Raw genomic sequence first — 56,028 nt, 5'->3', positions numbered from 1 at the left:
CTGAGATCATCGGTACGATACGGCGAACGCGGCTCCGAACGGACGGTGAGCCTGTCGTCTTCAACAACCCGTACACGTATGTCCGTACGGACCAGGGGTGGGGTTCAGTCGCTCAGGTCCAGATTCGGGTCCTGCCGCAGACACAGCCGTGGCATCCGCAGAGCCAGCAGAAGGTGTGGCGGGTGCTTCAGATAACAGCTCAAGATGCTGCTGGACAGACGGTGTCACAGGGTCTGAACTGGCGCGTCGGTTACGGCTGGCGACACCTGCCCGGGGATCCGAACCGGGACGAGACGCGGGGTCTGCCGCTGCCGGCGCTCATCTTGCATCGCTGGACACGAGACGGATGGTTTGCTGCAGGGCGCTCAGTCCCGCCGCAGCTCGATACCGCTGCCAGCTGGGCTTATGCCTATGCTGACGGGGTCTACGGCGGGGGAGATTTCGCCATTGGGCTCCGCGACAATGCCCGAAACCTGCGCCTCCAGGTTGCGGCCATCCTGGAGGGGCCCTATCGGAATGGCTCGATGGTAGACGACCTCCGCCAGCGCGGCTGGCTGCCAGAGACGCCGCCGGACATCTACCCCTACAACTTGGACCCCATGCGGCCGTACATCCGCGTCAGCCCTCTGCCGGATTCCGTGGTAGACTGGGTAGTGGTGGAGTTGCGGACGCTGCTGACCGGCGGGGCACGCTACTACCGAACAGCTTTCGTTCGGCGTGATGGTAGAGTCGTTGACCTGGACGGCAAGAGCCCCATCACGCTCCCTGGGATAGAGAGCGGAGCGTACTACGTAGCGATCCACCACCGCAACCATCTCGCCATCATTACGGCGGAGCCAGTGGAGATTGCACCGGAGACGCAGCAGCAAGTACTGGCAATGACTGAGGACCCATCGCGCATCTTGGGCGGGGCTGGGGCGTTGCGGGCGCTGCGGTACAACGGGCGCACAGTCTGGGCAATGATTAGTGGGGACGTCAATGGCGACGGGCGAGTAGATGCAGAGGACCTTCAGCTGCTACAGCTCTGGCAGCATGCGGAAGGTTACGTTAATGCTGATACGGACTTGAGCGGCATCGTGACAACCCGCGACTTCAACGTAGGCTGGAACAATCGGGATCGGAACACGGTCGTGGTGCGCTGATGCAGTGCAGGCATGGCTTCCGGTGGGCTCTTCTGCTGCTCAGCGCTGTGGCAGCATGGGCGCAGTCCGCTGGGACAGTAGTAACGGCTGTGGTGCGCCCTCAAGTGGTACCCGATACGTTGGAGGTAGACGTGTTCCTTCAGCGCCGTACGCTGCAGTGGGAGCGATGGGCGAATGCGACGCTGACATTCGTTCTTCCCGATACGGCTCCGTGGCCACAGCTTCGGGTACGGGTCGTCCCAGGGAGTAGCTCCGTTGACACAACGTTCTACCGGATAGAGCCGTTCGTGCTCCAGCAGCCAGTGCCGGGCGCGACGGCATGGACGCGCCCGCGGTTGGGAGTGACGGTCTACGGACCGGAGAGCTTTGAGGCCTCTCAGCTCATCCCTTGGGATACCCTGATGCGAATAGCCCGGCTCCAGGTGTTCTCCACGAACGGTACGCCCGTCCCGCACACTCTGGAATGGGCTCAGCCGCTGGCCTACTACCAAGCATTTGCATACAAGCAGCGGGATGAGGTCCTACCGTGGGTGCGGGCAAACGACAACGTGGAACTGGGGACCCGGGTCGAGTATCGCCTCCAACCGATGCGCGTTCCCGCCCATGTGGTGAGGGATTTCCGGGCTGAGTACATTGGCGACCGCAAGGTGCGCTTGAGTTGGCAGACACAGAGCGAGGCCTTCAACCGCGGCTTCGTGTTGGTGCGCTGGTGGCGTCCCTTCAACACGACGGAGCTTGTAGACTCCGCCCTCGTTGCTGACTGGCAGCGCGTCCCTCTCTTGCGTGGTCTGGGGACCAGTGACACGGGACGTAGCTACCTCTACGTAGACTCCGACGCTGCGAAGCAGCGGGGTGAGGAGTACTGCTACGACCTATGGAGCACAGACTTCCACGGAGTGCTCCGCTACCACGGGCGGGCATGCGCAACCATCCCGCACGCAGTCATCAGCTTTGCCCAAGCGGACCCAAACCCGTTCTCTAACGCGACCACTATCCGCTACCGCCTGGAGGACCGCGTCCTGCTGAGTATCACGGTGTACGACGTCAGGGGTGGAGTGGTGGCTCGACTCATGGAGCGGCAGGAGATGGAGCGGGGGAGCTATACGCTGGAGTGGCAGACCCCGGCGTATGCTTCACAAGGTCTCTACGACATCGTGCTCATTGCCTACCCAGTAGATGACCCCTCAGTGGAGCTCTCTCGGGCAATCATCAAAGCACAGTTGGTCCACTGATGTGGCGCTGGGGACTCATCGGACTGAGCGTTCTGACCCTCTGGGCGCAAGCCCCAGAGTGGACTGTTGCCGAGCGGTGGCTGCTGCCAAGCGGAGACACCCTCGTGCGAGAGCGACGTCCGGGGGAGTGGTGGATTGGGGTAGGGATTGGCACTGTTGGGATTGGGTACCTCGGGCGATTGAATCTGCCGCGGGTACCCGATGCTCCACATCGCGGGCTCCTGGAGTTCCGCCGGGGGTTAGGAGCTGGAACGGGCTTCTGGATTCAAGGCGAGTGGAATCCGCCAGGGGAGCGGTGGGGGGCATCGCTCCTCCTCTTGCCGTGGGAGGTATGGCGAGGGAGTGCGCAATTTGAGCCAGTAGCTAGTGGCGTGAGACAGCAGTATGAGCTAGAGCTTCAAGTACGCTCTCTCCTGCTTTCTGCTTCTGCCCGCTATGCGCCGGGATGGTGGCGGGGGACCTTCTGGGAGGGTTTGCATTTCATCGTTGGAACTGATGCACGCTTCCTCTGGAGCGCGAGGGAGCGGGTGCGGCAGTCGCTCCAGAACGTGGAGCGGATTGAGGAGTGGCGGCTCTTTGATGAGCAGCCCCTGCCGCTGTGGTTGGGTGTCCACGTCGGCGTGGGATTGGACATCTTTGTGGCGCTCTTCGGGGAGAACTTGCGGAACTACGTTACCCCAGTGGTCCTCTTCCAGACAGGGCTGCCGCTGCAGCGGACATGGGGGTCTACGTGGACCCCTGTGGCCATACGAGCCGGGGTGAGCTTTAAGCTCGGTTGGGAGCGCATACAGGAGCGCGTACTACCGCTTGATACAGCGGTGCCGTTCATTGCTGCTCGAGTGCCAGTAGAGCCGGGAGTGGAACTTCCGGGGTCAACACCTGAGGAAGAACTGGAGGGAGAGTTCCTCCCCGGCCCTGAGAGGCCATCCGTGGAGCCTGCTCCCGAAGCGGCACCACCCCGTCCGGCCCAGCCGGTCACAATCGTCCCGAATCGAGTCCAACGCTTCAGCTACCCAAGCCCAACAGCTACTGGGCTTACGGCAGAGCTGCAGCGCTACTTAGATGCACTGGTAGACTACCTCCGCGCACGACCTCAGGCTGAAGTGCGCATCGTCGGCCATACGGAAGAGTTCGGCGGCTCCTTGGAGGAGACGCAGAGGATCTCAGAACAACGGGCCCAACAGGTGGTGGAGTACCTAGCACGTCGCGGTATTAGCCGCTCCCGGCTGCTGGCATCGGGTGTCGGGGCGCGCCAGCCGATCGCCGATAACCGGACTCCGGAAGGGCGACTCCGGAATCGGCGTGTTGAGATCATCGTTGTAGAATAGTGGGCTACCGGAGGATGGGACAGCCTCCACTAGCCTGCGTCGTTGAGGATAGCCCTCCGACACGGAAGCTCATTGAGGTCCTGCTGACGAAGGCTGGCTTCCTTGTTGTCGCATTCGGTCGAATCGGGGAAGCCTTACAGTGGTTAGCGCAGCACAGACCGGTAGTCGTGCTCAGCGATCTCATTTTGCCCGACGGGCATGGAGTGGAGATCGTCAAGGCTGTGCGCTCCTTGCCGAATGGGTGGGATATTCCTGTTATTGCTGTCACGGGGTTGACCCAAGAGAGCGACCGGCAGCGTTACCTTCAGCAGGGGTTCGACGCCTACATCGTCAAGCCCCTCAGTACAACCACCTTCGCATACGAAGTGCAGCAGATTGTAGAGCAGCGGCTCCAGAGTGTGGCGTAGTCTCTCAGAATCGCGGTCGGCCGTGGGGCGGACTGCCGCCGTGGCGCCGTTCACCGCCGTTACTCCGCCTTGGCTGTTCAGGTCTACCACGTCCGTGGTGTTGCTGAGGAGGAAGTAAGGCTTTACGGCTCAGCCGGAACTTCCCGTCTGGCTGGATCTCGATGAGCTTCACGTCGATTACATCACCGACTTTGAGCACTTCCGAGATGGTGTTGAAGGGGCGGTAGTCGATCTGCGAGATGTGGAGTAGTCCCAGTCGGCGTGGGAGGAACTCTACAATCGCCCCCAGGCCCTCACGGATTTCCCGGACGATGCCGGAGTAGACTTGACCAACTTCCGGCTGTTGCGTCAGCCCCTGGATGTAAGCAGCTGCTTTCTGCAGCGCTTCCTCTGACGGGGCAGCGATGATGACGCGCCCGTCCTGCTCAATGTTGATTTCTGCTCCAGTCTCTTGCACGATCCGCCGGATGGTCTCCCCACCAGGACCGATGACGAGCCCGATTGTCTCTACAGGGATGGTAAGCATCATCAGCCGCGGAGCATATGGGGAGAGCTGCGGGCGAGGTTGGGGAAGCTCCCGGTTCATGATCTCCAGGATCTCCAACCGGGCTTGACGGGCCTGTTCCAGAGCCCGGACCATAAGCTCCAGCGAGAGGCCCTCGATCTTAATGTCCATCTGGCACGAGGTGATGCCGACAGCGGTGCCGGCAACTTTGAAGTCCATGTCGCCCAGATGGTCTTCATCGCCCAAGATGTCGGAGAGGATCGCAACTCGGTCTCCTTCAACGATGAGCCCCATGGCGATGCCAGCGGCAGCTCGCTTCATCGGGACCCCAGCATCGAAGAGCGCTAAGCTACCAGCGCAGACGCTAGCCATGGAGGAGGAGCCGTTGGAGGAGAGGATGTCGGAGACCACCCGTATGGTGTAGGGAAACTGCTCTTCCGAGGGCAGCAAGGGTTCCAACGCCCGCTCAGCTAAGTTGCCATGCCCTACCTCGCGACGCGATGGAGGACCAGGACGCCGGATCTCACCAGTGCTGTAGGGTGGGAAGTTGTAGTGGAACATGAAGCGGCGCGTATACGTCGGTAGCAGCCCATCGATGATGAGTTCGTCCCCTTTGGTGCCTAAGGTCACGCTGGCTAAGCTCTGGGTCTCCCCCCGCATGAAGAAGGCAGAGCCGTGTGTTCTAGGGAGGACCCCAGCCCGGCAGAGGATAGGACGGATCTGGTTCGGGGTACGGCCATCCAGGCGGCGTCCCTCGGTGAGGATCATCTGCCGTACTTCGTGGCGTTCGAGCTCCGTGAGTACCGCATTGACGAGGGGTTCCAACGGAAGCGACTGCCACTCCGGATGGTCAGCCGCAGCGACTTCGGCAACTGCTGTCAGGATGCGCTCCCGCAATTCCTTCCGCCACGCGGAGCGCTGCTCCTTCGTTGTGGTTTGGCGAATGAAGCTTTGGATCTCTGATTCCACAAGTCCGGCAATGAAACTTCGAAGCTCTTCTGGGATGAGCTCAGGAGGGAGCTCACGCTTCGGTTGTCCTCGCAGAGTAGCTAATCGGCGCTGTAATGCATTCAACCGGCGAATAGGCTCTTGGGCAGCTTCCAGGGCTGCTATGAAGTCTGCTTCAGAGATCTCCTTGGCACTACCTTCGACCATCACAATCGAGCTATCGGTGCCAGCAACGACGATGTCCATGTCAGAGGCCTCCAGTTGGCTCAGGGTGGGGTTAACGATGAATTCCCCGTCCACCCGCCCGATGCGGACCTGCGAGATAGGGCCGGCAAAAGGAATAGAGGAGAGCAGTAGAGCTGCTGATGCCCCTGTTGCCCCAAGCGTATCGCCATCGATCTCCCGGTCGTACGAGAAGACCGTAGCCATGATTTGGGTCTCGTAGCGCCACTGCTTTGGGAAGAGAGGGCGGCAGGAGCGGTCAATGAGGCGGGCTGAGAGGATTTCCTTGTCGGTCGGCCGCCCTTCGCGGCGATGGAAGCTTCCTGGGATCTTGCCTGCAGCGGAGGATTTCTCTCGGTAGTCCACCGTCAGCGGTAGGAAATCAACAGCCGACAGAGGCTGGTCAGCGCTGCAGACCGTTACCAGCACCATCGTGTCCCCATGCCGGACCATAACAGCAGCATCAGCCTGTGAGGCGTAGAGCCCAGTCTCTATCTCGTAGGGGCGGCCGTTGATGGTGGTGCTGACTCGGACGGAGCCGTCTTCGGCAGTTGTCACTTGGATGTCATCGGTGTCCTCTGCAATAGCCTCAGCCAGGTTCCTTGGGAGTTCCACTTCCATGGCAGCAATGTGTCCATTCTGGGCGAGTGGGACTTACTTCCGTAGTTCGAGTGCCTGTAAGAGCCGCTGATACCGCTCCCAGTCAGTACGTGCAAGGTAGCGCAGTAGGCGACGCCGCTTGCTGACCATCAGGATAAGCCCACGGCGGCTGTGGTGGTCCTTTTTGTGCTTTTCCAGGTGCTCGGTAAGATTCCGGATGCGTTCCGTCAGCAGTGCTACCTGGACTTCCACAGCACCCGTGTTCGTTGGACTGCCACCGAACTGTTGGATGAGCTCAGCTTTCCGTTCCTTGGTCACCATGGATAGGCTGACTCACGACTGTGGGACTTTGCTCCAAGAGGCGATGTTCGGCAATCCATGTACGGCAGTAGGCCTCGTCCCGCTCCATCTGCTCCTGCAGTGCTTCGGGTGTGGGGAAGGGGAGCTCTGCTCGTACACGGGCCCAAAACGAAACACAAAGCCGCTGATTGTACAGGGAGCCAGAGAAATCCAGCACGTAGAGCTCTAACTGTGGTGGGAGGTCGTTGCCAAAGGTGGGACGGACCCCGTAACTCACAAGGCCTGCATAAGGCCTGCCAGCGATCTGCGTAGTGGCAATGTAGACCCCGTGGGCAGGTAGAAGCTGCTCTGGGGCCTCTACTTGGAGATTGGCCGTAGGAAAGCCCAAACGGCGTCCACGCCCATCCCCTCGGACGACGGTGCCGCAGACGGTGTACGGGTATCCTAGGAGCTTCGCTGCCGTCTCTACGTCCCCCTGCTGTAGGGCGCGTCGGATTGTGCTGCTGCTGACGGTGATGCCGTCGACGATGAAGGGCGGGAAATGCTCTACGATGAACCCAAGTGCCTGTCCCAGCTGCTGAAGGAGTTCTAGGTTACCACGGCGCTCGTGTCCAAACATGTGGTCGTGTCCGACCACAATGCCCCGTATGCCAAGGATTCCCAGGAGGTAGTGATGGACGAACTCCTCCGCCGATGTACGGGCCAGCTCTGTTGTGAAGGGAGCTACAACGACCTCGGCAATTCCAATTTGCCGAAAGTGCTCCAGTTTGGCTGGAAGTGGCGTGAGAATGCCAATCGGGGGCCGCCTGCCTAAGACCATTTGGGGATGGGGCTCAAAAGTCACGACACACGCTGTGAGAGCCAGCTCCTGTGCCCTTCGGCAGAGGTACTCCAGCAAGGCTTGATGCCCACGGTGGACCCCGTCGAAGGTCCCAACGGTTGCAAGCCGTCCTTGGGAATGTTTGGGGACGTCAGACCAGTGGGTGTAGACGCGCATGCTGTTGAGCAATCGCCTGTGAGAGTTCGTCTGGTGACACTGCATCGTCAACGTGGTAGGGGCCGATTGCCAATCGGCGTAGCTCTACGACATACGCGCCACACCCTGCCGCTGCCCCAAGGTCCCGGACGAGTGCTCGGACATAGGTGCCTGTTGAGCAGACGGTGAAGAGCTCCGCAAAGGGCGGTTCCCACCGCGTGAGCTCCAGTTCGGCGATGTGGACAGTGCGTGGGAGAGGAGAGACAGAGATACCGGCGCGAGCTAATTCGTAGAGTCGCTTCCCGCCGTGGTGTACGGCGGAGTACTGCGGGGGTACTTGCTCGATAGTGCCTCGGAAGCGTTCCAGGAGCTGACGGAACTCTGCCTCGGTCACGGTAAGCTCGGAGCAGATGGGTTGCTCCGGAGCCTCGGCATCGTCGGTAGCAGTGATAGCACCTAGCTTCATCCGGGTTACGTAAGTCTTCGGCATACGCTGGAAGGTTGGGAGTAGCCGCGTTGCCCGCCCGATTCCCAGAATGAGGAGGCCAGTTGCTAAAGGATCCAGTGTACCGGCATGCCCAATGCGGCGTAGCCCTAAGAGGCGGCGCAGGAAGCGCACAGTATCGAACGAGGACCAGTAGCGAGGCTTGTCTAAGAGGATGAAAGCTCCGACGGAACAAGCTACGGAGAGCCATTCAGGGAGTTGGTCCAGCGTGGAGCGTCGTAAGAAGGGGAGTCCCTCAATTCTGGACATCACCATCGTTTCTGTTCTCCTCTTCCCGTGCTGACTCCTGCTGCCGGAGTCGGTTGAGGAGCTCGGTGATGCGTTCTGCATGAGCAGCAGAAGTGTCGTGCCGGAAGCGGAGCTCTGGGATGTAGCGCAGATGCGTGTGCTGAGCAATGTACCCTCGGAGCTTCCGTTGCTCTTGCTGGAGGCGATGGAGTACCTGCTCTGGTGGAATAGGAGCGCCGTAGATGCTGACATACACGGTCGCATATCGCAGGTCCCCGCTCATCTGCACTCGGGCCACCGTTAGCAAGAGTTTCGGTGAGATCTCCCCGGCAAGTTTGCGCAGCGGCTCGCTTAAAACCTCCTGTAGGAGGCTGCCAACGCGCTCAGCCCTAATCGACATCCTCCTTCCTTCCCGCGATGTCGGTTAGACGGATAGGCTCCGCTTTTGCTCGACTAGCCTGAAGGTCTCTATGATGTCCCCTTCGCGGAAGTCTTCGAAGCCGGAGACCATGAGCCCACACTCATAACCGGCTGCAACTTCTCGGACGTCCTCTTTGAAGCGCTTCAAGGACTCAATTGTACCGGTATGGATGGGCAAGCCTTCACGGAGGATTCGGGCTCGGGCATTTCGCTGAATGACTCCGTCGGTGACATAGCAGCCGGCAACGGTCCCGATCCGGCTGATGTGGAAGACTTGCCGGACTTCTGCATGTCCGAGAATTTCCTCCTTGACCTCTGGGCTGAGCAACCCTTCCAACGCTCGCTTGACGTCGTCCAGGCACTCGTAGATGATGCGGTACGTGCGGATCTCCACCCCTTCGGCCTCAGCCACTTTGCGGGCTGCGGCTGTAGGCTGGACTTGGAAGCCGATGACAACGGCTTCAGACGCGGCTGCTAGCATGACGTCTGCCTCCGTGATGGCCCCAACCCCAGCATGGAGGAGATTGACCCGGACTTCGTCGGTTGAGAGTCGAAGGAGGGCATTCGTCAGAGCCTCGACCGAACCCATGACATCAGCTTTCAGAACAAGCCGGAGTTCACGGATATGCCCTTCGGAAATCCGCTGCGAGAGATCGCCCAAGGTAATGGAACGGGCGCGCTGCATAGACTGCTGGCGCTTTAGCTGCTGGCGGCGCAAAGCGATCTGCCGCGCTAAGCGCTCGTCGTCAACGACGACAAGTTTATCGCCGACTTCAGGAAGCCCGTCGAAGCCTGCTACCTGGATGGGGGTGGAGGGTGGAGCGCTTTCACAGCGGTTCCCCCGCTCATCGTAGAGCGCACGTACACGCCCATACTGGAGTCCTGCTACGAAGACGTCTCCGATCCGTAGGGTCCCGTTCTGCACGATGACAGTTGCTACAGGGCCTTTGCCCTTATCGAGATGGGCTTCAATGATGGTACCGCGAGCAGGGCGGTCGGGGTTGGCACGGAGGTCCAGCAGCTCAGCTTCCAGGAGGATTTTCTCCAGCAACACGTTCACGTTCTTGCCCGTCAGTGCGGAGATTTCCACGGACTGGTAGCGCCCGCCCCACTCTTCTACCAGGATGTCGTGCTCGGCCAGTTGCTGACGGATTCTGTCGGGATTTGCCTCGGGTTTGTCGATCTTGTTAATCGCCACAATGATCGGGACATTTGCTGCGCGAGCGTGGTTGATAGCCTCCACAGTCTGGGGCATGACAGCATCATCTGCAGCAACGACCAAGACCACGATGTCGGTCACCTGGGCCCCACGAGCACGCATGGCAGTGAAGGCCTCGTGTCCCGGAGTATCGAGGAAGGTGATGAGTCGTCCGTCGGGAAGCGTGACTTGGTATGCCCCGATGTGCTGGGTGATGCCACCGGCCTCGCCGGCGACGACGTTCGTCTGGCGAATGTAATCCAGTAGAGTGGTCTTGCCATGGTCTACATGACCCATGACTGTAACAATTGGTGGTCGAGGACGAAGGCTCTCTGGCGGATCGGGCTCATCCACGAGCTCACCTGCCTCCTCGACGTCTTGGAAGTGTACCTCATAGCCGTAGTCAGCAGCAATCAGCGTAATGGTGTCACGGTCGAGCCTCTGGTTGATGGTGACCATGAGGCCTAGCTGCATGCACTTGCTGATGATCTCCGAGGCCTGGACCCCAAGGAGCTGAGCCAGCTCAGCTGTGGTGAGGAACTCTGTCGTATACAGGATCCGGGACTGCCGGACCTCTTCTTCCCGACGTTTCTCCTCGCGTTCTGCCCGACGTTTCTGGCGTACACGGGCCCGCAACTGCAGGCCCGTCTCTTCCGCACCGATCAGGGTTTGGCGAATGACCTCCTCGAGCTCCTCTTGGCTAATCTCCTCCAAGATGCGCCGACGGCGCCTCTTAGGGACGGTCTCTTCGCCAAGGGTGAGCTTACGGCGCTGGGTACTCTTAGGTTTCGGCGGGGCCTGAGGAGATAGCGGCCCCGGAAGGGAAGGTAGGAGAGGAATGGAGGGAGCCGTTCTTTCGGCCTTCTTTGGACTTCCTGGGGCACCTGGTCGTGGGCGCTGCTCCTCGCGCCGCTCAGGTTGCGTTGGCTGCCTCGTGGGCCGGTGAGGTGATTCTCCTACTTGGGAGCGGGTAGGTGCGGAGGTCGCTCTGCCTTTGGATCGGGCTCGTCTGAGTGTCCGGTCCTCCGTTGGTAAGCTTATCCTGCCGATGATTCGGAGTCCACCAGTGGTGGTCGGGGAGCTGCTAATGGTCCCCTCGGGGGTTACAGAGATGACCTCACGACGGCGCTCTGAAGGTTGGGTGAGAGGAAGGTCTGTCGAAATCTCGGGAATCGGCTGTTCTGCAACGGGCGTTTGGGCAGGTTCTTCAGTGGGAGCTTCGGAGGCGATAGCTTCCGCTATACCAATCTGTTCCTGACTGGGTGCCACTTCAGGAACAACAGAGGGGACTTCCGTGGAAGGCTCGGGCTCAGTTGCGAGCACTTCTGGGAGGGAGAATGGGGAAGGTCCTTCAGGGGTGGGTATGGCTTTGGCTGGACTTAGAGGGGACTGTTCCTCTTCTGTTACGGCCTCTAGGAGGATGGGCTCTTCTGGAATAGCTGCTTCTACGGTCTCCGCGGCCGGTACCTCGGTTCTCGAGCGCTTCACTGGCTGGCGCTCCGTAGGGCGCAGGACTTTTTCCGTCTTCTCTCGGCGCTTCTCCGCGTTCGCTAGGTCTTTTCGGAACTTGTCCAGCACAAGCTGGAGCATCTGCTCATCCAGCTCTGCCGTTGGCTTGTTGGCAATCTGGTATCCTCGGGAGTGGAGGAACTCCACGATGGTATCCTTGCTCACTTCCAGCAGCTTGGCGATCCGAAAGAGCTTGACAGGGGCCTGGATGTCGTGCAATTCCGTCATGGGCAGCGACTGCTATGCAGTGTGCTCGTCTTCACTATCGCTATACGGCAGCTCGTCGGAGAGTCGGTAGCGCTCTTCTTCATCTTCTCCTTCTTCGTCCCGTCCACCGCCATAGTCGCGGCTTTGTTCTTCTGCGAAGACCTCACGGACGTCCTCTACCTCCAGGATAGAGCGGCGCTGAGGAGCCAGTGATGCAGCCTCTGATGCTGTCGGGGTTGTGGATGCTGACTCCAGAGTGGGGCTGCTATCTACAGTTTCCAGGGTGGTGGAGAGCTCTAGTGCTAGGATGCGTTCCCGTATGGCCGGATCCTCTTGCTCATCGAACTCCTCAAGCATCAGCTGGCGGAGTTCCAAGAGGAGGTCCTTGGTCATACCTGGTATACGTAGGAGTTTCTCGGGGTCAGCCTCCAAGAACTCTCGTGCAGTATCAATGCCAGCTTCAATAAGGCGTTCGTAGAGCTCCCGGCCCAATTCTTCCCGGAACTCAAACAATTCGATGTCTTCCGGAGTTTCCTTGACGAGGGTGATAGCGTATCCGGTTAGCTTGCTAGCTAAACGTACGTTGTGGCCGTTGCGCCCAACAGCTAAGGCTACTTGGTCGTTGGGGACCACCACAGTGGCACTCCGCGTTTCGGGGTGGACTTCCACGCTGAGGACACGAGCTGGCTGGAGTGCCCGCGCAATGAAGGTGGCAGGGTCTGGAGAGTACTCGATGACGTCGATGTTTTCATTGTTAAGCTCCCGGACGATGGCATGGATGCGGATGCCCTTCATACCAACACAGGCACCGACAGGATCCACACGGTCGTCGTGGGAGATAACGGCAACCTTTGCTCGTTCTCCGGGTTCACGGGCGACAGCCTTAATCTCTACTACGCCGTCGTATACCTCAGGGATTTCAAGCTCGAAGAGCTGCTTGAAGAAGCGGTCATCAGCGCGGGAGAGGATAATGTCGGGCATCCCGCCAGGGCCACCGGTAGGACGGACCTCCTTAATGAGGGCGCGCAGGGTTGCTCCCTTACGGTAGCGTTCACCCGGAATTTGCTCCTCCCGTGGCAATCGCATCTCCACTTTATCGTGGAGCACCAGGACGTCGCCGCGCCGGACTTGGTAGATTTCGCCGATGATGATTTCGCCAACTCGGGAGCTGTACTCGGTATAGATGTTCTCACGCTCAACCTCTCGGATACGCTGTGCAAGGCGCTGCATACCCCAGGCGACAATTCGCCGTCCAAAGACTACTGGTAGGTCCTCTAGCCGGATCTCCTCTACGTACTCGTCGCCGACCTCGTATCCCTCTTCACCACGGGCTTCAAGTTCTTCTAAGGCGATCTCTGTGCTGGGATCCTCCACAGTCTCAACGACGGTGCGAACAACGTAGATTTCGATGTCACCCTTGTCCATGTTGACAATGATCTCCGCTTGTGCGTTGGGGCCGTACTTCTTCTGCACCATATAGCGTAGAACCTCCTCGAGGATGCCTTGGAGGATGTCCCGATCGACGCGCTTCTGGCGCGCCATTTCTGTAAACGCGGCGATGATCTGCTGCTTATCAGGCGTGTGTTGCTTTCTACGACGTGGCATGAGTTATAGCAGGCCGTTGTAGCACTACCACTGTGGGAGGACGTAGGCGTTGAGCAGCTCTGAAAAGGGGACCCAACGCTGCGACTGTCCCTGTCGTAGATGAAAGCCCTGTGGAGTGACGCTCTGGAGAGTTCCCTCTACCCGAGAATGATCTACTAATTCGCATCGGAGCCGGCGTCCGATATGTTTGGTGAACTGCCACGGAAAGGTCAGCGGTCGGTCTATCCCCGGCGAAGATACTTCAAGAAACTGGAATGCATCCTCGAAGGGATCACCAACGAACTCTGCCAGAACGGCATCCGAGATGGCAGCACACTCTCGGTGCGTCACACCTGTCTCGTTGTCAATGTAGAGCACCAGTCGCTGGCGTCCGGGGAGGCCGATGAGGCGAGCCTCCAAGAGGTAGCAGCCATGTGCATTACAGATGGCCTGGAGACGTTCCAGAATAGCAGGCGGGATAGCGTCGTGCATTGGCCAGCAGATATTCGGCGCTACTGGAGATACTGCTAGAAGTGTGCAAAAATACAGCGTTTCCACGGACTTCTGGTGAGAGGGGTACAGAGAGAGCCGCGCGAATGTACCCGATTGCTTCTCGAGGGAGCTGGAGACGGCGGAGTCTCGGGAGCTCTCGCGATGCGAACTTGCGAGCTTCACCTTCCTCACCAGCAAGACGAGAATACAGGATGTAAGCGGCAGCGTTCCAGACTAACGGACCCTCCCATGTCATCTCCTCTGTGTGGAGGAGAGAGTCGTAGGCACGGAGGGCGGCATGCCGTTCCATTTGCAGGAACTCTCTCCATACCTCCTCGGCCCGTTTAGAGTCGACAGTAGGTTCTAGGACGAAGAAGCGGTTGGGGATGTACATCAGAAGAGCCCGAGGTCCGTCCCATTCATCAGGCCAGAACGGGCCGTAACCAACCGCCACCAAAAGACTGTCCCGACCGAGACGGAGTAGTCGTGGGGTACCTACTAGCTCAGCCACTCTGCGAGGGGGATTGAGGGACCAGATGACCATTCCGAAGCTTTCCCCTCCATTTCCTCCAGACCATGTGTGAGCAATGAGTAGCGGGAAGCTTCTACCTCCAACTGTCTCGACAGTGAGCGGTGGGGTAGTGTCGGTGGTGGAGAGGCACGTTCCTTCAATGTCGTGGAAGACTGCGTGGAGTCGGTAGATGCTATCCCCCAGAGAACCAGTGAGCACGACGATGGAATCTATGACACAGTCGGACCAAGCGTCGTGGGAGGTGGTGCGGACAGCAAGGATGCGATAGGTAATGTTCCCGACAGTTGAAGTCAACTCTGCTCCGTGCGGAAGGATTGTATACTCCACCGGGAGCTTTGGAGGCAAAGGGCGTGCAGTGGCAGGCATTGGCTGAGGTTCTGCGCTGCGTTGGCAGCCTGCCAGGAGGAGGGCCAAGAGAGCGGGAACAGCAAGAGGGTGCATAATTTCGTGCGTATCCTGTCGTGGGCTGCATACAAATTTACAGCAGCGAGGCACTCGGGGTGAGCATAGGCGCATAACGTTTCGGATGCAGGTCCTCTTACGAACCGAGCGGCTCCGATGGGTATGGCATGGGCTCAACGGGCTGCTGCTACTCTGCGGTGGTGGAGCACTGGCGCTCATCATTGGGGAGGTGGGATTTGCACGTACGTGGACGTGGTTGGAGGAAGCTACGCGGATTGTGCTGGTGATCTTCGTACTGCAGGAGCTCCTGAGGGTTGCCATAGTTGCTTCGCCAGGACGCTACCTTCGCCAGCATTGGTTGGAGGCTGGGGTAGCTCTGCTCGTTGGGGGAGCGCTAGTAGCACAGGAACTCCTGCGCTGGGTTGGAGGTGCGTTCTTACCGGGCGTGAGTTGGGAACGGGTTGCGTTAGTGTACTTAGTGGTGACGCAGGCGCTGGTGCTTGGGGGGCTCTTCGTTCGGGTAGTGCGCCATCATGCAGCGATCAGCCGACTGGAATTGCATCCAGCGGGATTGTTATTGCTGAGCTTCGTCGCGCTGAGCCTCCTTGGTGCGGGACTGCTATTGTTGCCAGCAGCCCGGACGCAGGAGCTCGGGGTTCTGGATGCCCTCTTCACGGCAACGAGTGCTGTGTGTGTAACTGGGCTGACGGTGGTGGATACGGCAACGCACTTTACGCTCTTGGGGCACCTCATCCTCCTCGGGCTTATCCAGGTAGGCGGGCTGGGGCTCATGACATTCATGAGCTTCTTCGGTCTGCTCTTCACCGGTGGACTGGGAGTACGGGAGCGACTCGTACTGAGGGATGTCTTCGCCGTAGAGAGCCTCGCGGAGGTTCGTCGGTTGCTAGTGCGAATCGTTGGGCTAACGGTGCTCGTAGAAGGGGTAGGAGCATGCCTGCTTTACTGGAGCGATGGTGGTGGGTTTCCGTTGGACGGTCAGAAGGCATTCCGGGCGCTGTTCCACGCCGTGTCGGCATTCTGCAACGCTGGTTTCTCGCTCTATCCGGCGAACCTTGTAGCGCAGCAGCATAACCTTTTGTACTTGGCAACCATTTTAGCCCTGGTCGTCCTCGGTGGATTAGGCTTTCCTGTGCTGTCAGCTCTTCTGGCCATGCGTCCGTGGGCTGCTCCTGCGCGTCGGCTCCAGCGAAGACTACCCGTTAGCGCAAAGCTCGTGTTGCTGTCTACCTTTGTCCTCCTGCTTGGGGGAACAGTCTTGCTGTGGGTTCTAGAGCACGATGGGGTCTTCCGTGGGTTTTCTGGCGTTGAGCAGTGGTTCCAGGCTCTATTCTTAGCCGCCGTTCCCCGAACAGCGGGGTTCAACAGTGTGCCAATTGATCAGCTTTCGGTACCGGCTTCACTGGTCGTCATAGGTCTTATGTGGGTTGGGGCTTCCCCGGCCTCTACAGGTGGTGGAGTGAAGACGCTCACCGTAGCGGTTGCTGTGATTGGTGTGGTGCAGCTCCTCCGAGGAGGGGATCGGGTTGAGCTCTTCTACCGTGAGCTCCCTCTTGAGAGTGTGCTTCGAGCATTGGCTGCGGTAGTTGCTTCTGCTGCACTCCTGCTGAGCAGTGCTTTCTGCTTGCAGATGTTGGAGCCACACCGAAGCTGGATTGACGTGCTGTTTGAGACAGCGTCAGCACTAGGGACCGTAGGGCTGTCGCGTGGGATTACGGCAGAGCTCAGTGCTGTATCTAAGCTACTGCTATGCCTGTTGATGCTCGTCGGACGTGTTGGGGTGCTTTCGGTGCTCCTAATGTTGATCCCCACACGTCCTGCAGAGCGCTATCACTATCCGCAGGAACGAGTCATCATCGCATAGGTATGAGATGAGCCTCCGTGTTGCTATCATTGGGCTGGGCCACTTTGGGCGGAACTTAGCGCTACGCCTTACCGAAGAGGGATGCGAGGTCTTAGCCATTGACCGCAATCCTGAACAAGTGGAGTTCCTCCAGGATCGGGTTGCTGTAGCGGTGACGCTGGATTCGACCGAAGCCCGGCCCTTGCGAAAGCTGGGGCTGCGGGACGTGGATGTTGTGGTCGTCGCTATTGGGGAAGACTTCCAGAGCTCACTCCTAACGACGGCATCACTGCAGGAGATTGGGGTCAAGCAGATCATCAGTCGCGTCATCTCTCCTGTCCACGAGCGGCTTCTTCGCCTCATGGGGGTGCAGGAGCTGGTGCTGCCAGAGGCCGAGGCTGCTGAAGCTTTGGCCAATCGGCTACTGCTGGGAAGAGTCCGCAAGGCTTTTGAGCTTTCGCCAGAGTACAGTATCGTGGAGATAGAGGCCCCGCGCCACTTCATCGGTAAGCAGCTCCGCGACTTAGGCCTGCGTGAGCGCTATGGGGTGAACCTGGTCACCATTAAGCGGGTCCAGCAGCGAGCGGGGCTGCTGAGTTTGGGGCAGCACGAGCGTGTCCGCGTTATTGGGGTGCCGACACCAGAGACGATCATCGAGCCGGGAGATATCCTGGTTGTCTTTGGCCGAGAGCAAGAGCTTCACCGGCTGCTAGAGGAGGAATGATGTGTTGGGGTAAAGTAGGACTGCTTGCTCTTGGCATAGCGCTACCCCTTGCGGGACAGTGGTGTGAGGTGGGGCGTGCAGCGGCGCTGAACTCTGCAGCAGACGACTTTGCCCCCGTCTGGGACCGATGGCGAGGTTATCTACTGCTGAGCTCCACGCGGCAAGGAGAGTCGCGAATCTACAGGGTAGCCTGGCAAGATACAAACTGGGGGACACCACAGCCACTACTCTCTGTGAGTGGGCATCACCTCTCGTACGCTGCTCCGCTTCCGACGGGAAACCTTTACGTCTGCCGGTATCGGCTAGGGCGCCGGCAGGCTTACTTGCACATTGTGGAGGCCGTGCCCGAGGTTAATGGTCAGTGGCGATGGCAGGAGCTGCCGGCGCTAGAGGCTGAAGAGGCGTTTACGATGCATCCGACGGTCTCGCCCGACGGTCGAGTGCTCATCTTCGCCTCAACCAGAGCTTCTGGACGGGGCGGCACTGACCTCTGGATCTGCTACCGCCAGGGGGATGGTAGCTGGAGCGTTCCGCAGAATCTCCGAGAGCTGAATTCCCCAGGCAACGAGATTACTCCGCACCTGGCTGCAGCCGATACTCTCTACTTCGCCTCCAACGGTCACGGTGGCGCTGGCGGGTATGATCTCTTCATCAGCGTTCGCGGTTGGGACGGGCGATGGAGCGATCCGGAGCCGCTCGTTGGACTCAATACTGCGGCCGATGAATCGGATTTCTGCCTCCTGCCAGGCTCTCACAAGGCCCTCTTCGTCCGTGGTACCGGAGTAGGCACGCTGGATATCTTCACAGCCCAGCGCTGCCTTTCTCTGCCAGTACTGCCGTCGCAGGATGCGCTACCGCGCTGAGGAGTGCGTCTGTGCTACTATGGCCAGTTTAGCCCATAAGGTGAGGGTCGCCTTGGTAGCAGCCGGAGTTGCAGTAAGCAGTATTGCTGCGCAGGCTCCATTCCCCGTTGTGACTCCAACGCAGCTCCGGCAGCTCCTGCAACGCCAGGGCGATACCCTTGTGGTGGTCAACCTGTGGGCGACGTGGTGCACTCCGTGCCTTACGGAGCTCCCGCTCTTCGACTCCCTAGCGCGTCGGTATGCACATCTGCCCGTTCGGGTGTGGCTGGTCAACGTGGACTCCCAGGCGCGGCGGCAGCAGGTCCTGCGCTTCCTTGCCCGACGCCGCTTCCAGGCATACTCTCTCCTGCTGTCGTACGGGCGTGGAGACCAGTGGATGGATACGCTCCATCCGGAGTGGTCGGGGACACTTCCGGCAACGCTCTTCTGGCGGGTGACAGATTCGCTGTCCAGCCTCGTGGAAGGGGAATGGACAGCTGCAGCTTTGGAGGAACATGTCCAACAGTACCTGCGACCTCGATGATGGTGGCTCGTATGCTGGCTCTCTGGACTCTTATCGTTCCGGCTTGGGCGTACACTATCGGGGACACGGTGGCAGACTTCCGGTTGCGGAACGTGGATGGGACGCTCGTCGCTCTGAGCCAGTACGCTAGGGATGCCCGTGGTGTCGTTGTCGTCTTTACGTGCAATAGCTGCCCGTATGCGAAAGCATATGAGCAGCGCATCATAGAGCTCCACCAGAGCTTCGCTCCGAAAGGATTCCCGGTCTTGGCTATCCAACCGAACGACCCACAGCGTTCGCCAGACGACTCCTTCGAGAAGATGCAGCAGCGGGCGGCTGAGAAGGGGTATCCCTTCCCGTACGTCTGGGACGAGACACAAGAGGTGGCACGCCGCTTTGGGGCACGGCGAACCCCCGAGGTCTTCCTCTTACGACGGGCTGGGGAGGTGTTCGTTGTGGCGTACAAGGGGGCTATTGACGACAACAGCGAGGACCCGTCAGCAGTCCGGCAGCGCTACGTGGCTGACGCTATCAACGCGCTCCTGCGGGGAGAAACGCCTTCCGTAACGCAGACACGCGCTGTTGGCTGCACTATCAAGTGGCGGCGTCAGTGAGTTGTGGGTGAACCCAGGACGTGAGGCAGTGCTCGGCCCGTTGCCGTGGGTAGCCGAATTTGGAGCAGTGCGGCAAGCGTTGGAGCGACGTCTTCCGGCGTCGTCGGCTCGGTGGAACTACCGCAAGGAATGCCGGCACCGAAGAAGACTAGAGGGATGAATCGGTCGTACTCGTACGGCGTTCCGTGAGTTGCTGGGACGTCAGTGCCGAAGATCCAGAAAGGGCGCGGGTAGAGGAGGATATCCCCAGCATTTCTCGGCGGGAAGGAGCGTTGCAGGAGGGTATAGAGTGTGTCGGCAACACGGTCGGCAGGGGGCTGCCGTAGCTCCGACGCTCGGAGCACAATACCGATCCCCTCATATTCACGTAACCAGCGTACAAGGCTGTCCAGAACGACCTCAGGCTCGTGCTGACTCTGGCGGATGAGCTCCCGGTTGAGGAGCATAATCGGCGGTTCCAGGATGAACCAGTGTAACCCTGCTTGGCTGCCGAAACTGGCAATGAGGCGTCGGTGGAGGAAGAGAGCGAGCTCCTCAGTACTGATGCGGCCAGCGTCAATCCCCGGATAGGCTCCTGGTCCGGCCTGGAGGAGCATCTCCGGCACAGGGGCAACACCGTGGTCAGAGGTCACTACAACGACGTAGTGCGAACGCCCGATGGAGTCGTCGAGGAACTGGAGGAATTCGCCCAGGATTTGGTCACAGCTCAGGTAGAGCTCCAGGAGCTCCCGGCTCTCCGGTCCGAAGTAGTGGCCAACGATGTCTGTGGTGGAGATGCTGACCCAGAGGATGTCCGGGATGGAGTCGCGGCCAAGAGCTTCAGAGTGAATCGCAGTGCGAGCTGCATCCATGAGCCACGCGACGGAGAACGGGGAGAGGAGGAAGGCGTCCCAGAAGGCCTTGGTGGTGTCTGGTAGCCGGTGGGGGAATGCAGAGGAGCCTTCTGGGAAACGTGCTTCCCAGGGCACGGAGTCAATCGGTGCAAAGGAAGCCGGCAGGAGCGGCTCCCAGACCCTGCCAGCGTACTGCCATGCAGAATGGCGACGATTCCATTCTGAGAGCCATGCTGGTGGAGCTTGCGTTGGGGAGGTAACTAAGCCGTCCTGCTCAGGGTCGAGCCAGAGCACGGCCGTGGGGGAGTGACCACCCATCATGAGGGCTGCACGTGCCTTGTGCGAGAGAGAAATAACCTTAGCCTGTGGGAACCGCTCTCGCAGGGCATCTCCTAATGTGGGGAGGCGTAGCCACATCGTGGAGGGAAGGCCTGAAGTGTCTGCAGCGCAACCAACGAGGCGGCGCGGACAGCAGTCAGTGACGAGTGTGTTGCCACTGATGCCGTGCTGGCTAGGGGGAGCCCCTGTGGCCAGTGTCGCGTGTCCAGCGCACGTGACGGTGGCACCGTGCTGGATGAGGCAGTTGCGGTACCAGAAGCCTTCAGAGAGGAGCCTCTTGAAGCCTGAACTCCACAGAGGCTGCCAACGCCATAGGTAGTCACCTCGCATTTGGTCGAAGACTAGGACGACGACGAGTCGTGGCGTCGGCCCAGCTCCGACTCCTCTGCTCCCGGCTAGGATAGCAGCTACTACGACGCAAAAGAGGAGGCGCAGCATTCTGGAGATGGCTAGCTGTCGGGAGTGCGAAAATAGTAGAGTCTGCTGCCCCGCCTGGGTCTGAGTGCTGTTACGGTCGTGTTACGCAACACTTCAGCTGCGAGGCGGAGATGACACTGTGACGGCAGCCTCGTTCGTCACTGGCGCATAGTCGTAGCATGTGGCGAGTGCATTGGATGGGTTCCCTCCGTCGTCAGCTCTTGGGGGCTGTTGCCCTGGTCTTCTTGGGGATTGTGATCGGGGTTTGGTGGAGCCGCCCGCTCCTCTCCGTTGACAACGTCTACGAGCAGCTCCGGAAGTTCAGCGATGCTCTCAACTACATCTACCGCAACTACGTGGAGGAGGTAGACTCGCAGCGCTTAGTGGAGGCGGCTATCAAAGGGATGCTGGATAGCCTAGACCCCCACTCAGTCTACATCCCCGTTAGCGAAATGCAGCGCGTGGAGGAAGATTTCCGCGGTAGCTTCGAGGGCATTGGGATAGAGTTCGACGTCATCAACGACACCATTACCGTTATTGCTCCGATTGCAGGAGGTCCAGCCGAGGCGCTGGGGATCCAAGCGGGGGATAAGATTGTCACCATTGACGGGCAGAATGCTGTAGGACTCTCGCGCAGTGAAGTCCCACGTCGCCTCCGAGGACCGAAGGGGACCGTCGTCCGAGTTGGAATTCGACGGGCGGGGATGAAGGAGATCCTAGAGTTCACCATTACGCGGGACCGCATTCCGATCTACAGCGTGGATGCAGCCTTCGTCATAGAAGGGACGGACATCGGCTACATTCGAATCAACCGCTTCTCCGCCACTACGTACCAAGAGTTTCGTGAAGCCCTCCAACGCCTTCAGGCTGCAGGGATGCGCAAACTCATACTAGACCTACGCGGCAATCCTGGCGGCTTTATGGACCAGGCGATTCGAATAGCAGACGAGTTCGTCCCAGGCGGCCACCGGATTGTCTATACGCGTGGGCGCGTACCGGAGTTCAACGAGGACTACTATTCTCGTGATGGCCAGCCGTATGAGCGGATGCCCCTCATTGTGTTGGTCAACCGGGCTTCGGCTTCCGCTAGTGAGATCGTCAGCGGAGCTGTGCAGGACTTAGACCGCGGACTGATCGTCGGCGAGACGACCTTTGGAAAGGGGTCCGTACAGCGACAGTACGAGCTGCCAGATGGTGCTGGACTGCGGGTAACGGTGTCGTTCTACTACACCCCTTCCGGCCGCATGATCCAGCGCCCATACAAGGGGAAGAGTCGTCAACAGTACGTTGCTGATCAAGAGGAGCTGTCCGAGGAGGGTGAGAACTTCGCGCATAAGGAGAGTTCTCGCGAGGATACGACTCGCCCTGTGTTCAAGACCCTCCATGGCCGAAAGGTACTAGGAGGCGGTGGTATCACTCCGGACTACATCATCCGCTCCGATACGGTAACACCGCTGTCGGTAGAGCTGCGCCGCCATGGGCTGTTCTGGAAGGTGGCCGAGGAGTACTTGGCAAACCATCGGGCGGCGCTGGAGCGACAGTATGGTGCAAACTACTGGGCATTCGTGCGTGACTTCCGCTTGCCTTCGACCGTCATAGACCGGCTGCGTGGGCATGCTCGCGAGCAAGGTATCAAATGGGACGAAGAGCACTTCCGTACGGATGCCGCTTACATTGAGCACGTCATCAAGGCCCAGATCGCACGGGCTATCTGGGGGAACAACGCCTTTGCGGCGGTTATGCTCCAAGTTGACCGCCAGGCGCAGAAGGCGCTAGAGCTCTTTCCGGAGGCAATCCGGATCGCACGACTGCAGTAGAGTGGCGATAACCTGTGGATGCAGCACTGCGCCGTAGTGGCGGCAATAGTCTGTCTATTCAACTCTGTCTCAGCCCAGCTGCTACAGTTGGACGAGGAGCTGGAGTACGAGGTCTCTTACCTGAGCATCCCTTTGGGCAGGATCCGGATCGTTACGCAGGGTACAGAGTCCCTCGGTGATCGACCAGTTGTCAGGGCTGTGGCGTACATGGAGTCGTACCCCAGTATCCCCTTCTTGAGCCTGCGCTCGGAGTTCCGAAGCTGGTTGGACACTTCAGCTGCCTTCTCGTACCGCTTTGAGGGCTGGGCGAGGCAGGGCAATGAGGAGAAGCATGGGAAGGCAGAGTTTGACTACCGACGGCGCCTCATCTATGTAGAGGAGTGGGAGAACGGGCGGCAGGTTTTAGCCCGCACGTATCTGCTCCGAGCACGAATGAACGATGGGCTCTCGCTGCTGTTCGCGGCCCGGCGCTTCGTCTTCTCGGGTAAGAGCTATCGCTTTCCTACGGTTGTGGCAGGGGATACGGCGGCTACAGTCATCCACTTCGTAGGGCGCCGCGAGCCTGTGCGGATTTCGGCCCTGCCTCATCCAGTGCAGACGGTGTATTTTCGTGGCGTAGCGAACTGGACAGGCATCTATGGCTTGACTGGGGCGTTTGAAGGATGGTTCAGCGATGACGAGGCACGGGTACCGATCCGGGCGAAGATGCGGGTCTACCTTGGGAGCATCACCATAGAGCTCGTCCGCTGGAGGCGGCAGGGATGGCGGCCACCGGAGGTACACGTCGGAAAGGCTCAGTGACGCGCAGCCGTGCTATCATTGCGGGAATTGATGGTGGGGGGTCGCGGACACGTGTTGTGGCGACTGATGGAGAACGCAGAGCCACTCTTGAGGTCGGAACGGTCCGGATTAGTGCCGTTGGGATTGGGGAGGCCTGCGAGCGGCTAGTGAATGCCCTCAATGAGCTGCGGGAACAGCTCGACGTTGCCGGTTACGATGCCGTCGTTGCAGGTATCGCTGGGGTTTGGTTGCCGGAGGAGCAGCAACGAGTGGAGCAGGTCCTGCGATGGATGGCACGCGAACGACGGCTGCCGCTCGGCGAGCTGAAGGTCGTCAGTGATGCGGAGATCGCTGTCGAGGGGGCCTTCGGCGGGCAACCAGGGGTCGTGCTCATCGCTGGGACGGGCACGATTGCCATTGGGCGGACGGCTGAAGGTAACTTGGTCCGCTGTGGTGGGTGGGGGATTGAACTCGACGACGAAGGTAGCGGCGCCTGGATCGGGCGTGAGGGGCTAACGGCCATCGTTCGTGCCTTGGATGGCCGCGGACGCCCAACGCGACTGGCAGAGCGGTTAGCGCAGCTCTATCCCTCTATCCGCCTCGAGCAGCCGCGCACGATTGTAGCTGCCTACAACGAGCGTCTGTTCGATTACCCGACGCTGACTCCGTTGGTGATGTCCTGCGCCGAGGAGGGGGATGAGGTCTGCTACGGAATTCTGGAGCGAGCGGCTGACCATTTAGTGGAGCTACTCCTCCCTCTGCGACAAGCCTTCGCTGAGCGACCAATCTCGCTGGCTTTGCTCGGAGGGATGCTGGAGAACCATACGCTCCTGGCCCGGCTCTTCCGCGAGCGCTTCCAGCGGATAGCAGGGTACCGCCTTCAGCCTCCCCAGGGAACGCCGCTAGATGGTGCTCTAGCGATGGGACAGCGACTGCTGGAGGAGGAATGACCGAACCGCAGTTCCAGTGGGCAATAGTGCTTCCGTGGGAGGGGAAAGTCCCGAGGATAGCACCGACTGTTTGGTGTTTGGCTAGCCACAGGGGTATGCATCATCGGGGATGTCCACATCGGCGACCGTTCGTCGGTGTGGTTCAACACCGTCGTCCGTGGCGATGTCCACAGCATCTGGATTGGAGCTGAGACGAACATCCAGGACCTGTGCCTCCTGCATGTCACGCACGGTCGGTATCCACTTCGAATCGGGAACCGTGTTACCATCGGACATCGTGCTATCGTCCATGGTGCAGAAGTTGAGGACTGCTGCCTCATCGGCATGGGGGCCTGCGTCTTACTTAGATGGAGCGCGCATTGGGACGTACAGCATCGTAGCGGCGGGCTCCGTCGTCCGGGAACGGCAAGAGGTCCCGCCGGGGGTGCTGGTAGCGGGTGTCCTTGCTCGTGTCGTCCGGGAGCTGATGGAAGAGGAGCGGCATCGGATTGAGGAGTCTGCAGAGCACTACGTGGAGTGTGCCCGGCGGTACCGGGCATACTTCGCTGGAGTTGCGGGTGGTCATGTCCAACAGTCCTGAGGGAACCGAATGGTGTGGAACTGGAAGGTTTACCTGTTGGCTCTCCTACTCGTGGTGCCCGCGGCTGCCCGGGACCTCCCGCTGCGGGAATTGACGGAGGACCCGGAAGCTGTATGATGAGCAGTCGGTCTCTGTCGTGGGAACGATTGCAAAATACCGTGAACGGGTTTCCCGCGCTGGTAACCCGTACACGACGTTCCGCTTAGAAGAGGATGGGGGCCTCGGTCAATGTCTTCGCCTGGGGACATCTTCGCCTGGGGACATCAAGGCCTTCAGAACAGGCAGCGGGTACGGGTACGGGGCATTTACCGGCATGTCAAGCGTGTGCGGCAGTACACCTTCTACAACGAGATTGAGGCTTGGCAGATAGAGGTGCTAGACCGCAAGGGAGGACGGCTGCTTGAGGGTCTGCCGCAGATTAGGACCACTCAGTACCGGTACGTCAGCCCGGCAGCAAGTGTTAGCGGAGTTCGAGTGAGGGTGAGTGACTGGGCGCTGTAGCTGGTCCGGAGCTCGGAGAGCTCCAGTCGGCGCGCGACGAAGTCAAGCCGAATGTTGGGTGCAAGGTAGAGGCCGGCTCCAATCGCAGTAATCACCGTCGTTGCCCCAGGGATGTCTTGGGCGTACGGAGAGGTGATGCTGTTGTAGCTGGCGCGGAGAGTTAACGGCACGAGCGGCAGCATCCACTCCACGGCCGCTCCCCAGATGGTCTGTCCAACGAGCCGCTGCGAGATGACGTCGTTCAGAGCCAGCACTTCCCATGGGGCATCGGTGAACTCTAGCTGGGTGACGTCTGAGAATGCCACTCCGGCTGTAAAAGTGAGTCCGATGGAAGAGAGATGGAACGCGGTCGCTCCAGAGAAGACGAACGGCGTCCGGACATTGTAGGAGTTCTGTCCTTCCTCAGTGAGGGACCGACGGTCGCCGTTGTCGAAAGTCGCAGTTGCCCGCTGGGCAAAGCGTTCACGAACTTGGAAGAACGTGGGGAAGTGGACGACAGCGCCGGCACGCAGGGACTCTCCCACGCGTACTAGGAACCCAAGCCCTCCAGTGATGCCGGAGAGCTCTTGGGTGAGATTCTCGCGCAGCTCGAGGGCGTCGAAGTCAACGTTGGTAAAGCGGACCGTGTCCAGCCAGTTGTAGCGGTTGTGGATGTCTCTCTCACGGTAGTCGCGGCTATAGGAGAAGCGTCCGTACTTCAGGGCAACCGAGAATCCCAGGGAGACCCAGGGGGCTAACTCAAACCCTACGCCCCCTGCCAGCGAGTGTAGCCCGCCACTTTCTCGAACAAAGGCTTCCTGGAAGAGGCTGTCCTCTAAGGGGGTAAACATCCGCCCGTTGATGGTGTCGGCCAGATACAGGCGGAAAGCCCAGTTTTCTCTCGGACTACCGGTCTCTCTCGCCCAGGCAGCGATGATGCTACTGGTGGGGTTGAAGGCAGCATAGCGGAATGAAGTTTTGTAGTCGTTGTCCATTGCATAGGCCACGGCGATGCCGACTCGAGTTAAGCCCCAGCGGTCGACCATGGCTGCTCCCAGATGAGTCAAGGCGGTGGAGTTAGAGGTTGCAGAAGTTTTCTGTGCTAGGAAGTTCGACTCGGCAGCATTGTGCGAGAAGAAGAGCCCGCCGCTGATCTCAAACCCAGGCAGGAGGATCAACCCAGCAGGGTTGTAGTGGAGGGCGCCGATGTCGTCAGCGAGCGCTACGAAACCGATCCCAATACCACCAGCCCGAGGCGTAATGTAGCCATCCAGCCGTGCCATCCGGAGGGCATCCTCTACGAATTGCGCGGAGGCGATGGGGACAAGGCATAGGCCGTAGACGACAGCAAACCACCACATCGTTCAGCTCCCAATGTACACCGACATATGGAGACGCTGGCTATGACGCTGGCTATCAGGAAGTCTATTTTCCTGCGATGCGACCTAAGGCGTGTGGACTGTGCCAAGGAGACGGAGCGGTTCGACGTACTCAAGCCCGAAGGACTCTGCAACGCCCGGGTGCGTGATGACGCCATCAACGATGTTGAGCCCGGCTAGGAGCTCGGGATTCGTCCGCACAGCATCCTCCCAGCCCTTGTCGGCAAGTTCCACGATGTAGGGTAGAGTCGCATTCGTCAGGGCGATAGTGGAGGTGACGGGTACAGCCCCTGGCATGTTGGCGACGCAGTAGTGGACAATGCCGTCCACAACATAGATGGGATTGTCGTGGGTTGTGGGACGACAGGTTTCGACACAGCCCCCTTGGTCAACGGAGACGTCTACAATGACGCAGCCAGGCCTCATGTCGGCAAGCATCTCTCGGGTGATGAGCTTTGGCGCCTTTGCCCCTGGGATGAGCACGGCACCGATGACGAGGTCGGCCTCCCGGATCACCCGTCGGATGTTGGCAGGAGTGGAGACCATGGTGATGACGTTGCGCGGCATGACGTCGTCCAGGTAGCGCAGGCGGTAGAGGTTGGTATCCAAGATGATAACCCGAGCTCCCAGACCGGCAGCAATCTTCGCTGCGTTCGTCCCAACGACCCCCCCACCGAGGATGACCACCGTTGCCGGTTCGGTGCCGGGTACTCCGCCGAGTAGGATCCCACGGCCTCCCATCGTGCGTTCTAAGTACTTTGCTCCCTCCTGAGGTGCCATCCGCCCAGCAACTTCGCTCATTGGGATGAGGAGAGGAAGTGAGCCATCAGCACGCTGGACTGTCTCATAGGCGATGGCAACGCATCGGCTGCGCTGGACAGCACGGGTGAGCTCCTCCGAGGCAGCGAAATGGAAGTAGGTGAAGACGACCTGACCCGGTCGGAGCAGCTCGTACTCTGGCTCGATGGGTTCTTTGACCTTGACGACCATCTCCGCTTGAGCGTAAATCTCCTGTGGCGTCTCGACCAGGGTGGCGCCAGCGGCTTGGTACGCTTCGTCTGCAAAGCCACTGCCAATGCCGGCATTGCGTTCTACCAAGACCGTGTGCCCGTGCTGACGGAGGATCTCCACGCCAGAAGGAGTCAGCGCGACACGATTCTCCCCCGGCTTGATTTCACGTGGGACTCCGATGACCATGGACGCTTCTCCGTTACTGACAGCACTCTCGGCAAAATTACACCGCTGCTTATGAAGGCATAACGAAGGGGCAATCCGAATGAGCTCGTGCATGGGGGTGGTTTAGCGTATATTTGTGCTGTGGCCGCAGTGCTTGTTCCACAAGGGGATGTACTGATGCGGTGGCTGGGGGTTGGTGGCGGAGTGCTGGTATCTGTGCTTTTGCTTGGATGTGTGGAGGATAATCCGAGCCTAAATCCTACAATCACGGTCTCGGCAGTGCCCGTTCCGGAGGCAGCAGTAGCAATCGTCAACGAGTCTACAGTTAAGGTCCGCTGGAAGCCATCCCCATCGCAGGACCTACCGGCCTTTAGGAGCTACTACTTGGTCCTCGTGGAGATGGCTACTCAGAATATCGTCCGCCGGATTGAGGTATCGGAACGCAAGCCATCGTATGAGCTTGTCCTGGGAGGCCTCAAACGGGGAGTTCTCTACGGCTTAGACATTTGGGTGCGGTTTCGGGACAATACCTTGAGCTCAGCTCCTCGAACCGTTCTCTTTGCCCCAGCAGTCCAGTACACAGAGGTCCTAGGCCAACCTATCCGGCTCTACGAACAAGATGCCCCGCCCCAGCTCCCGAACGGGCTGAACTTCAACCAAAGTGGGCAGCCGGCACTTCTGCCGCGCCGAGCAGCGGCACAGTGGGACATCTGCTTTGAGATCGTAGATGGCCAGGCTCGTCTGGGGTGTGTCAAGAGCAGTATGGCTTACGTAGGGGATTCAGCCGAGTATGCCCAAGGCCGTAAGCCGTTGCTGCGGGGCATGGGGAGGAGAACGCTGGTTGGAAGCAATCTCGTTCAGGATGTGAGCGCATTGGATGAGGTCTGGGTCAGCTCGACGCTGGACACCGTAGCCGGGCGCTTAGACACTGTCATGCTCCAGATACCAGAGCAGCTCCCCTCAGGCAAGGGTGTCGCCTTCTTCCTGATGCGGGCCGATACAACGTGGGCCAAGGTGCTCATTAAGCCGGGCCCCGATGGCCGCCTCATCCAAGGGACGGCGCCCCAACGGTATGTAGAGCTGGCAATCTCTTACCAGACAGAGAAAGCCGTCCCTTCGGCCCTGACAGGTAGCCGTAGGTTCGTGCAACCAATCTCAAGACAGCAACCGACAAAGCGTGAGTGAGGCATATGTCGAACATCCAACCTGCTGACCTATGAAAGCCTTAGCAGTTCGTTTCGGTGGCATCACCTTGGTCCTTCTAACAATAGCGTTGCAGTGGTGGGGATGCGCGGAGGAAGAGATAGCAGAGAATCCCCCAGCACCACCGAGCAACCTACAGGCTCTCTCCGTCAACGATTCCACAGTTCGTCTAAAGTGGACTGCTTCACCTTCGGAGAGCTCGCCTGACTTCGGTTTCTACCACCTCTCCGTCTATGAGGACGCGACGAGCAGGTTGGTCGGGACTATCCGGCTAGGCACTCGGACGCCTGTAGACATCACCGGTCTGCGGACTGGGGTGATCTACCGCTTTGAGCTCCGCTCCTCCTGGAGAGATACGACTCGGAGCGATGCCCGAAGCACTACGGCGGCAGTCGTCCGCTGGTCCCCAGCGACTCGATACACGACGCTCCCCGATGGCAGCCCCATTCGGCTCTACGAGACAGCCTCTAGGTTCCCGAGTGGTCTGGACCTTGAAGGTCCCGACGGCAAGCCGCGGACCCTGACCGTAGCGCAGGGGAATGAGTGGGATCTATGCCTGGACACAAGGCCCGTTCAAGGGAGAGAGTCCTGGGATATCGGTTCTCCGGGAAAGAGCTCGTACGACATCACGAGCCCCCGTCGAACACTGATTGATACCCTCCGAATCAAGCAGCAGCGGTATCTCACGGTGGATAGTCTGAACCAAATCTTTGAGACGGAGGCGTTTGGGGGTGTTGGAATGGCGGAGGTTCTCTTCAACTTCAACAACCAGCGCCGAGGTTTCATCGTGGTCCTGCGGACTCAAGATGGAAACTGGGCCAAGGTCTTCGTGAAGGCTGATGCTCAGGGAAACGTCCTACAAGGGACCTCGCCCAACCGCTACGTCGAGCTGGAGGTCTCCTACCAGAAGACGCCGAATGTCCCGTACGCTCTCCCGCGAGCGTGGGAGCCTTCCGGTACTGATGGGTTCGTTCCGACAATCCACATTCGCACCCAGAAGAAGGAAGCGGTAGACTAAAGCTGCAGGAGGCGGCCCTCTGCCTTCATGAGGATTGTGTGAAGGGCTGTTTTCCTATTTTGGCTGTGTGGCAGGCGAAGGCGCTGTATTTTTGCAGGCTCTTTCAAGCACTTGAACTCCCGAGGAGTGGACTATGGCACTGCAACCTTCCGGTGGGATAACAAAGTCGGTGCGCCGGGATGAAGTAGAACGCCGGTGGTGGGTCGTCGACGCTGCGGGGCAGACGCTGGGGCGCTTGGCATCCCAGGTAGCCCGTTTGCTCCGCGGCAAGCACAAGCCGTACTTTACTCCTCACGTCGACTGTGGGGATTTCGTCATTGTCATCAACGCTGCCCAAGTGCGCGTGGAGGGCAAGCGGTGGAAGTACAAGGAGTACTTCCACTACACAGGCTACCCCGGCGGGGCACGCTTTGAGAAGTTCACCGACCTGCTCCGGCGGAAGCCGGAAAAGGTCATCGAGCATGCCGTGTGGGGAATGCTGCCCAAAGGACGGCTTGGAAGGCGAATCTTTCGGAAGCTGAAGGTCTACGCGGGTCCGGAACATCCCCATCAGGCACAGCAGCCGCAAGAGTATAAGCTCCCGTATCCGTGTGACTAGCGCTTGAGCGGAGATGTCACGGGTTATCCTAGCAACAGGACGTCGGAAGACAGCAGTCGCCCGGGTCGTTGTAACGCCGGGAAGCGGTGTCATCACCGTCAATGGTCGACCCTTCGAGGAGTATTTCCCCTTGGAAGCTCACCGCAAGGACATCCTCCTCCCGCTGGAGCTCACAAATACGCTCGGGCGGTTTGACATCCGAGCGAACGTGAGTGGTGGCGGCATCAGTGGGCAGAGCGGTGCTATCCGTTTGGGGATTGCTCGAGCCCTGGTGGAGGTCGATGAGGAATTCCGCAAAATCCTGCGGCCAGCCGGGCTCCTGACACGCGATCCCCGCATGGTCGAGCGGAAGAAGTACGGCCAGAAGAAGGCACGCAAGCGCTTCCAGTTCTCCAAGCGCTGAAGCAGATCAGGTGAGTCTAAGCTCTGGGAACCGATGGCGATCGTGACCGTCGAACAGCTCGTCCAAGTAGGAGCCCACTTTGGACATCTGACCCGACGCTGGAACCCAAAGATGCGCCCTTTCATCTTCGGCGAGCGCAATGGGATCCACGTCATCGATGTACGAAAGACGCAGGCGCTGCTGGAGATTGCCCGCTCGGCAGTAGTAGACATCGCAGCCCAAGGGAAGCTCGTTCTCTTCGTTGGGACGAAGCCACAGGCTCAGGAGATTATTCGCCGTGAGGCCGAGCGCTGTGGGATGCCGTATGTTACCCACCGGTGGCTTGGTGGGACGCTGACGAACTTCTCCACGATTCGTCAGAGCATCAGGCGCTTGGCAACGATCGACAAGTGGGAAGTTGACGGTACGCTGGAGCAGTTCACCAAGAAGGAGCGGCTGCAGCTCCTGCGTGAGCGTGATAAACTGCGGACGCTCTTCGGAGGCATTGAGCAGATGAACCGGCTACCGGGGATGCTGTACGTCGTAGACATCGTGCGGGAGCATATCGCCGTCAAGGAGGCCCGTATCCTCGGGATTCCGACGGTGGGCATCGTTGACACCAATGCCGATCCTGAAGCCGTTGACTACCCAATCCCAGCCAATGATGACTCGGTGGCGGCCGTGGAGCTGTTCACACGGATCATTGCTGACGCCGTCATAGAAGGCCGTCATGTGGCACGGCAACGAGGTAAGGACGTCGAGGCCCTGCTGGAGGAGCATGAGCAGAGGACAGGTACTGCTGTGCCACGCCGCCAGCTGAGTGAGACAGGGGCTCCTACGGCGAGTGAGAGTGGAGCAGAGTGAGGGAGAGCCAATGCCCGCGATTACGCCACAGCTCATCAAGGAACTGCGCGACAAGACAGGAGCCGGCTTTGCAGACTGTAAGAGTGCGCTCGAAGCTGCCCAGGGAGACCTCCAGGCAGCTATTGAACACCTACGGCAGCGGGGAGCAGTGCTGGCTGCTAAGAGGGCAGACCGAGTGGCACGCGAAGGGGTCGTACTGGCTGCAACGGCTCCAGACAGGAAGATTGCGGTGATCCTAGAGCTTAACTGCGAGACGGACTTCGTCGCTCGGAACGAAGAATTCCAGAGCTTTGCGCGGCAGATCCTGCAGACACTGCTGGAGCAGCAGCCTGCTTCGGAAGAAGAGCTCTGGAGTGCTGACATTGGCGGCAAAACGTTGGGGAATCTCCGCGACGAGATGGCCGCCAAGATCGGGGAAAAGCTCCAGCTACGGCGCTACGAACTGCTGCGGACGGACGGCTCTTTCGCAGCCTACATCCATGCCGGGAGTCGCTTGGCGAGTGTTGTGGAGGTCTCCGTTTCAGAGCCACCAGAGGAGCTTGAGCCGGTACTACGGGATTTGGCAATGCAGGTGGCTGCGATGCAGCCGGAGTATGTTCGGCGTGAAGACGTACCAGCGGAGGTTTACGAGCGGGAGGTAGAGCTCCATCGCCAGCAAGCACTCAGTGAGGGGAAGCCAGCTGAGATTGCCGAGCGGATAGCACGCGGCCGTGCAGAGAAGTTCTTTCAGGAACACTGCCTGCTGGAGCAGGCCTACATTCGGGATCCCAACCGGACGGTGGCTGATGTACTAGCAGAGGCCAGCCGTCAGCTTGGAGCCCCAGTGGTCGTGCATCGCTTCTGGCGATATGCCCTAGGGGAAATGGAGCATGGAGGACTCTAACGTCCCACGCTACCGGCGCGTGCTCCTCAAGCTTTCGGGGGAGGCCCTCATGGGGGAGCAGCGCTATGGGATAGACCCAGAGGCATTAGCACAGTTGGCGGAGGAGATTGTCAGCGTCTACCGTCTAGGGGTGCAGATCGCCATCGTCATTGGTGGGGGGAACATCTTCCGAGGCATCCAGGCTACCGCCCATGGGGTCGACAAGGTGGTGGGTGACTACATGGGGATGTTGGCAACGGTCATCAACGGTCTGGCGCTCCAGAGCGCCATAGAGGCTCGGGGTGTCCCAACACGGCTACAGACTGCCATCTCCATGGCGCAGATTGCAGAGCCCTTCATCCGACGGCGGGCCATTCGGCATCTCGAGAAGGGGCGTATCGTCATCTTCGCTGCAGGGACAGGGAACCCTTACTTCACAACGGACACTGCCGCTGCTCTTCGGGCAGCGGAGATCGGGGCAGAGGTCATTTTGAAGGGGACGCGCGTGGACGGTGTGTACGATGCCGACCCGGAAAAGGTCGTCACGGCTCGCCGTTACGACCGAATTAGCTCCCGCGAGGTGCTGGAGAAGGGGCTCCGTGTTATGGACCTAACGGCCATCACGCTCTGCCAAGAGAACCGGCTCCCCATCTTGGTGTTCAACGTCAACCAGAGGGGGAACCTGCTGCGCATCATGCGAGGGGAGCCGGTGGCGACAGTTGTCCATCATGACGAGGGGTAGGTCGGACTCTCCGTCGGTGTGCAATGCCGATACCGGATGTCCTGCAGCGTGCACGCGAGCATATGACGAAGACCGTGGAGCACTTCCAGCACCAGTTGGCACGTCTCCGGACCGGCCGGGCAACGCCAGCATTGATTGAGCACATCAGAGTAGACTACTATGGTGTCCCCACGCCACTGACGCAGGTTGGGACCATTTCGGTCCCGGAGCCGAGAATGCTGGTCATTCAACCGTGGGATCGCTCCTTGCTGAACGCCATAGAGAAGGCCATCCTGCAGTCCGACATCGGAGTTACCCCCACGAACGATGGTTCGGTCATCCGCATTGTCCTGCCGCCACTCAGTGAGGAGCGGCGTCGAGAGCTCGTCAAAGTATGCAAGAAGTACGCGGAGGAGGCCCGCATTGCGCTGCGGAACATTCGGCGGGACTACATGGAGGAACTGCGTCGCATAGAGAAGGAAGAGCGCCTCTCGGAGGATGAGCGGCGCCGAGGCGAGCAAGAGCTGCAGAAGCTGATGGACAAGTTCACCGAAGAGATCGAGCGCATTTTAGAGCGCAAGGAGAAGGAGATCCTGGAGGAGTGAGCTCCTCAAGCCACATCCAGTAGGCGGGCAGCTTCCCCGTAGCGCTCCGCTAGGGCAGAGCGGAGGGGGAGGTGCTCAGGGTGACGGAGGCCCGGATCGCGCTGGAGGAGCTCGGAGGCTGCACGGCGAGCTTCGGTGATGATAGGGCCGTCCGTGACTAAATCCGTGTGTTGGAACTCTGGGAGTCCCGCTTGACGGGTTCCGAGCAGATCACCAGGGCCGCGGAGCTTAAGATCTACTTCAGCGATCTGGAAGCCATCGGTGGTCCGTTCCATCGTGCGGAGCCGAATGATGGCGGCGAGGCGCTCGGTGGGTTCGTGGTCAGTGCGATGCCAGTGGTAGCGGAAGTGGTCACGGGTTGCCAGGAAGCAGTACGATTGCTCGTCCCCTCTTCCAACACGGCCGCGGAGCTGGTGGAGTTGTGCCAATCCAAAGCGCTCAGCGTTCTGAACGAGCATCACGGTAGCGTTCGGGACGTCAATCCCCACTTCAATGACTGTGGTGGCGACCAGGACTTGGTAGGCTCCTGCCGCAAAGGCTCGCATGACGTCTTCCTTCTCGTACCAGAAGAGCTGCCCGTGGAGGAGTCCGCACCGAAACTCAGGGAAGACCTCGTGCTGGAGATACTCGTAGTGTTCGGTTGCGGCCTTGAGCTGGAGCTTCTCCGAAGGCTCGATGAGGGGATAGACAATGTAGGCCTGGCGTCCCGCGCGCAGTTGCTGTCGGATGAAGTCGTAGACCTGCGGTAGCTGGCTCTCGAAGACTACTTTTGTAATGACTGGCTTGCGCCCAGGCGGAAGCTCGTCTAGGATGGAGACATCCAGGTCACCGTAAAGGGTCATCGAGAGCGTCCTTGGGATGGGAGTGGCCGACATCACGAGCACGTGAGGTGCAACGCCTTCGGTGCCGAGGGAGGAGCGGCTGAGCTCTCGTAGCCGTGCGCGTTGTAGGACCCCAAAGCGGTGCTGCTCGTCGATGACGATGAGTCCGGCGCGATGGTAGGTCACGGAGCTTTCAAAGAGAGCGTGGGTGCCAACGACGATGTGGGCTTCGCCTGTGGCAATCTGTTCCAGTACATCGCGCCGGAGCCGTTGGTTCTGCCCGCCGACGAGTTGAACGACCTTGATGTCCGAGCCTTCGAGCCAGCGGCGGATCGTGTGATAGTGCTGCTCGGCTAAGATCTCCGTCGGGGCCATGAGGATTGCCTGGTATCCGTTGTCCACGGCGACGAGCATCGTCAGCAGCGCGACGATAGTCTTCCCCGAGCCTACGTCCCCTTGGAGGAGTCGGTTCATCGGACGTCCGCTCGAGAGGTCGGCGGCGATTTCCCAGAGGACGCGGCGCTGTGCAGAGGTGAGCTTGAATGGGAGCCGGTCCAGGAGCCAGCGGGCGTGCACGCTCTTGGGGTTCATCACAAGGCCTTGCTCTCGATGGAGGCCGCGCCGACGGAGCGCCAGCAGGAGCTGCAGGAGGAACATCTCCTCAAACTTCATCCGTCGTCGGGCGCGCTGGAGCTCGGCTGCCGAAGCTGGGAAATGCAGTTGGCGGAGCGCCTCCAACAAGGGCGGGAGATCGTATGCGCGGCGGAGCCACTCGGGTAAGACCTCCTGCAGGTTCGGGGCTACCAGCTCCAACGCTGCTTCCACGAGCGCCCGGAGTCGAGACTGCGTGAGCCCTGCGCGTCGAAGCGCCTGCGTGAGGCGGTATTTGGGGAGGATACGCCCGAGGTTGTAGAGCTCCTCCTCGTCAGGCTCTATCGGCTCCAGCTCGGGGTGGTGGAAGGTCACGATCCCACGGCGGTCTATCGTAGGGCGTCCCGAGAGCACATAGTGGCGACCGGGCTGCACGAGCTGCTGGTAGTACTCCAGCCGGTTCCAGAAGATGACGGCGCCTGTGGTGCGACTGCTATCGCTGATGGTAGCGAGGAGCATCTTCCGGGTACCGCGGTACGTGTACTCGCGAAGGCTCTCAACGCGGACCAGAAGGGTCACTTCGGTGTAGAAGAGGAGCCGCTCGTCGGCAATTGAGGGAAGCTGCTCTTCGAAGAGGCGCTCCTGCTTCTGGAGGCTTAAGGCCAGCGAGCGGAGCGTCGTGGTCATCGTGCGGTCTACGTAAGCTCTCGGCAGGAAGAATACGAGGTCGCGCAAGCTGCGGACTCCAACAGTGGCGAGGGCAGCAGCCCGCTGCGGACCAACGCCTTTCAAGTACTGCAGCTCACCGTCGGTAGCTCGCGCCATGTTGTCGTCGGTAGCTGTCATGTTCCTCAAGCCCGCAGGTGCCGAGGAAAGAGACGTCCGCGAGTCTCTCAGCGGTGCATGGCTCAGGCATGCTTGCACTATATTTTTGCGGCGCTGGTATGAGGGGCCGAGAGATGGCAGAAGGGAATGGGGCGCCGATGCCCCAGCCACAAGGTTCGTATATAGGTCCACAGCCGAAGCAGCGAAGGAGGAGGCGTTGGCTGTTGCTGCCATTCTCCGTTGCTGAGGAGCTACCCCTAGGAGTCCAGTACGCTCTGGCTGAGCTGCCGGCGGAGGCCCAGGAGGTGTTCATGGAGGAGTACCGGCGGCGTGCTCGCTCAGTGGGCAAGGCTTGCTTAGCGTGGTTGGTGGCGTGCCATTACATCTACTTGCGGCGCTGGAGGTTGCAGATCCTCTTTTGGGCAACGTGGGCAGGAGCTGGGGTATGGTGGATTATCGACGCCTTCCGTATCCCGCGGCTGGTGGAGGAGCACAACCGCAATGCAGCGATGAATGCCCTGCGGGCAGTCCGCCTCATGGGATGGTAGAGGAGGCTAGGGGCAGTTCAAGAGCTTGAGGTTCTGCTGTGCCGTGGTTTCTGCCGGATTGCGCCGGAGAGCCTCTCGGTAAGCGCGGCAAGCGTTCGTGGCGTCGTTGAGCCCATGGTACGCCAAGCCCAGGAAGACCCAAGCCTTTGCAGAGAAGGGAGCTAGCCGAGTAGCTTCACGGGCAAGGCGCTGGAGGCGTGAGAAGTCTTTCGCTTCTAGCCAAGGAGCACAGAGCGAGGCGACGATGTCGTCAGCGCTCTGTTGGTCGTTGTGCTGCTGCGCATAACGGAGTGCACGCCATGTAGCCGCCTCGGCCTCGGAGTAGCGTCGCAAGGCCATGAGAGAGGCCACCAGGAGCCGATGAGTAAAGAGATTCGTGGAGTCCAGTCGTAGGCTCTCCGTCAGCGCTGGCAGAGCTGAATCGGGCTGGTTCGCTGCTAGGAAGGCAGTGCCAATGAGCGCGTAGACCCGAGGATTGAGAGTGTCAGGGCAGTGTTGGAGGCGTTGGCGGAAGATGGCGATTGCGTCGGCATACTGGCGGCGTCCGTAGAGGAGTGTGCCGAGCCGGAAGCTGAGAGCACACCGCTGAGGCTCGCGCTCTAGCGAGCCTCGGAAGTATTCGATGGCGGCTGCGGTGTCGCCAGTGAAGAGAGCGCTCACGCCGGCCCGTTCCCAGTCTGCAGCGTCTGCTGGCGCGGAGGGACTACGCAGGAGCTCGTCGTAGGCTCGGCGGGCCTCACTGTAGCGGTCCATTTCGAAAAAGCAGCGAGCTCTCAGCAGGAGTGCTCGGGGACGGGCAGTATCTAACTCTTGCGCTACGCGTTCCAGGTGAGGGAGGGCGCTGTCGCAGCAGCGGAGTTCTACCAGTGCCTGTGCCAAGAGCCATCGCCCGAGACTACCTGAGGGACGCAGTTGGACATAGCGGCTGAGGGCTTCGGCAGCACTCCTGTACTGGCGTGCGAAGAAGAACAGGCGGCCCTTCTCGTAGAAGGCACGAGCGTTCGTGGAGTCCTGCCGCGTCACAATGTCCCAGTTTAGGAGCGAGCGTCGGTAGTACTCGTTTGCTAACTCGCGGTCGTGTTCCCGTTGGGCCATGCGGAAGTAGACCTCGGCCAAGCGAATGCGAGCCTGGCTTTGGAGGGAGTCTATTTGCAGCGCTTGCTCGTAGTTCTGGCGTGCCAGCTCGTAGACTCGTTGGCGGTAGTAGAGGTCGCCAATGAAGGTGTAGAGGCGGGCGTCGGCACCAGCGAATTCGCGGGCTTGGAGCGCGACCTGTTCTGCCTTCTGAAGGGAATCTGCCTGCAGCAGGGCTCGTGCTAAGGCAAGTGCAATCTCTATGTCGCGTGGGTGCTGTTCCCGAGCTTTGCGGAGCAGAGGGATGGCCTCTGTGGGCTTCCCGAGTGCCGTTAGCGCAGAGCCGATGCGCGACACGACAGCAGGCTTTGCTGTTGCTTTCGGGATACGGTTGTAGAGCGAAAGAGCAGAGTCTGGGCGCTCCAGCTCCATCCAGATATCGCCGGCTAACAGGAGTGCGGCCTCATCCCCTCGGGAGACCAAGGGATGGAGGAGCTGGAGAGCTTCTTCCGGCTTGCCTTGGCGGAGTAATGTCCGGGCCTGTTCCAGTTGTGCTGTCACAGAAGCGGCGCAGCTAAGGAGAAGAGCCACAATCCACAGCACTCGCATGCCACTACTCCTCTGGAACCAGACGAATCCGAGCGAACGCAGGGACAATCCCACGCTGGAGGAAGTGACGTTGCACTTCGGCATCTGTGCCTAGGAACGTAGCTACTGTCCACGCCAGGTTCCGTAGGTCGTCTCGGAGATATGCGTAGATGGGGACCACGTAGGGGTACTTGCGCAGCAGGACGTACGACTGGTGGACGGGCTTCGGAGAGACGTACGCCCCGGCGCTGTCGACGAAGCCCAACTCTATTGCGCGAACACTGGTGAGATGAGCGGTCTGCGAAAGGTATCCTACCCCAATGCTCCATGGCACCGTTGCCACGTACGCCAGGACGGAGTCTGCTGTTGGCAGCAGCCGAAGGCGTCGCCGGGGATGGGTTCCGCCAAGAACCTGCTGGACCAGTTGGGCGTAGACGGACGAGGCCGTAGAGGGGCATACCAGCTCTGGCTCGCGCGGCCAATCTCGGAAATAGTCTCGAAACCCCTTTTCCGCCAGCAGAATGGCTCGAAGCTGGGCAACGTTGAGGGTGTCGAGGGGAACACTAGGATGGGCCAAGAAGACTAGGGCGTCCTCTGCGAGCTTGACCCGATGATGGGCCGGGACTCCATAGAGGCGCATCAGTGAGTCCTCGTCCGGTAGGTAATCGCGAGCTACCACGATGAGGCGGGCTGTTCGAGCCAGGAGCTGACGCATCGCTTCGCGAGCGCTCACGACGCGCAGCTGGACCTTAGCGTCGGGATAGAGACTGTCGAAGCGCTGGAGCGGGGCTTGGAGGAGTGGAGCAATGGCGTCATCACAGAGGAGTTCCACGCTCCCCCGTGTCGGGCTTTCCTCGTCCTGTGCCGGAGCGGGGCGTTGTGGGGTGCATGCACAGAGGATGATAGCAGCACAGAGCCATGTCCTATACGCGGCGGTCATCATTCTCCCGCTCCCACTGGCGAACTCGCCAACGGTACGAGGCCAGCCGGTAGACTCCGAAGAGAGCCATTACAACCCCGAACACCTGGATGAAAGGCTCGCTCTCCGGTGGTACTGGAACTCCACCGAAGGCAAGGAAGAGTCCGGCTACAATTAGCAAAGCTCGGGCGGCATAGTTGGCCGCGTGCCACCATTGGAGTGACTTCTGCGGTGGAGGCGAAGCGTTCACGCTCTCACCATTGGCCTACGGCACATGTAGTCCACGGCCCGCTCGCTACCCATGCCAGGTACATGGCTCAGCGCAGCCGGAAGTCGATGGGGATGCTGACCCAAACAGCAATCGGCTGGCCATTTTGAATAGCTGGGGTGAACGTCATGCTCATCACGGCCTTCACAGCAGCTTCAGTGAGGAGCTCGTTATCCGAGTGCTCTACGATGTAGCGCTTCGGCTTTCCGTCGGCTCCGACGAGGACCCGCACGTAAACCTTCCCTTGGATGCCGGCCCGGCGGGCAAGCTCAGGGTACTCCAAACGGCGTCGCAGTTCGTTGGGATCCAACGAGGGTTCACGCTCGACAGCAATGAACTCGTAGGGATCAGGCTCCTTCGGGACTTCCACTTGCGTGTTTTCCGGGATGACCTGAACCGTACCAGTTCCAGTCCCGGCTCCACCGAGATTATCAGCTGGGGAGCGCTTCAGCTCTTCTAATGTCGCGAAGCTCTGGACCTCTGGCGGAACGAGCACGTCTGGCACTGGGATCGGCACCCCGACACGCACCGCTGGTTGCTCAGCAGCGGCTACCTGTGTAGGGGGAGCCAGCTCTTGTGTCAGCGATGGAGGCGGGGGCAGTTCTGAGAGCCGAATCTTGACGACGGGAGCAGTGCGGGCTATCTGCGTCGTGCTTGGCAGTAGGATCTGGAGGGCAAGGTAGAGGAGCAGTAGTAGCGCAAACAGGCTAAGGGCGATACCAAAACCTACAAAGGTGTTTCGCCGGATCCAGCGGAGGAATTCCTGCGGCCAGAGGCGAATGCTCCAACCTTGACGAGAAGGGAGGATGACATCAGCCTGCGACATCATAGCTGCGCGATCTCTTGTTCATCCTGCTCGGTCATAGGAGCAATCGCAAAGCGCCGCTCGCGCCGGAGCCCTTCGCGAGAGAGCTGCTCAGCAATCTGAACCTCGGCTCGGTTGAGAGCGTCCAGTACCGTGATGACTACTCCATACGGCACGTTCGGCGACGCTTTCAAGACCGTGATGAGACGATTCTTCAGGCGGACGTTCTCTCGGACAGCCAGGGACTCTAGATCCTTCAGCGCGATTGGCTGAGGCGCTTCGTTACCGAGATTGTAGAAGACTTTGCCGTCAGCTCGGATACGGAGTGTGAGGAGCTCAGATTCTCGGACCTCCACCTGGGTGCGTTCTGGTGGGATGGTCATCTCCATGACTTGGGGGGTGATGAGGGTGGTGGTCAGCATGAAGAAGGTCAGCAGCAAGAACGCAATGTCCACTAGCGGCGTCATATCCAATCGGTATCGGAGGCGGCGCGTCTTCTTGCGGTGTCTGGTCCCACCGCGACGCTCGCGCTTCGCTTCTCCACCGAAGTCTGCAACGCCCATCCCCTACTCCTCAATCGTGCCAGGGTTTAGTGACGCTAACAGCGTGCCTTTTGTTTACATGGGTGGCTGTTCAGGAGGGCGACGGTCTGTGACGAAGTTGAAGACCGTTGCGCGGTTCTGCCGAAGGACTTCCATAAGGTCCTCCACCCACTTGTAGCGCACCCGACGGTCGGCATCGACTGCAAAGCGTGTCGTCGGTCGTACAATCCGAGTCCGCCGAATCAGTTCGTTGAGCTCTTCCAGATTCGCTTTGACCTGTCGAATGCGCTGTCCTTCAGAGGCTTGCCGGTAGGCCTCCAGGCCGCCGATCACTTGGAACCAGTCGGCCTCGTTGGTCATTTCGTAGTAGTACGAGGTATCTCCGGTGACGGTGTCGATTCCGATCTTGACGATGGCCAGATCTTTGTCTGGGAGGCGTGAGGTATCTGCTGTGGCTTGCGGGCGAACAATGGTGAAGCGCTGTTGCGCTTCGGCTTCGGACTTGAACTTGGCCGTTAGCATGAAGAACGTGAGCAGTAGGAATGTGATGTCGACCAGGGGGGTCATGTCCAGCACGAACCCAACCCGATGTTTCTTCAGCTTCGGCATGGTGTGGTCACTGCTTCAGTTGCAGTGTCAGCGTCTCCATCATGCTCAACGTCGCCTCATCAATCGTGTACACGAAGTTGTCCACCTTCGTGGTAAAGAAGTTGTAGGCGACAATGGAGATGATAGCTGCGGCCAAGCCTCCGGCAGTATTGTAGAGGGCTTCGGCAATACCAATGGAGAGCTGCTGGGCTGAAACTGCGCCGGTTAGACCTAATGCCATGAAGGCACGAATCATGCCGATCGTGGTCCCCAGCAGTCCTACGAGTGTTGAGATAGAGGCTATCGTGGAGAGGATGACCAGATTCTTCTCCAGGAGCGGTGTCTCCAAGTTCATCGCTTCATCAATTGCCCGCTGGACCTCGGCGAGCTTCCGCTCGGCATCTAAGTTAGAGTTCTGCGCTACTTGCTTGTAGCGCTGGAGACCTGCGCGGAGTACGTTCCCCAAGCTCCCTCCTTGTTCGTCGCAGAGCTGAATAGCCTCGTCAATTTTGCCCTCTTCCAGGAGTCTCTGGAAGTCGCGTAGGAACTCCGCCGGTGGCCGCTTGCCCCGAGCTTTGGCGATCGAGAAACGGCGCTCAAACACGAAAGTGATGGAGATGAGAGAGAGCGCTATCAGGACCGCTACCAAGGGACCGCCGGTGTAAACAGTCCCCAGAACGTTGCCCGGGATTGGCTCCTGGCGCCGTTCTCCGTCCTTGAAGTTGGCAGGGTTTCCCATGACGAAGTAGTAGAATGCGAACGAGATCAACAGTGCTAGCGTGATGACGACAACGTTGAAGAGGTTCTTCATTGGAGCACTCCCAACCACGCTGATAAGACTGCGTACACCATGCAAAAATACAGTGTCCTTCCAGGCTCTTCCGGCTTATGCAGTCGCTGTCAGGGATTGCTGATGGAGGAGCTCTTCTAGGCGCTGGATCGTTCGACGGACATCAGCAGCTGAGCGATGAAGTGCCTCTAGCTCGGTGTCACTCAGCTCTATCGTGACGATTTCCTCAACGCCAGCCCGCCCCAACTTGACTGGAACACCACAGACGACGTCGGAGAGTCCGTACTCGCCCTGCAGAGCAACGGCGCACGGGAGGATGCGCTTGCGGTCGTGGACTACGGCGTCTATCATCTCTACCACCGCCGCAGCCGGTGCGTAGTAGGCACTGCCTGTCTTCAGGTAGGCAACGATTTCTGCTCCCCCGTCGCGGGTTCGTTGGACGAGTGCTTCGATCCGCTCTGGTGGGAGGAGTTCTGTGATCGGGATTCCAGCAACTGTGGTGTATCGCACCAGCGGTACCATGCTGTCTCCGTGTCCGCCTAAGACGAAGGCAGAAACGTCCTGCACAGAGACCCCTAGCTCCATGGCAATGAAGGTGCGGAAGCGGGCTGTATCTAGCACTCCTGCCATTCCGATCACGCGCGTCCGAGGTAGCCCCGTGACCTTGAGCGTCAGGTAGGTCATGACATCGAGGGGGTTGGAGACGACGATGTAGAAAGCGTTTGGGGAGTAGGCATACGCCTGTTCGGCGCAGGACTTGACGATACCGGCATTCGTTGTCAGCAAGTCGTCCCGACTCATACCAGGTTTGCGCGGGACCCCAGCGGTGATGACGACGATGTCGGAGTTGGCGGTCTCTTCGTAAGAATTGGTCCCCACTATACGGCAATCGCGACCCAAGATCGGGAGTGATTCGTAGATGTCCAGTGCCTTCCCCTGAGGGATACCCTCAACGATGTCTACCAAGACCAGCTCGCGGGCTATCCCCATGATAGCGGCTATGTGGGCAGTCGTCGCCCCAACGTTCCCTGCCCCAATGATCGTCAGCTTCATTCGGCAGCCTCCATGGGTTGTGCCTCAGCTGTAGTAACGGGGCAGACGGAGACCTTGAGTCGCTGGCGGTCCTTGCGCTCAAAGCGGACGACTCCGTCGATGAGAGCGTAGAGCGTATAGTCCCGGCCCATTCCGACGTTCTGTCCGGGATGGAACTTCGTGCCTCGCTGGCGCACAAGGATATTGCCAGCACGGACGAACTGACCGCCGAAGCGCTTCACTCCGAGGTACTTTGGATTGGAATCTCGGCCATTGCGGGTTGAACCACCTGCTTTCTTGTGTGCCATGGTGCTATCCTGCTGTGGGACGTTCGTGTAGCTCGATGCCAACGATGCGAATTCGGGTGTAGGACTGTCGGTGCCCTTTGAGGCGTTTGTAGCCCTTTCGACGCTTCTTCTTGAAGACGAGCACCTTTCGGCCTTTGCCGTGCTCCAAGACTTCTGCGCGGACAATGCCCTCTATGTATGGGGTGCCTACGTGAACTCCTGAGGCGTCCTCGATGAGTAGGATGCGGTCAAAGTCCACCGTAGTGCCTACTTCTACGTGGAGGCGAGGGACGACGAGGATCTCGCCAACTCGTACTGGGAACTGCTGTGCTGCAATTTCGACGATAGCCTGCATAGGGATTGCGGCAAGGTCCAACCTACGGAGTGCGCAAAATTACGGCCCATCTATACTTCGATTTCCACAGGCGGTATTTGGTTTCGGTAATGCTGCTGGCGGATTTCCCGGACAAGAGCTTGGGTGAGCTGCTGGAACAGCTCTCGAATGCCGGAACCCGCTGGATGCACTACGGCAGGGATACCCTCATCGCAGGAACGCTGCAGAATGGGGTCCAGCGGGAGCTGTACTAGCAGTGGGACTCCGACTTCTGCAGCCAAGCGTTCTCCACCACCTTCTCCGAAGATGGATTCGCGATGCCCGCAGTTTGGGCACGTGAAGTAGCTCATGTTCTCCACCAGCCCAAGGACTGGAACGTTGACTCGACGGAACATCGCAACACTGCGCCGAACATCGGCCAACGAGAGCTCTTGGGGTGTTGTGACAACGACTGCTCCAGTCAGTGGTACCTTCTGGGCTAAGGTGAGCTGAATGTCACCCGTGCCGGGCGGCAGGTCGAAGACCAGGAAGTCGAGCTCACCCCATTCCATCTGCTCTACCAGGGTCGTGAAGTAGCCGGCCAAAAGGGGACCGCGGAGGATGGCAGCTTGGTCGCGTTGCATGACGAATCCCATAGAGGCGATGCGGACGCCGTAGCGCTCGTGCGGGATACCAATGACGCGGCCTCTGTCATCCTTGCGGGCACGGAGTGGCATGCCCTGCAATCCGAACAGTGTCGGTGCACTGGGTCCGTAGATATCGGCGTCTAAGAATCCTACGCTGGCGCCAGCTTGGGCTAGGGCGACAGCGAGATTGGCTGCAATCGTGGATTTCCCAACGCCGCCTTTGCCGGAGGCGACCGCAAGGCAATGTTTGACGTCCCGTAGGGCTGCTGGTCGGGCGTGCAGAGGCGGCTCTTTCTCCCGGACGAAAATGCGGACCTCTGCTCCCGGAAAGAGCTCTGCAGCGGCTGCCCGGCATGCAGCGTCGAGCTGTCGTGCAATCCAGTGCAGCGGCGGGATGAGCTCTAGGTAGAGCAACACTGCGTTCTCTTCCAGCCGTACCTCGTAGATGGCGTTGAGTTCCCCGAGCGGGACGCCGATATCGGGGTCATGAAGTTCAGCGATGCGACGTCGCAGCTCCTCAAGGCGAGAGTCCATGGGTGGATCTGTGTTCGTGGTAACACCGACATCAGACGTGGGGTAGGGGGCATTGGTGTCAGGTGTGCTGACGGACGAACAGATGGATGAAGAGGAAGATTTCTGCCGGAAGTAGCAGCAAGAGTCCAATCGCATCTCGACTCAGCCACGGGGTGAGCATCGGTGAAGGGAAGAGCAGGCGAACGACCGCACCGCTGAGGCTCCAGCCAAGGAGGAACATGAAGCCGACGAAGAGGGCCGCCAAGAGGCCTTCTGTGAGGCCACGCTGCTGCCATCGCTTCGTGAAGGCGTAGAGTGCGGCTACGACGTGGAGGTACAGTACGAGCAGCTCTACCATTTTCTCTAAATTGCGCTTCGGTCCGACACACCGGGATGGCGAAATTATGCGCGATGCCCAGGAGTTCCGAGTCGCGTTGATTACAACACCATCGCTGGACAATGCGCGGCAGTTGGCTCACACCTTGGTCAGCGAGCATCTTGCAGCTTGCTGCAACGTCATCCCCACCGTCTACTCTTACTTCAGCTGGAAGGACGCGCTCCACGAGGCTCAAGAGGCGCTCATCGTGGTGAAGACCCGTCAAGACCGCTTAGAGGCTCTCCAGCGGCGGGTTGAGGAGCTCCATCCATACGATGTTCCTGAAATCATCGTGCTGCCGCTGGAAAAGTCAGCAGAGCCATACCTGCAATGGCTTCACGAAGTGCTCAAACCCGAGTAGAGGGGCGGCCGCTCTACCGCGCGATCCGAGAATGGCGTGAAGACGAACGTCCCCGCGAGCGTCTGCTCCGTCCGGTACGGGGCAAGTGTACTAGCCGATGCAGAGCTGTTAGCGATCCTCATTGGCTCAGGGACGCAGGGCTTTTCGGCGCTGGATGTTGCCCGAGCACTGCTCCAGCGCTTCGGGAGCTTGACAGAGTTGGCTGCGCGCGATGTCAGCGAGCTACGCGCGATTCGCGGCATGGGGATGGTCCGTGCCGTGACTTTGGCGGCGGCCTTCGAGTTAGCACGGCGCCTGCAGGCTGAGCCTTTCACTAGCCGCAAGATTATTCGCTCACCGGCGGATGTAGCGCAGATGTTCATCCCGCGGTTGCGGGGGGCACGGACCGAGTCGTTCCGGGTACTCCTCCTCAATGCCGCTAACCAGATGGTCCGAGAAGTCGTCGTGAGCGAGGGGACGCTGACGGCGAGTCTGGTACATCCCCGCGAGGTCTTTCGGTTAGCCATTACGGAGAGTGCCGCGGCAGTCATCCTCCTCCACAATCACCCCTCGGGTAACACTGAGCCCTCTTCAGAGGATATCGCGCTGACGCGCCAGCTCGTCCAAGCTGGCTCTATCGTGGGGATCCCTGTGCTGGACCACGTCATCATCGCCGGCGAGACATACGTGAGCCTCCGTGAGCGAGGGGTGTTCTGAAGGTCAAGCGCCCTGTCGGTGGACGAGCCACGTATTCGCCTGCGCGGTGGGTAGGATGAGGATGTCTGCGATGACGACGTGCGGGGGGCGGGTGGCACAGAAGAGCACGACTTCAGCAACATCCTCAGCCCTCAGCGGCTGCAGGCCTTCGTAGACTTTCCGTGCCCGCTCGAGGTCTCCTCGGAAGCGTACGATGGAGAACTCCGTCTCCACCAAGCCAGGGTCTATGTTGACCACTCGGATGTTTGTGCCGTTGAGGTCAACCCGCATAGCCTCAGAGAGGGCACGCACGGCATGCTTGGTGGCGCAGTAGACGTTGCCATTTGGGTAGACTTCGCGACCGGCGATGGAGGCGATGTTGATGATCATCCCCTCGCGCCGGGCGACCATGCCAGGGAGGACTTCTCGGGTGACGGTGAGAAGGCCTTTCAGGTTCGTGTCGACCATCTCGTCCCAATCCTCGTAGGAGCCTTCGTGGATGGGGGCTAAGCCACGTGCCAGCCCAGCGTTGTTGATGAGGATGTCGATCGTTGCCCATTCACGAGGTAAGGCCGCGAGTGTAGCGCGGACAGCCGCTCGGTCACGGACGTCGCAGATGAGGAGCTGAATGTCGCTGCCGAAACGCTGACGGAGTGTCTCAGCCAAGCTCTCCAGCCGTTCCCTACGGCGCGCCAGCAGTAAGAGGCGTGCTCCAGCCTCTGCGAACTTCTCTGCGCAGGCGGCTCCGATGCCGCTGGAAGCCCCAGTGATGAGCACTGTCTTGCCCTGCAGCATCGTCTGTGGGACTTCGTTGGACAGACGCGTCCACGTGACGAATACCAGCAATGGACTCGCGTAAGGCTCCTCCGCTCCGACGGGAGCTTCCAAGTCCCTCGTTCCCATCCCTCCAAGAGCTGCCAGCGCCAGCAGGATGGCGCTGCTACGTGCTGCACGATGATTCGACCGACATCGTAGCATGCCAGTTGCTCTTCCCAGTTGGAAGCGTTCACGCCCGACGGCCCGGCTTAGCGCATCTGACTCTGCGAAGCCTGCTCCGTGGTACTCAGCGTCTGCCTGCCGAGGTCTTCCACGAGCAGCTTGAGGCACTCGGGGCCAGCGTGGGGATCAATGTTGGGCTGGAGTGGAGTAGTCTCAGCTGCACCTGTCTCCGCTCCATCTGGCCGAGGGTGTCGGAGCTTGTGGAACAGATGCTCGTAGAGCCTGCACTGAGCCCGGAGGAGATACTGCGAGAGCGCCAGCGGCAGATCGCTGCTCTGCTTGAATGGTGCCAGGACCCGGAGGCGCTGGCGCAGTACGCACTGTTTCGGCTTTGGGCTCCACGGCATCCATACAGTGTGCCGACTCTCGGACTGCTTCCTGCGCTTCAGCAACTCACCCCAGAAAGGGTGCGAGAATGGTTCGCGACAGTATTCCAGCGGGCAACCCCTCGGCTCCTTCTCTTAGGCGGAGCGGTAACGGAGGAGGAAGCCGTTCGCTGGTTGGAACGATTGAGTGGTGCTCTCCCGCTCGGTAACTGCGCTCCAGATTCAGTGCCATCTCCACAGTGGCGGGGTGGGGTCGTTGGAGTCATTGACAAAGAAGCTGCCGTTCAAGGAGCACTGGTACTTGGACTCCCAGCGCCGCAACTGACGGCGCCCGACTACGTCGCTGCGTATGCAGTGACGATGGCTCTTGGAGGGCACTTCCTCTCGCGCCTCAACCGCCGGCTGCGGGAGCGCGACGGACTGACATATGGAGTCTCGGCTTCGCTCCACTCGTTCCGGCAATGTGGGCTGGCGGTCATCGAAGGAGCTTTTGCGCTGGAGCAGATCGGGCGGGCATGTGGGCGTATCAGGGAGGAACTCGACCAGCTTCAGCATGCACCCATACCGCTGGGCGAGCTGCAGCGAGTGGTTCGTGTCGTCTATGGTGCGGTCCTGCGGCAGCTCGCCACCCTCCACGGAGCGCTTGGGCTTTACGCTAAGTTTCTCGTCCAAGGCCTCTCTCCAAGCTTTCCGCAGGAGTTCCTCGAACGGCTTCGCTCTCTACAGCCAGAGGAGCTCCTACCGGTGCAGCGGCAGTACTTCAACCCACGGCATGCCATCATTGCGGCCTCGGGCAGGAGTGAGCAGCTTGCGAAGCAGCTTGCGGATTTCGGTGAGGTCCATTTCGTCCTCTCGGCGTGCGCAGAGCGGGAGGCAGTAGCTTAAGGAGCTGCCAGCATCTCTTCGATGCAAGCAGCAACACTGCGAGCCAGGGCCCCCAGGGCATAGCCTCCTTCTAAGACTGCCACGTAGCGCCCGAGGGCGTATTCGGACGCCCATTGAAGGGTCTGGCGGCACATCCATCGGAAGCTCTCCTCTGTGAGGCGTTGCGATGCCAAGGGGTCATCTCGATGGGCGTCGAAGCCGGCGGAGATCAAGAGCAGTTCTGGCTGGAAGGCAGTGACGGCTGGGGCAACATGTGTCTGAAAGGCATTGCGATACTCCTCGTCGCCGCTTCCGGGTGGGAGTGGAATGTTGAGCGTATACCCTTCGCCGGCACCACGTCCTCGCTCTTCGGCGCGCCCTGTGCCAGGATAGAGCGGGTGCTGGTGGAGGCTGATGTAGTACACTGTCGGGTCCTCCTCGAAGACGTGCTGTGTCCCGTTGCCGTGGTGGACATCCCAATCCAAGATGAGCACGCGACGGACACCGTAGCGAACTTGAGCATACCGAGCGGCAATCGCGACGTTGTTGAAGATGCAGAAGCCCATCGCTACATTCCGCTCAGCGTGGTGCCCTGGGGGACGGACAGCGCAGAATGCATTGCGACAGCGTCCGGTGAAAACCGCGTCAATGGCCTCTAGGACCCCACCGACGGCGAGGCAAGCGGTTTCATAAGAGTAGGGGGAGAGTGCCGTATCGGGGTCCAGCCACACAATCCCTTGACATGGCACACTCCGTTGTATGAATCGGACGTACTCCCGCGGGTGGACGAGGCAGAGCTCTTCTTCCATTGCTCTACGCGGCTGTAAGTGGCATAAGCGGGACCAGAGCGAGCGCTGCTGCAGTTCCTGCCAAATGGCTCGAAGCCGCTCCGGCCGTTCTGGATGTCCGGCACCGGTGTCGTGTGCCAAATAGCGCTCATCGGTCACAAAGCCTGTCATGGAAAGCACGGGACAGTTGTTGTACGTCTGTATGCCTGCCCTATGACGAAGGGACCGCTGACGATGCGTATGCTCGTGTTTGCCCTCTCCGGCATTGGCGATGCACTCATGTTCACCCCGGCGCTGAGGCTATTTCGGCAGCACTTTTTGGAGGCAGAGGTGGATGTCGTGGCGATGTTCACTGGGGTACGAGAGCTCTATGAGCGCAACCCCGATACCAACCGGGTCTACTTCTGGGACTTCTTGCAGGAGCCCCTCTGGCGGTCGCTTGGCTTCCTCCGGAAGCTGCGGCAGCAGCGCTACGACATCGCCCTCTCGGTGTATCCTTCCAACCGCTGGGAGTACAACTTGCTGACGTGGCTGACGGGAGCTCCAATCCGGGTCGGGCACACGTACAACCACCAGAATTTCCGTCAGCTCAACTGGCTGAAGAACCGGACCGTCCGGGAGGATGATCGTCTCCACAACGTCGAGGAGAACGTTCGTTTGGTCCAGCTCCTTGGGGTGCCGATTCCGCCGGAATTGCCCTCTCTGCAGCTATTCTTCTGGGAACAAGACCTCCGGGCAGCGGAGGAGTGGCTTCAGCGGGAAGGTATCCCTGAGGCGGCATACTGCGTCGGCTTCCATGCAGGATCAGCAGTGTTCAAGAACCATGTCCGGCGCCGGTGGGCGCCAGAGCGGTTTGCGGCACTGGCTACACGGCTGATTCGGGAGTGGGATGCATGGGTACTGCTGTTCGGTGCAGGTGATGAGGTGCAGCTCAACGAGTACATTCGGGCCTACGTTGAGGTGCCAGACCGGTGTCGGGTAGTGCGCTCCCCTTCATTGATGGTCTCCGCTGCCATCATGCGGCGCTGTCGGATGTTCGTGAGCAATGACTCGGCACTCATGCATGTTGCTGCAGCCCTACGACTCCCCACAGTGGCCATCTTCGCGTACACGAATCCCGCCTATGTTCGGCCGTGGAAGACGCAGCATATCCTCGTACGTCGCGACCTACCCTGTAGCCCGTGCTTCTACTACTCGCCGCGGCCAGCTCAATGCCACTGGAAGGGGGAGGAAGCCTTCAAGTGCATTCGGGAGATCACGGTCCAGGAGGTCTGGTCAGCGTGTCAGGAACTGCGGTCTAGCACAGAGACGGTCAGCAGTGTCGGCAGTTTCACGGAACTCCGTGGAGGGGCAGCGTAATTTTGCACACGGTTTCGGTACTACCCGACGACTATGAGCATGAACCTACCCGAGCGTGAGCGCATCATCCCCGTGCTAGTGGAGGACGAGGTGCGGGATGCATATCTGGACTACGCGATGTCGGTTATTGTCTCCCGCGCCTTGCCCGATGTGCGCGATGGCCTCAAGCCTGTCCAGCGCCGCATCCTCTACGCGATGCTGGAGTTGGGACTCCTGCCGAACCGACCTTACAAGAAGTCGGCTCGAATCGTGGGGGAAGTGTTAGGCAAGTACCACCCCCATGGCGACGCTCCGGTCTACGAAGCGATGGTGCGGATGGCGCAGCCTTGGAGTATGCGCTATCCACTGGTAGATGGCCAAGGGAACTTTGGCTCGATTGACGGAGATAGTCCCGCAGCGATGCGCTATACCGAGGCGCGGCTTGCTCCTCTGGCGCTGGAAGCACTGCGGGACATTGAGAAGAACACCGTGGACTTCCGCCCGAACTTCGACGAGACCCTCCAAGAACCTGTCGTCCTGCCGACAGTAGCGCCTCTTCTTCTCCTCAACGGCGCTAGTGGAATTGCCGTTGGGATGGCGACGAGCATCCCACCGCATAACCTCAACGAGGTCGTTGCTGCCCTCTTGGCGCTTCTGGAAAACCCAGAGCTTGGCGATGATGAGCTGATGCAGTACATCATCGCCCCGGACTTTCCGACGGGGGGCATCATCTACGGCTACGACGGCGTCCGCGAGGCATATCGGACTGGCAAAGGCAGGATTACCGTCCGTGGTCGAGCAACTATTGAGACACTGCGGAACGGCCGAGAGGCGATCGTCATCACCGAGCTACCCTTCCAAGTCAGCAAGGCAGCCCTCCTGGAGCGGATCGCCCATCTGGTGCGCACAAAGGTCATCGACGGCATTGCCGACATCCGAGATGAGTCGGACCGGGAGGGGATGCGGATTGTCATCGAGGTACGCCGTGATGCCGTGCCGATGGTCGTGCTCAACAACCTCTACAAGCACACGCCGCTGCAGAGCACCTTCTCCATCATCATGTTGGCACTCGTCGGAGGCCGTCCACGAGTGCTGACGCTGCGGGAGCTCCTCCAACACTTCCTGCTCCACCGCCATGAGGTCGTACAACGCCGGAGCCGCTTCGAGCTACAGGGAGCAGAACGCCGTGCCCACATCGTGGAGGGGCTACTGGCAGCGCTCGACCAGTTAGACGCCGTCATCGAGACTATCCGCTCTTCGCCTGATCCGCCGACAGCATCCCAGCAACTCCAGGAACGTTTTGGGCTCACGGCCGAGCAGGCGCGGGCTATCCTCGACATGCGCCTCCAGCGCCTGACGGGGTTGGAGCGCTCAGCTCTCCAGGAGGAGTATCGCGAGCTACTGCAGACGATTGAGCGATTGCGCTCTATTCTGGCTAGCGAAGAGCTGCAGCGGCAGGTGATTGCAGAGGAGCTTCGTGAGCTAGTCCGTCGTTACGGCGATGAACGGCGCACACGTATCGTGTACGAAGCCCGGGAGTTTACCGCCGAGGATATCATCGCTGATGAAGAGGTGATTGTCACCATCACTCATCAGGGCTTCATCAAGCGGACTCCTGCGGATGCTTACCGCCGGCAGGCAAAAGGGGGACGGGGGCTGAGTGGTGCTGCTCCGCAGGAGGACGACTTCGTAGAGCACGTGCTCTACGCAACGGCCCATGCCGACGTGCTCTTCTTCACCAATCGCGGTCGCTGCTACCGGGTTAAGGTTTACGATCTCCCCGAAGGTGGTCGTACGGCGCGCGGGCGCTCGCTGGCAAACCTGATTGCGAAGAGTGCTGATGAGCGGGTGACGGCTTACGTCGTCGTCCGACGCTGGGATGTGGCTGACTACATCTTCATGGTGACCCGCCGAGGAGTCGTCAAGCGGATTGCCGTAGAAGAGCTGCGCCACGTCCGTGCCTCTGGCATCTTCGTCCTCTCGCTTACTCCTGGAGATGAGCTTGTGTCGGCACACCTGACGGATGGGAGCTACCACGTTGTCATTGCGACGGCCAATGGGTTAGCCTGCCGCTTCCAGGAAGAGGAGGTGCGTCCGATGGGGAGAACAGCGGTGGGTGTCCGGGGGGTCACATTGGACCCAGATGATTACGTCGTCGGGGCGGCAGTCGTTGCAACGACGGAACAGCATCTCCTCATCGTCGGCCAGCAGGGCTACGGGAAACGGACTCCAGTAGGCGACTTTCGACTCACCCGGCGCGGGGCGAAGGGCGTCATCTGTATGAACGTGACTCCGAAGACGGGTAAAGTCGTTGCGATCCGAGCTGTTCGCGACGAAGATGATATCGTAGTGATGACAGCGCGAGGGGTTCTCATCCGGCAGCCAGTCCGTGGCATCCCTGTTTTGGGACGGAACACCCAGGGTGTCCGACTCATCCGACTGGAGCCAGGCGATACTATCGCTGATGTCGCCGTCGTCCCTCACGAGGAAGAAGTGCCAACAAACGGGTGTTTGCAAATCAAGCAAAGTGACCTATAGCTGGGGGATCAGGGAAGACGTTTTTGCTATATTTGCAGCCAGCTCTCTATTCGACAACCAGTCCAACAATCTGATGCAAGTACCGATGACAACGCATTCCCACTACGGTATTGCAGTTGCCGCTGCTATGCTGTTCGCTGCCGGGTCCTTCGCCCAGACCTTTTACGATGTCACCGGCGGGCCTGGTAGTACGCAAGGGTGGTATCAGTACGACTACGCCAACCCCTACCACGACTACTGGTGGACTGGTCGGAGCCAGTACTTGATTCGTGCCTCTGAGATGCAGGCTGCTGGCATGCCAGGTGGGCAAATTGTCGCGCTGGGAGTACAGGTAGGAGCATACCATGCCGGCATAGCCCCACCGCCCCGGCGCTATCGGATTTGGATCAAACAGACGACAGCAACTGCTATAACGACAACGGACAATGACCGGAGCACCTTTACACTCGTCTACGACGTGGACAATTTTGTTCCTCAGCAGAATGCATGGAACATCCACACCTTCAGCACCCCCTTCCTCTGGGATGGGCAGTCCAATCTGCTCATCGAGATTTGCAGTTACCGGACGGGTTGGACGTATAACTTCCCCCAATACTGGGGTACGACTGTGCCGAATGTGCTGTATCCGCATGCGTATTACATTAGCGACGGTCAAGACTACTGCGTCAACCTCTTCTCTGGATGGGCAAGCTATACATGGCGGCCTGTCTTCCGGTTCGGGGTACTGAGCGGTATCATTGAATCCTTCCCAGACGATGTTGACCCACGCCGCATTCTGCGAGCCGGTGAAGTCTACGCGGGGCAGAACCCACAGCGCCCAAAGCCATCTCTGACGTACCGTGCGGTGGGCAGCATTGCCCTGACCTATCGGATCGTTGGGCCGCTGCCATCTCAGAACTCAGTCTACATTGCGACCGAAGGGGGGAACCCAAATGATACGATCATCAATCTGAGCCACCCCACCAGTGGGACGTACACGTACACAATGGGTAGTGCGAAAGGCCCATATGCGGGGAGTGGAGGTGCGTTGGATCTCACGAATGCCGTCGGCGGTACATACCGCCTAATTGCTAGCTACAGCATGCCAGGATATACCCAGGAGTGGGTCAAAGACTTCATCGTCGCCTTCCCGAACGATTTAGCGGTAGTCGAGATCTTGGATCCGCAGAGCAACGCTCCCCCGCGGCGGATGAAGTATCCGATGGGCATTTCTATCCCCGTTTCTGCTCGTTTTCAAAACGTTGGGCTCAACACCATTACAGCGTTCCGTGCAGTAGCGCAAATCTGGCGCCTGCCAGACAATACCCGGATCTATGCAGACACGGTAGAGTGGACAGGTACGTTGCCGAGTGCAGAGAGAGTGACAATTAACTTTGCTCGCTTCACACAGACGACGCAGCCAGGTCTCTACCGGCTCCGAGTCTGCGGTACCTTACTGGGTGTCAACGATGACCAACCCGGCAACAACTGCTTACCAACTACCGGAGACTACATCTTTGAGGTTGCCTACGATTTTGAGGTAGAGGCAACGCGGGTAGTCTATCCTACCTCTGCGACCGTCCTCTATGCAGGTCGCCCCTTCACGCCGATTGGAGCCTTTACCAACAATGGAGTCGGAGACGTAACGAATGTCCAAGTCCGGATGGTCATCACACGCCTCTCACCGCTGCCTGTTCAGGATGTCTATGTAGCAGATACAGTCGTGCCAGATTTGCCGATCGGCAGCACAATCCCGATGAACTTCCGGTACTTCGTCCCACCACAGCAGGGGACCTATCGGGCATGCATCTATGTTACCGACACTCGTGACCAGCTAACGACGAACAATGTCTCGTGCACTGAGTTCAATGTGCAAGGCCCCTTATCGGGGACGTACACCATCGGAACACTCTTCGCTGGCAGTCCCCGAAACTTCAACACGATTGCGGAGGCCGTTGATGCGCTCTACACCCGCGGGGTAGGGGGTCCTGTCGTCTTCGAGTTGACAGATGCCATCTACGAGGTGGGTGATATTAACTCTGGACAGCCAGCAATAGACCTCAGTGGGCGTATCATTGGCGTCAATGCCCAGAATACGGTGACTTTCCGTGCCTATGGGCAGCGGGCACTGCAGCGTGGTAGTGTCACTATTCGGCTCAAAAGTGCTTCCGGAGTTGGGGTGTACATGGCACAATCTACGACCCCCTCTAACTTCAATGCCGTCTACTATGTGACTCGGGACCCGAAGGATGCCAACTTTTCTGGGTACATCATTTTTGACGGTGGTTCGCAGAAGTCGTTGAAGTTTGAGTTAGAGGCGCCGGTGAC

The 56,028-nt window shown here is 59.7% G+C and carries 54 protein-coding genes and 1 pseudogene (1 of these 55 only partly in view); 28 read left to right on the top strand and 27 right to left on the bottom strand.

Going from position 1 to position 56,028, the window contains the following annotated elements; genetic code table 11:
* The 4 genes in view from NZ960_07135 to NZ960_07120 are tightly spaced (at most 14 nt apart) and all read left to right on the top strand, a layout consistent with a single transcriptional unit that may run on beyond the window.
* On the top strand, positions 1–1,142 hold the 3' portion of the coding sequence (locus tag NZ960_07135) for a hypothetical protein (protein ID MCS7177367.1). It extends 889 nt beyond the left edge of the window; the window shows 1,142 of its 2,031 coding nt (coding positions 890–2,031); its start codon lies beyond the left edge, outside the window; its stop codon occupies positions 1,140–1,142.
* A complete protein-coding gene (locus tag NZ960_07130; protein MCS7177366.1) occupies positions 1,142–2,374 on the top strand; it encodes a hypothetical protein in 1,233 nt (410 codons plus the stop codon). The genes NZ960_07135 and NZ960_07130 overlap by 1 nt, the downstream gene beginning before the upstream one ends.
* Positions 2,374–3,702, top strand: a complete 1,329-nt coding sequence (locus NZ960_07125; GenBank protein ID MCS7177365.1) for an OmpA family protein — start codon at positions 2,374–2,376, stop codon at positions 3,700–3,702. The genes NZ960_07130 and NZ960_07125 overlap by 1 nt, the downstream gene beginning before the upstream one ends.
* Before the next feature lie 14 nt (positions 3,703–3,716).
* On the top strand, positions 3,717–4,109 hold the full coding sequence (locus tag NZ960_07120) for a response regulator (GenBank protein ID MCS7177364.1): 393 nt from the start codon (positions 3,717–3,719) through the stop codon (positions 4,107–4,109).
* Positions 4,110–4,113: 4 nt separating this feature from the next.
* Here the strand turns inward: NZ960_07120 and NZ960_07115 are convergent, their stop codons facing one another.
* Genes NZ960_07115 through NZ960_07075 form a run of 9 tightly spaced genes read right to left on the bottom strand, consistent with a single transcriptional unit; the run spans position 4,114 to position 14,701 of the window.
* A complete protein-coding gene (locus NZ960_07115; protein MCS7177363.1) occupies positions 4,114–6,405 on the bottom strand; it encodes a polyribonucleotide nucleotidyltransferase in 2,292 nt (763 codons plus the stop codon).
* Between the two features lie 33 nt (positions 6,406–6,438).
* On the bottom strand, positions 6,439–6,705 hold the full coding sequence (gene rpsO / locus NZ960_07110) for a 30S ribosomal protein S15 (protein MCS7177362.1): 267 nt from the start codon (positions 6,703–6,705) through the stop codon (positions 6,439–6,441).
* Positions 6,680–7,681, bottom strand: coding sequence for a bifunctional riboflavin kinase/FAD synthetase (locus tag NZ960_07105; protein ID MCS7177361.1), 1,002 nt, complete (start codon positions 7,679–7,681; stop codon positions 6,680–6,682). Before NZ960_07105 ends, rpsO begins: the two co-directional genes overlap by 26 nt.
* Positions 7,656–8,414, bottom strand: coding sequence for a tRNA pseudouridine(55) synthase TruB (truB, locus tag NZ960_07100; protein ID MCS7177360.1), 759 nt, complete (start codon positions 8,412–8,414; stop codon positions 7,656–7,658). Before truB ends, NZ960_07105 begins: the two co-directional genes overlap by 26 nt.
* A complete protein-coding gene (gene rbfA, locus NZ960_07095) occupies positions 8,401–8,793 on the bottom strand; it encodes a 30S ribosome-binding factor RbfA (GenBank protein ID MCS7177359.1) in 393 nt (130 codons plus the stop codon). The genes truB and rbfA overlap by 14 nt, the downstream gene beginning before the upstream one ends.
* Positions 8,794–8,817: 24 nt before the next feature.
* Positions 8,818–11,748, bottom strand: coding sequence for a translation initiation factor IF-2 (gene infB / locus NZ960_07090; GenBank protein ID MCS7177358.1), 2,931 nt, complete (start codon positions 11,746–11,748; stop codon positions 8,818–8,820).
* A 12-nt stretch (positions 11,749–11,760) separates the two neighbouring features.
* On the bottom strand, positions 11,761–13,332 hold the full coding sequence (gene nusA / locus NZ960_07085) for a transcription termination factor NusA (GenBank protein MCS7177357.1): 1,572 nt from the start codon (positions 13,330–13,332) through the stop codon (positions 11,761–11,763).
* A gap of 24 nt (positions 13,333–13,356) precedes the next feature.
* Positions 13,357–13,803, bottom strand: coding sequence for a hypothetical protein (locus NZ960_07080; protein ID MCS7177356.1), 447 nt, complete (start codon positions 13,801–13,803; stop codon positions 13,357–13,359).
* The gene (locus tag NZ960_07075; GenBank protein ID MCS7177355.1) at positions 13,751–14,701 is read right to left on the bottom strand and encodes a hypothetical protein; all 951 of its coding nucleotides are present in this window, start codon (positions 14,699–14,701) and stop codon (positions 13,751–13,753) included. The genes NZ960_07080 and NZ960_07075 overlap by 53 nt, the downstream gene beginning before the upstream one ends.
* Positions 14,702–14,861: 160 nt before the next feature.
* Between NZ960_07075 and NZ960_07070 the strand changes: the two genes are divergently transcribed.
* The 5 genes from NZ960_07070 to NZ960_07050 are packed head-to-tail and all read left to right on the top strand — an operon-like array spanning position 14,862 to position 19,301.
* Entirely contained in the window at positions 14,862–16,619 is a 1,758-nt protein-coding gene (locus NZ960_07070; GenBank protein ID MCS7177354.1) for a hypothetical protein, read from the top strand.
* Positions 16,620–16,626: 7 nt separating this feature from the next.
* On the top strand, positions 16,627–17,322 hold the full coding sequence (locus NZ960_07065; GenBank protein MCS7177353.1) for a TrkA family potassium uptake protein: 696 nt from the start codon (positions 16,627–16,629) through the stop codon (positions 17,320–17,322).
* Positions 17,319–18,185, top strand: a complete 867-nt coding sequence (locus tag NZ960_07060; GenBank protein ID MCS7177352.1) for a hypothetical protein — start codon at positions 17,319–17,321, stop codon at positions 18,183–18,185. The genes NZ960_07065 and NZ960_07060 overlap by 4 nt, the downstream gene beginning before the upstream one ends.
* Complete coding sequence (locus NZ960_07055) at positions 18,169–18,708, top strand: TlpA family protein disulfide reductase (GenBank protein MCS7177351.1); 540 nt, start codon at positions 18,169–18,171, stop codon at positions 18,706–18,708. The genes NZ960_07060 and NZ960_07055 overlap by 17 nt, the downstream gene beginning before the upstream one ends.
* 11 nt (positions 18,709–18,719) lie before the next feature.
* Positions 18,720–19,301: a thioredoxin family protein gene (locus NZ960_07050; protein ID MCS7177350.1), complete on the top strand. Its 582-nt coding sequence runs from the start codon at positions 18,720–18,722 to the stop codon at positions 19,299–19,301.
* Here NZ960_07050 and NZ960_07045 read toward each other — a convergent pair.
* Complete coding sequence (locus NZ960_07045; GenBank protein ID MCS7177349.1) at positions 19,295–20,911, bottom strand: alkaline phosphatase family protein; 1,617 nt, start codon at positions 20,909–20,911, stop codon at positions 19,295–19,297. The two genes, NZ960_07050 and NZ960_07045, sit on opposite strands and share 7 nt — an antisense overlap.
* Before the next feature lie 176 nt (positions 20,912–21,087).
* Between NZ960_07045 and NZ960_07040 the strand changes: the two genes are divergently transcribed.
* From NZ960_07040 to NZ960_07025, 4 genes and pseudogenes are all read left to right on the top strand, one after another.
* Positions 21,088–22,707 carry a S41 family peptidase gene (locus NZ960_07040; protein MCS7177348.1) on the top strand — a complete coding sequence of 540 codons (1,620 nt, stop codon included), beginning with the start codon at positions 21,088–21,090 and terminating at the stop codon, positions 22,705–22,707.
* Positions 22,708–22,725: 18 nt separating this feature from the next.
* Complete coding sequence (locus tag NZ960_07035; GenBank protein ID MCS7177347.1) at positions 22,726–23,508, top strand: DUF3108 domain-containing protein; 783 nt, start codon at positions 22,726–22,728, stop codon at positions 23,506–23,508.
* A complete protein-coding gene (locus tag NZ960_07030) occupies positions 23,469–24,437 on the top strand; it encodes a hypothetical protein (protein MCS7177346.1) in 969 nt (322 codons plus the stop codon). The genes NZ960_07035 and NZ960_07030 overlap by 40 nt, the downstream gene beginning before the upstream one ends.
* Positions 24,434–25,017, top strand: a pseudogene (locus NZ960_07025) (gamma carbonic anhydrase family protein). The gene NZ960_07030 and the pseudogene NZ960_07025 overlap by 4 nt, the downstream one beginning before the upstream one ends.
* 428 nt (positions 25,018–25,445) lie before the next feature.
* On the opposite strand, the gene NZ960_07020 reads toward NZ960_07025, so the two are convergent.
* The gene (locus NZ960_07020) at positions 25,446–26,858 is read right to left on the bottom strand and encodes a hypothetical protein (GenBank protein ID MCS7177345.1); all 1,413 of its coding nucleotides are present in this window, start codon (positions 26,856–26,858) and stop codon (positions 25,446–25,448) included.
* A gap of 84 nt (positions 26,859–26,942) precedes the next feature.
* Positions 26,943–28,073, bottom strand: a complete 1,131-nt coding sequence (gene ald, locus NZ960_07015) for an alanine dehydrogenase (GenBank protein ID MCS7177344.1) — start codon at positions 28,071–28,073, stop codon at positions 26,943–26,945.
* 156 nt (positions 28,074–28,229) lie between these two features.
* Between ald and NZ960_07010 the strand changes: the two genes are divergently transcribed.
* From NZ960_07010 to frr, 8 genes are all read left to right on the top strand, one after another.
* Positions 28,230–29,237 (top strand): hypothetical protein, encoded by a 1,008-nt coding sequence (locus NZ960_07010; GenBank protein ID MCS7177343.1) that lies wholly within the window; start codon positions 28,230–28,232, stop codon positions 29,235–29,237.
* A 31-nt stretch (positions 29,238–29,268) separates the two neighbouring features.
* On the top strand, positions 29,269–30,273 hold the full coding sequence (locus tag NZ960_07005) for a fibronectin type III domain-containing protein (GenBank protein ID MCS7177342.1): 1,005 nt from the start codon (positions 29,269–29,271) through the stop codon (positions 30,271–30,273).
* A 133-nt stretch (positions 30,274–30,406) separates the two neighbouring features.
* The gene (gene rplM / locus NZ960_07000) at positions 30,407–30,871 is read left to right on the top strand and encodes a 50S ribosomal protein L13 (GenBank protein ID MCS7177341.1); all 465 of its coding nucleotides are present in this window, start codon (positions 30,407–30,409) and stop codon (positions 30,869–30,871) included.
* Between the two features lie 13 nt (positions 30,872–30,884).
* Complete coding sequence (rpsI, locus tag NZ960_06995) at positions 30,885–31,274, top strand: 30S ribosomal protein S9 (protein MCS7177340.1); 390 nt, start codon at positions 30,885–30,887, stop codon at positions 31,272–31,274.
* A gap of 33 nt (positions 31,275–31,307) precedes the next feature.
* Positions 31,308–32,117 (top strand): 30S ribosomal protein S2, encoded by an 810-nt coding sequence (gene rpsB, locus NZ960_06990; GenBank protein MCS7177339.1) that lies wholly within the window; start codon positions 31,308–31,310, stop codon positions 32,115–32,117.
* A 10-nt stretch (positions 32,118–32,127) separates the two neighbouring features.
* Positions 32,128–33,000: a translation elongation factor Ts gene (gene tsf, locus NZ960_06985; protein MCS7177338.1), complete on the top strand. Its 873-nt coding sequence runs from the start codon at positions 32,128–32,130 to the stop codon at positions 32,998–33,000.
* A complete protein-coding gene (pyrH, locus tag NZ960_06980) occupies positions 32,987–33,721 on the top strand; it encodes a UMP kinase (GenBank protein MCS7177337.1) in 735 nt (244 codons plus the stop codon). The genes tsf and pyrH overlap by 14 nt, the downstream gene beginning before the upstream one ends.
* 23 nt (positions 33,722–33,744) lie before the next feature.
* A complete protein-coding gene (gene frr, locus NZ960_06975) occupies positions 33,745–34,305 on the top strand; it encodes a ribosome recycling factor (GenBank protein ID MCS7177336.1) in 561 nt (186 codons plus the stop codon).
* 5 nt (positions 34,306–34,310) lie between these two features.
* Here frr and recG read toward each other — a convergent pair whose 3' ends face one another.
* Complete coding sequence (recG, locus tag NZ960_06970; protein ID MCS7177335.1) at positions 34,311–36,563, bottom strand: ATP-dependent DNA helicase RecG; 2,253 nt, start codon at positions 36,561–36,563, stop codon at positions 34,311–34,313.
* 98 nt (positions 36,564–36,661) lie between these two features.
* Here recG and NZ960_06965 point away from each other — a divergent pair, with 98 nt between their 5' ends.
* Positions 36,662–37,090 carry a TM2 domain-containing protein gene (locus NZ960_06965; protein MCS7177334.1) on the top strand — a complete coding sequence of 143 codons (429 nt, stop codon included), beginning with the start codon at positions 36,662–36,664 and terminating at the stop codon, positions 37,088–37,090.
* Between the two features lie 6 nt (positions 37,091–37,096).
* Here NZ960_06965 and NZ960_06960 read toward each other — a convergent pair whose 3' ends face one another.
* From NZ960_06960 to NZ960_06905, 12 genes are all read right to left on the bottom strand, one after another.
* Positions 37,097–38,773 (bottom strand): tetratricopeptide repeat protein, encoded by a 1,677-nt coding sequence (locus NZ960_06960; GenBank protein MCS7177333.1) that lies wholly within the window; start codon positions 38,771–38,773, stop codon positions 37,097–37,099.
* A 4-nt stretch (positions 38,774–38,777) separates the two neighbouring features.
* Complete coding sequence (locus tag NZ960_06955) at positions 38,778–39,695, bottom strand: substrate-binding domain-containing protein (protein MCS7177332.1); 918 nt, start codon at positions 39,693–39,695, stop codon at positions 38,778–38,780.
* A complete protein-coding gene (locus NZ960_06950; GenBank protein MCS7177331.1) occupies positions 39,676–39,921 on the bottom strand; it encodes a hypothetical protein in 246 nt (81 codons plus the stop codon). Before NZ960_06950 ends, NZ960_06955 begins: the two co-directional genes overlap by 20 nt.
* Positions 39,922–39,988: 67 nt before the next feature.
* Complete coding sequence (locus NZ960_06945) at positions 39,989–40,768, bottom strand: TonB family protein (GenBank protein MCS7177330.1); 780 nt, start codon at positions 40,766–40,768, stop codon at positions 39,989–39,991.
* Positions 40,765–41,307 (bottom strand): biopolymer transporter ExbD, encoded by a 543-nt coding sequence (locus tag NZ960_06940; GenBank protein MCS7177329.1) that lies wholly within the window; start codon positions 41,305–41,307, stop codon positions 40,765–40,767. The genes NZ960_06945 and NZ960_06940 overlap by 4 nt, the downstream gene beginning before the upstream one ends.
* 54 nt (positions 41,308–41,361) lie before the next feature.
* Positions 41,362–41,895, bottom strand: a complete 534-nt coding sequence (locus NZ960_06935; GenBank protein MCS7177328.1) for a biopolymer transporter ExbD — start codon at positions 41,893–41,895, stop codon at positions 41,362–41,364.
* 7 nt (positions 41,896–41,902) lie between these two features.
* Positions 41,903–42,685 (bottom strand): MotA/TolQ/ExbB proton channel family protein, encoded by a 783-nt coding sequence (locus tag NZ960_06930; GenBank protein ID MCS7177327.1) that lies wholly within the window; start codon positions 42,683–42,685, stop codon positions 41,903–41,905.
* Between the two features lie 75 nt (positions 42,686–42,760).
* Positions 42,761–43,717, bottom strand: a complete 957-nt coding sequence (gene mdh, locus NZ960_06925; protein ID MCS7177326.1) for a malate dehydrogenase — start codon at positions 43,715–43,717, stop codon at positions 42,761–42,763.
* Positions 43,714–44,004: a 50S ribosomal protein L27 gene (gene rpmA / locus NZ960_06920; GenBank protein ID MCS7177325.1), complete on the bottom strand. Its 291-nt coding sequence runs from the start codon at positions 44,002–44,004 to the stop codon at positions 43,714–43,716. The genes mdh and rpmA overlap by 4 nt, the downstream gene beginning before the upstream one ends.
* Positions 44,005–44,008: 4 nt before the next feature.
* Entirely contained in the window at positions 44,009–44,338 is a 330-nt protein-coding gene (gene rplU / locus NZ960_06915) for a 50S ribosomal protein L21 (protein MCS7177324.1), read from the bottom strand.
* 50 nt (positions 44,339–44,388) lie between these two features.
* Positions 44,389–45,477 (bottom strand): Mrp/NBP35 family ATP-binding protein, encoded by a 1,089-nt coding sequence (locus tag NZ960_06910; protein MCS7177323.1) that lies wholly within the window; start codon positions 45,475–45,477, stop codon positions 44,389–44,391.
* 58 nt (positions 45,478–45,535) lie between these two features.
* Entirely contained in the window at positions 45,536–45,814 is a 279-nt protein-coding gene (locus NZ960_06905; protein ID MCS7177322.1) for a hypothetical protein, read from the bottom strand.
* Positions 45,815–45,860: 46 nt separating this feature from the next.
* On the opposite strand from NZ960_06905, the gene NZ960_06900 reads away from it, so the two are divergent.
* A complete protein-coding gene (locus tag NZ960_06900) occupies positions 45,861–46,193 on the top strand; it encodes a divalent-cation tolerance protein CutA (protein MCS7177321.1) in 333 nt (110 codons plus the stop codon).
* A 36-nt stretch (positions 46,194–46,229) separates the two neighbouring features.
* Positions 46,230–46,889, top strand: a complete 660-nt coding sequence (gene radC, locus NZ960_06895) for a DNA repair protein RadC (GenBank protein MCS7177320.1) — start codon at positions 46,230–46,232, stop codon at positions 46,887–46,889.
* 3 nt (positions 46,890–46,892) lie between these two features.
* Here radC and NZ960_06890 read toward each other — a convergent pair whose 3' ends face one another.
* Positions 46,893–47,663 carry an SDR family NAD(P)-dependent oxidoreductase gene (locus tag NZ960_06890; GenBank protein ID MCS7177319.1) on the bottom strand — a complete coding sequence of 257 codons (771 nt, stop codon included), beginning with the start codon at positions 47,661–47,663 and terminating at the stop codon, positions 46,893–46,895.
* A 50-nt stretch (positions 47,664–47,713) separates the two neighbouring features.
* Between NZ960_06890 and NZ960_06885 the strand changes: the two genes are divergently transcribed.
* Positions 47,714–49,078, top strand: coding sequence for an insulinase family protein (locus NZ960_06885; protein MCS7177318.1), 1,365 nt, complete (start codon positions 47,714–47,716; stop codon positions 49,076–49,078).
* Here the strand turns inward: NZ960_06885 and NZ960_06880 are convergent.
* Entirely contained in the window at positions 49,075–50,016 is a 942-nt protein-coding gene (locus NZ960_06880; protein ID MCS7177317.1) for a histone deacetylase, read from the bottom strand. The two genes, NZ960_06885 and NZ960_06880, sit on opposite strands and share 4 nt — an antisense overlap.
* A gap of 42 nt (positions 50,017–50,058) precedes the next feature.
* Here NZ960_06880 and NZ960_06875 point away from each other — a divergent pair, with 42 nt between their 5' ends.
* The 3 genes from NZ960_06875 to NZ960_06865 all read left to right on the top strand — a co-directional run.
* Entirely contained in the window at positions 50,059–51,204 is a 1,146-nt protein-coding gene (locus tag NZ960_06875; protein ID MCS7177316.1) for a glycosyltransferase family 9 protein, read from the top strand.
* A gap of 39 nt (positions 51,205–51,243) precedes the next feature.
* Positions 51,244–53,721, top strand: coding sequence for a DNA gyrase subunit A (gyrA, locus tag NZ960_06870; protein ID MCS7177315.1), 2,478 nt, complete (start codon positions 51,244–51,246; stop codon positions 53,719–53,721).
* Between the two features lie 85 nt (positions 53,722–53,806).
* The coding region (locus NZ960_06865) for a hypothetical protein (GenBank protein MCS7177314.1) at positions 53,807–56,028 on the top strand (2,222 nt) is incomplete at its 3' end.

It is taken from the genome of Candidatus Kapaibacterium sp., from assembly GCA_025059875.1.
Classification (GTDB): Bacteria; Bacteroidota; Ignavibacteria; order Kapaibacteriales; family HRBIN21; genus HRBIN21.
The sequence above is the reverse complement of the archived record's forward strand: the minus strand, read 5'-3'. Positions and strand labels throughout refer to the sequence as shown.

Excerpts from the sequence above, each read along its gene's own strand:
- NZ960_07130 (MCS7177366.1), top strand. The coding sequence starts at position 1,142 with ATGCAGTGCAGGCATGGCTTCCGGTGGGCTCTTCTGCTGCTCAGCGCT.
- NZ960_07125 (MCS7177365.1), top strand. The coding sequence starts at position 2,374 with ATGTGGCGCTGGGGACTCATCGGACTGAGCGTTCTGACCCTCTGGGCG.
- NZ960_07120 (MCS7177364.1), top strand. The coding sequence starts at position 3,717 with ATGGGACAGCCTCCACTAGCCTGCGTCGTTGAGGATAGCCCTCCGACA.
- NZ960_07115 (MCS7177363.1), bottom strand. The coding sequence starts at position 6,405 with ATGGAAGTGGAACTCCCAAGGAACCTGGCTGAGGCTATTGCAGAGGAC.
- rpsO (MCS7177362.1), bottom strand. The coding sequence starts at position 6,705 with ATGGTGACCAAGGAACGGAAAGCTGAGCTCATCCAACAGTTCGGTGGC.
- NZ960_07105 (MCS7177361.1), bottom strand. The coding sequence starts at position 7,681 with ATGCGCGTCTACACCCACTGGTCTGACGTCCCCAAACATTCCCAAGGA.
- truB (MCS7177360.1), bottom strand. The coding sequence starts at position 8,414 with ATGTCCAGAATTGAGGGACTCCCCTTCTTACGACGCTCCACGCTGGAC.
- rbfA (MCS7177359.1), bottom strand. The coding sequence starts at position 8,793 with ATGTCGATTAGGGCTGAGCGCGTTGGCAGCCTCCTACAGGAGGTTTTA.
- infB (MCS7177358.1), bottom strand. The coding sequence starts at position 11,748 with ATGACGGAATTGCACGACATCCAGGCCCCTGTCAAGCTCTTTCGGATC.
- nusA (MCS7177357.1), bottom strand. The coding sequence starts at position 13,332 with ATGCCACGTCGTAGAAAGCAACACACGCCTGATAAGCAGCAGATCATC.
- NZ960_07080 (MCS7177356.1), bottom strand. The coding sequence starts at position 13,803 with ATGCACGACGCTATCCCGCCTGCTATTCTGGAACGTCTCCAGGCCATC.
- NZ960_07075 (MCS7177355.1), bottom strand. The coding sequence starts at position 14,701 with ATGCCTGCCACTGCACGCCCTTTGCCTCCAAAGCTCCCGGTGGAGTAT.
- NZ960_07070 (MCS7177354.1), top strand. The coding sequence starts at position 14,862 with ATGCAGGTCCTCTTACGAACCGAGCGGCTCCGATGGGTATGGCATGGG.
- NZ960_07065 (MCS7177353.1), top strand. The coding sequence starts at position 16,627 with ATGAGCCTCCGTGTTGCTATCATTGGGCTGGGCCACTTTGGGCGGAAC.
- NZ960_07060 (MCS7177352.1), top strand. The coding sequence starts at position 17,319 with ATGATGTGTTGGGGTAAAGTAGGACTGCTTGCTCTTGGCATAGCGCTA.
- NZ960_07055 (MCS7177351.1), top strand. The coding sequence starts at position 18,169 with ATGCGCTACCGCGCTGAGGAGTGCGTCTGTGCTACTATGGCCAGTTTA.
- NZ960_07050 (MCS7177350.1), top strand. The coding sequence starts at position 18,720 with ATGCTGGCTCTCTGGACTCTTATCGTTCCGGCTTGGGCGTACACTATC.
- NZ960_07045 (MCS7177349.1), bottom strand. The coding sequence starts at position 20,911 with ATGCTGCGCCTCCTCTTTTGCGTCGTAGTAGCTGCTATCCTAGCCGGG.
- NZ960_07040 (MCS7177348.1), top strand. The coding sequence starts at position 21,088 with ATGGGTTCCCTCCGTCGTCAGCTCTTGGGGGCTGTTGCCCTGGTCTTC.
- NZ960_07035 (MCS7177347.1), top strand. The coding sequence starts at position 22,726 with ATGCAGCACTGCGCCGTAGTGGCGGCAATAGTCTGTCTATTCAACTCT.
- NZ960_07030 (MCS7177346.1), top strand. The coding sequence starts at position 23,469 with ATGGCGGCCACCGGAGGTACACGTCGGAAAGGCTCAGTGACGCGCAGC.
- NZ960_07020 (MCS7177345.1), bottom strand. The coding sequence starts at position 26,858 with ATGTGGTGGTTTGCTGTCGTCTACGGCCTATGCCTTGTCCCCATCGCC.
- ald (MCS7177344.1), bottom strand. The coding sequence starts at position 28,073 with ATGGTCATCGGAGTCCCACGTGAAATCAAGCCGGGGGAGAATCGTGTC.
- NZ960_07010 (MCS7177343.1), top strand. The coding sequence starts at position 28,230 with ATGCGGTGGCTGGGGGTTGGTGGCGGAGTGCTGGTATCTGTGCTTTTG.
- NZ960_07005 (MCS7177342.1), top strand. The coding sequence starts at position 29,269 with ATGAAAGCCTTAGCAGTTCGTTTCGGTGGCATCACCTTGGTCCTTCTA.
- rplM (MCS7177341.1), top strand. The coding sequence starts at position 30,407 with ATGGCACTGCAACCTTCCGGTGGGATAACAAAGTCGGTGCGCCGGGAT.
- rpsI (MCS7177340.1), top strand. The coding sequence starts at position 30,885 with ATGTCACGGGTTATCCTAGCAACAGGACGTCGGAAGACAGCAGTCGCC.
- rpsB (MCS7177339.1), top strand. The coding sequence starts at position 31,308 with ATGGCGATCGTGACCGTCGAACAGCTCGTCCAAGTAGGAGCCCACTTT.
- tsf (MCS7177338.1), top strand. The coding sequence starts at position 32,128 with ATGCCCGCGATTACGCCACAGCTCATCAAGGAACTGCGCGACAAGACA.
- pyrH (MCS7177337.1), top strand. The coding sequence starts at position 32,987 with ATGGAGGACTCTAACGTCCCACGCTACCGGCGCGTGCTCCTCAAGCTT.
- frr (MCS7177336.1), top strand. The coding sequence starts at position 33,745 with ATGCCGATACCGGATGTCCTGCAGCGTGCACGCGAGCATATGACGAAG.
- recG (MCS7177335.1), bottom strand. The coding sequence starts at position 36,563 with ATGACAGCTACCGACGACAACATGGCGCGAGCTACCGACGGTGAGCTG.
- NZ960_06965 (MCS7177334.1), top strand. The coding sequence starts at position 36,662 with ATGAGGGGCCGAGAGATGGCAGAAGGGAATGGGGCGCCGATGCCCCAG.
- NZ960_06960 (MCS7177333.1), bottom strand. The coding sequence starts at position 38,773 with ATGCGAGTGCTGTGGATTGTGGCTCTTCTCCTTAGCTGCGCCGCTTCT.
- NZ960_06955 (MCS7177332.1), bottom strand. The coding sequence starts at position 39,695 with ATGATGACCGCCGCGTATAGGACATGGCTCTGTGCTGCTATCATCCTC.
- NZ960_06945 (MCS7177330.1), bottom strand. The coding sequence starts at position 40,768 with ATGATGTCGCAGGCTGATGTCATCCTCCCTTCTCGTCAAGGTTGGAGC.
- NZ960_06940 (MCS7177329.1), bottom strand. The coding sequence starts at position 41,307 with ATGGGCGTTGCAGACTTCGGTGGAGAAGCGAAGCGCGAGCGTCGCGGT.
- NZ960_06935 (MCS7177328.1), bottom strand. The coding sequence starts at position 41,895 with ATGCCGAAGCTGAAGAAACATCGGGTTGGGTTCGTGCTGGACATGACC.
- NZ960_06930 (MCS7177327.1), bottom strand. The coding sequence starts at position 42,685 with ATGAAGAACCTCTTCAACGTTGTCGTCATCACGCTAGCACTGTTGATC.
- mdh (MCS7177326.1), bottom strand. The coding sequence starts at position 43,717 with ATGAAGCTGACGATCATTGGGGCAGGGAACGTTGGGGCGACGACTGCC.
- rpmA (MCS7177325.1), bottom strand. The coding sequence starts at position 44,004 with ATGGCACACAAGAAAGCAGGTGGTTCAACCCGCAATGGCCGAGATTCC.
- rplU (MCS7177324.1), bottom strand. The coding sequence starts at position 44,338 with ATGCAGGCTATCGTCGAAATTGCAGCACAGCAGTTCCCAGTACGAGTT.
- NZ960_06910 (MCS7177323.1), bottom strand. The coding sequence starts at position 45,477 with ATGGACTCTCGCCTTGAGGAGCTGCGACGTCGCATCGCTGAACTTCAT.
- NZ960_06905 (MCS7177322.1), bottom strand. The coding sequence starts at position 45,814 with ATGGTAGAGCTGCTCGTACTGTACCTCCACGTCGTAGCCGCACTCTAC.
- NZ960_06900 (MCS7177321.1), top strand. The coding sequence starts at position 45,861 with ATGCGCGATGCCCAGGAGTTCCGAGTCGCGTTGATTACAACACCATCG.
- NZ960_06890 (MCS7177319.1), bottom strand. The coding sequence starts at position 47,663 with ATGCTGCAGGGCAAGACAGTGCTCATCACTGGGGCTTCCAGCGGCATC.
- NZ960_06885 (MCS7177318.1), top strand. The coding sequence starts at position 47,714 with ATGGACTCGCGTAAGGCTCCTCCGCTCCGACGGGAGCTTCCAAGTCCC.
- NZ960_06880 (MCS7177317.1), bottom strand. The coding sequence starts at position 50,016 with ATGACAGGCTTTGTGACCGATGAGCGCTATTTGGCACACGACACCGGT.
- NZ960_06875 (MCS7177316.1), top strand. The coding sequence starts at position 50,059 with ATGACGAAGGGACCGCTGACGATGCGTATGCTCGTGTTTGCCCTCTCC.
- gyrA (MCS7177315.1), top strand. The coding sequence starts at position 51,244 with ATGAACCTACCCGAGCGTGAGCGCATCATCCCCGTGCTAGTGGAGGAC.